Origin of the sequence: Paraburkholderia steynii, from assembly GCF_900100565.1 — a bacterium.
Classification (GTDB): domain Bacteria; phylum Pseudomonadota; class Gammaproteobacteria; order Burkholderiales; family Burkholderiaceae; genus Paraburkholderia; species Paraburkholderia terrae.
The window spans coordinates 115,343-172,715 of the sequence record NZ_FNDI01000018.1 but is presented as its reverse complement, the minus strand read 5'-3'; the positions used below and the strand labels follow the sequence as shown (position 1 = coordinate 172,715).

General features: G+C 59.7%; 54 protein-coding genes (2 of these 54 cut by a window edge). 31 read left to right on the top strand and 23 right to left on the bottom strand.

Features of this window, described 5'->3' with window-relative positions:
• The 3 genes from BLT65_RS29015 to BLT65_RS29005 all read right to left on the bottom strand — a co-directional run.
• Positions 1–1,008: the 5' portion of an electron transfer flavoprotein-ubiquinone oxidoreductase gene (locus tag BLT65_RS29015; protein WP_208545816.1), read on the bottom strand. Its footprint begins 654 nt before the window's first position; the window shows 1,008 of its 1,662 coding nt (coding positions 1–1,008); its start codon is at positions 1,006–1,008; its stop codon lies beyond the left edge, outside the window.
• Between the two features lie 79 nt (positions 1,009–1,087).
• A complete protein-coding gene (locus BLT65_RS29010) occupies positions 1,088–2,326 on the bottom strand; it encodes a CaiB/BaiF CoA transferase family protein (protein WP_091784083.1) in 1,239 nt (412 codons plus the stop codon).
• Between the two features lie 6 nt (positions 2,327–2,332).
• Positions 2,333–3,520 carry an acyl-CoA dehydrogenase gene (locus tag BLT65_RS29005; RefSeq protein WP_091784079.1) on the bottom strand — a complete coding sequence of 396 codons (1,188 nt, stop codon included), beginning with the start codon at positions 3,518–3,520 and terminating at the stop codon, positions 2,333–2,335.
• A 127-nt stretch (positions 3,521–3,647) separates the two neighbouring features.
• Here BLT65_RS29005 and BLT65_RS29000 point away from each other — a divergent pair, with 127 nt between their 5' ends.
• Positions 3,648–4,559, top strand: coding sequence for a LysR family transcriptional regulator (locus BLT65_RS29000; RefSeq protein ID WP_091784076.1), 912 nt, complete (start codon positions 3,648–3,650; stop codon positions 4,557–4,559).
• Positions 4,560–4,644: 85 nt separating this feature from the next.
• Here the strand turns inward: BLT65_RS29000 and BLT65_RS28995 are convergent, their stop codons facing one another.
• Positions 4,645–5,814, bottom strand: a complete 1,170-nt coding sequence (locus BLT65_RS28995; protein WP_091784073.1) for a porin — start codon at positions 5,812–5,814, stop codon at positions 4,645–4,647.
• Positions 5,815–6,304: 490 nt separating this feature from the next.
• Here BLT65_RS28995 and BLT65_RS28990 point away from each other — a divergent pair, with 490 nt between their 5' ends.
• The 21 genes from BLT65_RS28990 to mdcH all read left to right on the top strand — a co-directional run bounded on the left by BLT65_RS28990 (position 6,305) and on the right by mdcH (position 25,641).
• On the top strand, positions 6,305–7,267 hold the full coding sequence (locus BLT65_RS28990) for a C-terminal binding protein (protein ID WP_007742684.1): 963 nt from the start codon (positions 6,305–6,307) through the stop codon (positions 7,265–7,267).
• 31 nt (positions 7,268–7,298) lie between these two features.
• Entirely contained in the window at positions 7,299–8,324 is a 1,026-nt protein-coding gene (locus tag BLT65_RS28985) for a phosphotransferase family protein (RefSeq protein WP_091784069.1), read from the top strand.
• Positions 8,325–8,421: 97 nt separating this feature from the next.
• A complete protein-coding gene (locus BLT65_RS28980) occupies positions 8,422–10,059 on the top strand; it encodes a methyl-accepting chemotaxis protein (protein WP_091784066.1) in 1,638 nt (545 codons plus the stop codon).
• Positions 10,060–10,302: 243 nt separating this feature from the next.
• Entirely contained in the window at positions 10,303–10,875 is a 573-nt protein-coding gene (locus BLT65_RS28975) for a cupin domain-containing protein (RefSeq protein ID WP_090838742.1), read from the top strand.
• 105 nt (positions 10,876–10,980) lie between these two features.
• The gene (gene eno, locus BLT65_RS28970) at positions 10,981–12,276 is read left to right on the top strand and encodes a phosphopyruvate hydratase (protein ID WP_091784062.1); all 1,296 of its coding nucleotides are present in this window, start codon (positions 10,981–10,983) and stop codon (positions 12,274–12,276) included.
• A 143-nt stretch (positions 12,277–12,419) separates the two neighbouring features.
• Entirely contained in the window at positions 12,420–13,427 is a 1,008-nt protein-coding gene (locus BLT65_RS28965) for a VOC family protein (protein WP_091784059.1), read from the top strand.
• A gap of 20 nt (positions 13,428–13,447) precedes the next feature.
• Positions 13,448–13,981: a carboxymuconolactone decarboxylase family protein gene (locus BLT65_RS28960; protein WP_091784056.1), complete on the top strand. Its 534-nt coding sequence runs from the start codon at positions 13,448–13,450 to the stop codon at positions 13,979–13,981.
• Positions 13,982–14,017: 36 nt separating this feature from the next.
• Positions 14,018–15,244 (top strand): alcohol dehydrogenase catalytic domain-containing protein, encoded by a 1,227-nt coding sequence (locus tag BLT65_RS28955; protein ID WP_244186685.1) that lies wholly within the window; start codon positions 14,018–14,020, stop codon positions 15,242–15,244.
• 299 nt (positions 15,245–15,543) lie between these two features.
• The gene (locus BLT65_RS28950; protein ID WP_091784052.1) at positions 15,544–15,831 is read left to right on the top strand and encodes a DUF4148 domain-containing protein; all 288 of its coding nucleotides are present in this window, start codon (positions 15,544–15,546) and stop codon (positions 15,829–15,831) included.
• 71 nt (positions 15,832–15,902) lie between these two features.
• Positions 15,903–16,688: a fumarylacetoacetate hydrolase family protein gene (locus BLT65_RS28945; protein WP_042311505.1), complete on the top strand. Its 786-nt coding sequence runs from the start codon at positions 15,903–15,905 to the stop codon at positions 16,686–16,688.
• 30 nt (positions 16,689–16,718) lie between these two features.
• A complete protein-coding gene (locus tag BLT65_RS28940; RefSeq protein ID WP_091784050.1) occupies positions 16,719–16,940 on the top strand; it encodes a hypothetical protein in 222 nt (73 codons plus the stop codon).
• Positions 16,849–17,196 (top strand): transposase, encoded by a 348-nt coding sequence (locus BLT65_RS48795; protein WP_425273160.1) that lies wholly within the window; start codon positions 16,849–16,851, stop codon positions 17,194–17,196. The genes BLT65_RS28940 and BLT65_RS48795 overlap by 92 nt, the downstream gene beginning before the upstream one ends.
• Positions 17,197–18,171: 975 nt before the next feature.
• Entirely contained in the window at positions 18,172–19,833 is a 1,662-nt protein-coding gene (gene mdcA / locus BLT65_RS28930; RefSeq protein ID WP_091784044.1) for a malonate decarboxylase subunit alpha, read from the top strand.
• The gene (locus tag BLT65_RS28925; protein ID WP_091784041.1) at positions 19,833–20,738 is read left to right on the top strand and encodes a triphosphoribosyl-dephospho-CoA synthase; all 906 of its coding nucleotides are present in this window, start codon (positions 19,833–19,835) and stop codon (positions 20,736–20,738) included. The genes mdcA and BLT65_RS28925 overlap by 1 nt, the downstream gene beginning before the upstream one ends.
• Positions 20,739–20,746: 8 nt before the next feature.
• On the top strand, positions 20,747–21,055 hold the full coding sequence (locus BLT65_RS28920; RefSeq protein ID WP_007737127.1) for a malonate decarboxylase subunit delta: 309 nt from the start codon (positions 20,747–20,749) through the stop codon (positions 21,053–21,055).
• A gap of 5 nt (positions 21,056–21,060) precedes the next feature.
• Entirely contained in the window at positions 21,061–21,912 is an 852-nt protein-coding gene (locus tag BLT65_RS28915; RefSeq protein WP_091784039.1) for a biotin-independent malonate decarboxylase subunit beta, read from the top strand.
• Complete coding sequence (gene mdcE / locus BLT65_RS28910) at positions 21,909–22,724, top strand: biotin-independent malonate decarboxylase subunit gamma (protein WP_091784036.1); 816 nt, start codon at positions 21,909–21,911, stop codon at positions 22,722–22,724. The genes BLT65_RS28915 and mdcE overlap by 4 nt, the downstream gene beginning before the upstream one ends.
• Before the next feature lie 109 nt (positions 22,725–22,833).
• Positions 22,834–23,229: a malonate transporter subunit MadL gene (gene madL, locus BLT65_RS28905; protein WP_007737119.1), complete on the top strand. Its 396-nt coding sequence runs from the start codon at positions 22,834–22,836 to the stop codon at positions 23,227–23,229.
• A 14-nt stretch (positions 23,230–23,243) separates the two neighbouring features.
• Entirely contained in the window at positions 23,244–24,011 is a 768-nt protein-coding gene (gene madM / locus BLT65_RS28900; protein WP_007737117.1) for a malonate transporter subunit MadM, read from the top strand.
• Between the two features lie 23 nt (positions 24,012–24,034).
• Positions 24,035–24,712 (top strand): malonate decarboxylase holo-ACP synthase, encoded by a 678-nt coding sequence (locus tag BLT65_RS28895; protein WP_091784033.1) that lies wholly within the window; start codon positions 24,035–24,037, stop codon positions 24,710–24,712.
• The gene (mdcH, locus tag BLT65_RS28890; protein WP_091784030.1) at positions 24,709–25,641 is read left to right on the top strand and encodes a malonate decarboxylase subunit epsilon; all 933 of its coding nucleotides are present in this window, start codon (positions 24,709–24,711) and stop codon (positions 25,639–25,641) included. The genes BLT65_RS28895 and mdcH overlap by 4 nt, the downstream gene beginning before the upstream one ends.
• A gap of 21 nt (positions 25,642–25,662) precedes the next feature.
• Here mdcH and BLT65_RS28885 read toward each other — a convergent pair whose 3' ends face one another.
• From BLT65_RS28885 to BLT65_RS28865, 4 genes are all read right to left on the bottom strand, one after another.
• Positions 25,663–26,577: a LysR family transcriptional regulator gene (locus BLT65_RS28885; RefSeq protein ID WP_007737111.1), complete on the bottom strand. Its 915-nt coding sequence runs from the start codon at positions 26,575–26,577 to the stop codon at positions 25,663–25,665.
• Positions 26,578–26,779: 202 nt separating this feature from the next.
• Positions 26,780–28,762, bottom strand: a complete 1,983-nt coding sequence (acs, locus tag BLT65_RS28880) for an acetate--CoA ligase (protein ID WP_091784027.1) — start codon at positions 28,760–28,762, stop codon at positions 26,780–26,782.
• 1,299 nt (positions 28,763–30,061) lie between these two features.
• Positions 30,062–30,994 carry a LysR family transcriptional regulator gene (locus tag BLT65_RS28870; RefSeq protein ID WP_091784024.1) on the bottom strand — a complete coding sequence of 311 codons (933 nt, stop codon included), beginning with the start codon at positions 30,992–30,994 and terminating at the stop codon, positions 30,062–30,064.
• A 102-nt stretch (positions 30,995–31,096) separates the two neighbouring features.
• Positions 31,097–32,485 carry an MFS transporter gene (locus tag BLT65_RS28865; protein WP_091784021.1) on the bottom strand — a complete coding sequence of 463 codons (1,389 nt, stop codon included), beginning with the start codon at positions 32,483–32,485 and terminating at the stop codon, positions 31,097–31,099.
• A gap of 339 nt (positions 32,486–32,824) precedes the next feature.
• Here BLT65_RS28865 and BLT65_RS28860 point away from each other — a divergent pair, with 339 nt between their 5' ends.
• Genes BLT65_RS28860 through BLT65_RS28845 form a run of 4 tightly spaced genes read left to right on the top strand, consistent with a single transcriptional unit; the run spans position 32,825 to position 36,712 of the window.
• Positions 32,825–33,781 carry a hydroxyacid dehydrogenase gene (locus BLT65_RS28860; RefSeq protein ID WP_091784018.1) on the top strand — a complete coding sequence of 319 codons (957 nt, stop codon included), beginning with the start codon at positions 32,825–32,827 and terminating at the stop codon, positions 33,779–33,781.
• A gap of 10 nt (positions 33,782–33,791) precedes the next feature.
• Complete coding sequence (locus tag BLT65_RS28855; RefSeq protein WP_091784014.1) at positions 33,792–34,484, top strand: RraA family protein; 693 nt, start codon at positions 33,792–33,794, stop codon at positions 34,482–34,484.
• A gap of 40 nt (positions 34,485–34,524) precedes the next feature.
• Complete coding sequence (locus tag BLT65_RS28850; protein WP_091784011.1) at positions 34,525–35,817, top strand: MFS transporter; 1,293 nt, start codon at positions 34,525–34,527, stop codon at positions 35,815–35,817.
• On the top strand, positions 35,792–36,712 hold the full coding sequence (locus BLT65_RS28845) for an SMP-30/gluconolactonase/LRE family protein (RefSeq protein ID WP_091784008.1): 921 nt from the start codon (positions 35,792–35,794) through the stop codon (positions 36,710–36,712). The genes BLT65_RS28850 and BLT65_RS28845 overlap by 26 nt, the downstream gene beginning before the upstream one ends.
• Before the next feature lie 507 nt (positions 36,713–37,219).
• Here the strand turns inward: BLT65_RS28845 and fdhA are convergent.
• Together fdhA and BLT65_RS28835 are read right to left on the bottom strand one after the other, a co-directional pair.
• A complete protein-coding gene (gene fdhA, locus BLT65_RS28840) occupies positions 37,220–38,422 on the bottom strand; it encodes a formaldehyde dehydrogenase, glutathione-independent (protein WP_091784005.1) in 1,203 nt (400 codons plus the stop codon).
• A 541-nt stretch (positions 38,423–38,963) separates the two neighbouring features.
• Positions 38,964–39,578, bottom strand: coding sequence for an FMN-dependent NADH-azoreductase (locus tag BLT65_RS28835; protein WP_091784001.1), 615 nt, complete (start codon positions 39,576–39,578; stop codon positions 38,964–38,966).
• Between the two features lie 141 nt (positions 39,579–39,719).
• Here BLT65_RS28835 and BLT65_RS28830 point away from each other — a divergent pair, with 141 nt between their 5' ends.
• Positions 39,720–40,646 carry a LysR family transcriptional regulator gene (locus tag BLT65_RS28830; RefSeq protein ID WP_091783998.1) on the top strand — a complete coding sequence of 309 codons (927 nt, stop codon included), beginning with the start codon at positions 39,720–39,722 and terminating at the stop codon, positions 40,644–40,646.
• A 72-nt stretch (positions 40,647–40,718) separates the two neighbouring features.
• Here BLT65_RS28830 and BLT65_RS28825 read toward each other — a convergent pair whose 3' ends face one another.
• From BLT65_RS28825 to BLT65_RS28805, 5 genes are all read right to left on the bottom strand, one after another.
• A complete protein-coding gene (locus BLT65_RS28825; RefSeq protein WP_244186682.1) occupies positions 40,719–41,915 on the bottom strand; it encodes an MFS transporter in 1,197 nt (398 codons plus the stop codon).
• Positions 41,916–42,015: 100 nt separating this feature from the next.
• Positions 42,016–42,414 carry a Rieske (2Fe-2S) protein gene (locus tag BLT65_RS28820; protein ID WP_091783992.1) on the bottom strand — a complete coding sequence of 133 codons (399 nt, stop codon included), beginning with the start codon at positions 42,412–42,414 and terminating at the stop codon, positions 42,016–42,018.
• A gap of 6 nt (positions 42,415–42,420) precedes the next feature.
• On the bottom strand, positions 42,421–43,371 hold the full coding sequence (locus BLT65_RS28815) for a VOC family protein (protein ID WP_091783989.1): 951 nt from the start codon (positions 43,369–43,371) through the stop codon (positions 42,421–42,423).
• Positions 43,372–43,537: 166 nt separating this feature from the next.
• Positions 43,538–44,647, bottom strand: coding sequence for an FAD-dependent oxidoreductase (locus BLT65_RS28810; RefSeq protein WP_091783986.1), 1,110 nt, complete (start codon positions 44,645–44,647; stop codon positions 43,538–43,540).
• Between the two features lie 142 nt (positions 44,648–44,789).
• Complete coding sequence (locus BLT65_RS28805; protein ID WP_244186680.1) at positions 44,790–45,788, bottom strand: fumarylacetoacetate hydrolase family protein; 999 nt, start codon at positions 45,786–45,788, stop codon at positions 44,790–44,792.
• Between the two features lie 336 nt (positions 45,789–46,124).
• Between BLT65_RS28805 and BLT65_RS28800 the strand changes: the two genes are divergently transcribed.
• Entirely contained in the window at positions 46,125–47,528 is a 1,404-nt protein-coding gene (locus BLT65_RS28800; RefSeq protein WP_091784172.1) for a spinster family MFS transporter, read from the top strand.
• A 419-nt stretch (positions 47,529–47,947) separates the two neighbouring features.
• On the opposite strand, the gene BLT65_RS28795 is transcribed toward BLT65_RS28800, so the two are convergent.
• The 3 genes from BLT65_RS28795 to BLT65_RS28785 are packed head-to-tail and all read right to left on the bottom strand — an operon-like array spanning position 47,948 to position 50,278.
• Positions 47,948–48,433, bottom strand: coding sequence for a PaaI family thioesterase (locus BLT65_RS28795; protein WP_091783983.1), 486 nt, complete (start codon positions 48,431–48,433; stop codon positions 47,948–47,950).
• On the bottom strand, positions 48,426–49,421 hold the full coding sequence (locus tag BLT65_RS28790; RefSeq protein ID WP_167306558.1) for a fumarylacetoacetate hydrolase family protein: 996 nt from the start codon (positions 49,419–49,421) through the stop codon (positions 48,426–48,428). Before BLT65_RS28790 ends, BLT65_RS28795 begins: the two co-directional genes overlap by 8 nt.
• The gene (locus BLT65_RS28785) at positions 49,418–50,278 is read right to left on the bottom strand and encodes an ABC transporter substrate-binding protein (RefSeq protein WP_091783978.1); all 861 of its coding nucleotides are present in this window, start codon (positions 50,276–50,278) and stop codon (positions 49,418–49,420) included. Before BLT65_RS28785 ends, BLT65_RS28790 begins: the two co-directional genes overlap by 4 nt.
• Positions 50,279–50,459: 181 nt before the next feature.
• Between BLT65_RS28785 and BLT65_RS28780 the strand changes: the two genes are divergently transcribed.
• Positions 50,460–51,014 (top strand): cupin domain-containing protein, encoded by a 555-nt coding sequence (locus BLT65_RS28780; protein ID WP_244186678.1) that lies wholly within the window; start codon positions 50,460–50,462, stop codon positions 51,012–51,014.
• Entirely contained in the window at positions 51,011–51,940 is a 930-nt protein-coding gene (kce, locus tag BLT65_RS28775; RefSeq protein WP_091783973.1) for a 3,5-dioxohexanoate:acetyl-CoA acetone transferase, read from the top strand. Before BLT65_RS28780 ends, kce begins: the two co-directional genes overlap by 4 nt.
• Positions 51,941–51,989: 49 nt before the next feature.
• Here the strand turns inward: kce and BLT65_RS28770 are convergent, their stop codons facing one another.
• Positions 51,990–52,673: a TetR/AcrR family transcriptional regulator gene (locus BLT65_RS28770; protein ID WP_091783971.1), complete on the bottom strand. Its 684-nt coding sequence runs from the start codon at positions 52,671–52,673 to the stop codon at positions 51,990–51,992.
• A 320-nt stretch (positions 52,674–52,993) separates the two neighbouring features.
• Between BLT65_RS28770 and BLT65_RS28765 the strand changes: the two genes are divergently transcribed.
• Positions 52,994–54,166, top strand: a complete 1,173-nt coding sequence (locus BLT65_RS28765; RefSeq protein ID WP_091783968.1) for an MFS transporter — start codon at positions 52,994–52,996, stop codon at positions 54,164–54,166.
• Positions 54,167–54,377: 211 nt separating this feature from the next.
• Here BLT65_RS28765 and BLT65_RS46635 read toward each other — a convergent pair whose 3' ends face one another.
• From BLT65_RS46635 to BLT65_RS28745, 4 genes are all read right to left on the bottom strand, one after another.
• Complete coding sequence (locus BLT65_RS46635; RefSeq protein WP_143036575.1) at positions 54,378–54,755, bottom strand: MarR family winged helix-turn-helix transcriptional regulator; 378 nt, start codon at positions 54,753–54,755, stop codon at positions 54,378–54,380.
• Positions 54,756–54,842: 87 nt separating this feature from the next.
• The gene (locus tag BLT65_RS28755) at positions 54,843–55,532 is read right to left on the bottom strand and encodes a TetR/AcrR family transcriptional regulator (RefSeq protein WP_091783963.1); all 690 of its coding nucleotides are present in this window, start codon (positions 55,530–55,532) and stop codon (positions 54,843–54,845) included.
• A 251-nt stretch (positions 55,533–55,783) separates the two neighbouring features.
• Complete coding sequence (locus tag BLT65_RS28750) at positions 55,784–57,253, bottom strand: NAD-dependent succinate-semialdehyde dehydrogenase (RefSeq protein WP_091783961.1); 1,470 nt, start codon at positions 57,251–57,253, stop codon at positions 55,784–55,786.
• Positions 57,254–57,264: 11 nt separating this feature from the next.
• Positions 57,265–57,373 carry the final stretch of a dihydrodipicolinate synthase family protein gene (locus BLT65_RS28745; RefSeq protein WP_091783958.1) on the bottom strand. The gene runs 902 nt beyond the window's last position, so only the last 109 of its 1,011 coding nucleotides appear in the window; its start codon lies beyond the right edge, outside the window; the stop codon is at positions 57,265–57,267.

Genomic DNA, 57,373 nt, shown 5'->3' with positions numbered 1-57,373 from the left:
GAAGCCTGCATCGTCGCCCACGAGGGCGCCGCCGGGGAAAGCGAGCTTCGGCAGCGACATCAGGCCGCCCGCCGTGATCGCCCGCGCGCCATATGACACACGCTTGCCGCCTTCGAGGAACTTGCGGATTTCCGGATGCGTCTTGTAGCGCTGGAACTCCTCGAACGGTGACAGATACGGATTGGAGTAGCCCAAGCCGACGACAAAGCCCACCATCACCTGGTTATTGTCGATGTGATAGAGGAACGAGCCACCGTAAGTCTGCGTATCGAGCGGCCAGCCGGCCGTGTGGATCACGAGGCCGGGCTTGTGCTTCGCAGGATCAATTTCCCACAGTTCCTTGATGCCGATGCCGTAGACCTGCGGATCGGCGCCGTCGCGCAGCTTGAATTTGTCCGACAGTTGCCGGCCGAGATGGCCGCGCGCGCCTTCGCAGAACAGCGTGTACTTCGCGTGCAGTTCCATGCCGAGCTGGAAGTTTTCGGTCGGCTCGCCGTCCTTGCCGATGCCGAGATTGCCCGTCGCGACGCCTTTGACCGAGCCATCCTCGTCGTACAGCACTTCAGCGGCAGCAAAACCCGGAAAAATCTCGACGCCTGCCGCTTCGGCCTGCTGGCCCAGCCAGCGCGTGACGTTGGCGAGACTGATCACATAGTTGCCGTGATTCTTGAAATTGTCCGGTAGCGCCCAGTTCGGTACCGACTTCGCGCCCGTTTGCGAGAGAAACAAGAAGCGGTCCTCAGTCACTTCAACGTTCAAAGGCGCGCCCTTGTCTTTCCAATCGGGGATCAGCTCACAGAGCGCACGCGGGTCCATCACTGCGCCCGACAGAATGTGCGCGCCGATCTCCGAACCCTTTTCGAGCACGCAGACGCCGATCTCAACGCCTTTCTCCGCGGCGCGCTGCTTGAGCCTGATCGCAGCAGCAAGCCCCGCCGGGCCGCCGCCGACGATCACCACGTCATATTCCATCGACTCGCGCGAGCCGCCAGATTCGGGGGGATTCATTTATCAAGGTTCCAGTCTGACCGCGCCGCTCCCGCTCACAGCGCGTTCGGCATCGGTTAGTTCTCTGATGCGCGGGTATCTACAGTAGCTTCGTGCGGCGCAGTTCATCGATATCGGCTTCTGCCATGTCGAGCCAGTCTCGAAGGACCTCACCCGTGTGCTGCCCCAACGTCGGCGGGGACTGTCGGTATTGCACCGGCGACTCCGACATACGGATCGGATTTGCAACCAACGCCACGTGTTTCGCCAACGGGTGCGACATCTCGATGCGCACGTTGCGCGACTGCACCTGCGGATCTTCGAACACCTGGTCGAGGTTGTTGATTGGACCACACGGCACGCCTGCGGCTTCCATCGCGGCGATCCAATCCCCCGTCGCACGGGATACCGTGATCCCGCACATCATCGAAATCAGCTCGTTCCTGTGCTTCACGCGCTGCGGATTGCTGGCGAAGCGTTCGTCCTTGCTCCATTCCGGTTTGCCCAGCGCCGCGCAGAGACTGGCGAACTGACTGTCGTTGCCAACCGCGATGATCATGTGACCATCGGCCGTCGGAAAATCCTGGTACGGCACGATGTTCGGGTGCGCGTTCCCGATGCGGCGAGGCACCACGCCGCCCACGATGTAATTCGTCGCCTGGTTGGCAAGGCACGCAATCTGCACGTCGAGCAAGGCGAGATCAATGTGCTGCCCCGTGCCAGACCGTTCGCGACGCGCAAGCGCAGCAAGGATTGCCACCGTTGCATACAGTCCCGTCGTGATGTCCGTCAGCGCGACGCCCACCTTCAACGGACCTTCCCCTTCCGCGCCATCCGCACGACCTGTGAGACTCATCAGCCCGCCCATGCCCTGGATCAGGAAGTCGTAACCGGCACGTGCGGCATAGGGTCCCGTCTGGCCAAATCCCGTTATCGAGCAGTAGACAAGGCGCGGATTCAGTTCCTTGAGGCTCGCGTAATCCAGACCATACTGGCTGAGTCCGCCGACCTTGAAGTTCTCGATCACGACGTCTGCCTTGCTGGCAAGTTTCTTCACGAGCAGTTGTCCATCCGGTTCACTCAGGTCGATCGTCACCGACCGCTTGTTGCGATTGGCGCAGAGATAGTAAGCAGACTCGCCAGTCGACTCGCCGTCCTCATCGCTCAGCCAGGGCGGCCCCCAGGCACGCGTATCGTCACCCGCGCCCGGTCGTTCGACCTTGACCACATCAGCGCCGAGATCGGCCAGCAACTGGCTTGCCCATGGACCGGCCAGCACGCGAGAAAGATCGAGTACGCGCAGCCCGTCGAGCGCCCCCTGATTCGGTATCCCGTTCATGGCGGATCAGAACGCTGCAATGCCGGTAATGGCGCGGCCGAGAATGAGCGCGTGGACGTCGTGCGTACCCTCGTACGTGTTGACCACCTCCAGGTTCACCAGATGCCGTGCAACACCAAATTCGTCACTGATCCCGTTGCCGCCCAGCATGTCGCGCGCAACACGGGCGATATCGAGCGCTTTGCCACATGAGTTGCGTTTCATGATCGACGTGATCTCGACGGCGGCCGTGCCCTCATCCTTCATGCGACCAAGGCGCAAACACCCCTGTAGACCAAGCGTGATTTCAGTCTGCATGTCGGCCAGCTTCTTCTGGATCAACTGGTTCGCCGCGAGCGGCTTGCCGAACTGCTTGCGATCGAGAACGTACTGCCGCGCGCGATGCCAGCAGTCTTCAGCCGCGCCCAACGCGCCCCAGGCGATCCCATATCGCGCACTGTTCAGGCAGGTGAATGGGCCCTTCAAACCACGGATGTCCGGAAACGCGTTCTCTTCCGGGCAGAACACATCATCCATCACAATTTCACCGGTAATCGACGCACGCAAGCCGACCTTGCCATGGATCGCAGGTGCCGAAAGTCCCTTCCAGCCCTTCTCGAGCACGAATCCCCGGATCGCGCCTTCGTCGTCCTTGGCCCAGACGACGAACACATCGGCGATGGGACTGTTCGTGATCCACATCTTGCTGCCCGTCAGCAGATAACCACCGTCGACCTTCTTTGCACGTGTGATCATGCTGCCTGGGTCGGAACCGTGGTTCGGCTCGGTCAAGCCGAAGCATCCGATCCATTCGCCTCTCGCCAGCCTGGGTAGATACTTCTGCCGGGTGGCTTCACTGCCGAACGCGTTGATGGGCACCATGACGAGCGACGACTGCACGCTCATCATCGAACGGTAGCCGGAATCGACCCGCTCCACTTCGCGCGCGACCAGCCCATAGCAAACATAGTTGAGACCAGCGCCACCGTAGGTTTCGGGAATCGTCGCGCCCAGCAGTCCAAGCTCGCCCATCTCGCGGAAGATGTCGGCGTCCGTATGTTCACGACGAAAGGCATCGAGCACACGCGGTGCGAGACGTTCCTGACAATACGCATGGGCCGATTCGCGCACAAGGCGCTCTTCCTCCGTCAGCTGCTGATCCAGCAGCAGTGGATCGTCCCACTTAAACGACGGCGATTTGTGCTGTACGCTCATTTCATACTCAAAATAAGATTGGCATGAAGCGAATTTACAGCCACTTTTCCAGGGTCTCAAACGATTTGTTCGCACGGACCTGTGCGAAAATCGCACACGTCAATCCACGACGATCCGAGTCACAAGCATGCGCAGAAAAATTCCTTCGACGGCAGCGCTATCTGCGTTCGAGACGGCCGCTCGCCATCAGAGTTTCACCAAGGCAGCAGACGAACTGGCCGTGACACAAAGCGCGATATGCCGTCAGATCGGCTCACTGGAGGAATTCCTGGGTGTGAAACTGTTTCGACGCGACCGGCGCGGAGTCAGCCTCACCGAGGCGGGAGTGATCTATAGCCGCAAGGTTGCATCACGCCTGGATGACGTGGAGAGGGACACACTGGAGCTCATGGCCAAGGGCGGCCACGGCGGATCGCTCGAACTGGCGGTTGTCCCGACGTTCGCGACAAAGTGGCTGTTACCCCGAATACCCGACTTCATCGGCGAGTATCCGGACATTACCGTCAATCTCACGGTCCGCACGCGCCCGTTCCTGTTCGACGACACAGAATTCGACGCGGCGATTCACGCTGGAGCAGCGATATGGCCAGGAACGGAAGGCACCTTCCTGATGCGCGAAAGGCTGATCGCCGTATGCAGCCCGAAACTGCTTGCACCACGCACCAGGCTCGCAACGGCGGACTGGCGGCGATATCCGCTCCTGCAACAGAGCACGCGTCCCTATGCATGGCGTGACTGGTTTGCGTCGCACAACATGCAGGTCGAAGGAGATATGTCGGGTCCGAGGTTCGAACTGTTTTCGATGCTCGCCGAAGCAGCGATTCACGGTATTGGGATCGCCCTCATCCCTCGCCTGCTTATCGAAGACGAACTGCAGCGCGGCGTGTTGATCCAGGCGGCGGCCCACGAGCATCTGAGCAATCAGGCCTACTACCTCATCTATCCCGAGCGCAAGGCCGACAACGCGGCGTTGAAGGTGTTTCGCGACTGGATCACCACTCAGGCGCAGCAGTACCGGAAACCAATGGGGCTTGAGTGACCGTGCTTGCGTCAGGTGGTTCTGCTGGGGGGGTGTCCGCGACGGGTAGCCCATTCGGGGAAGCCACCCGCCCGCAGCGCAGCAATCAGAACTTCACGCGCAACCCCGCGCTTGTGAGGAACTGTTTGCTGGTCGACGAAGGGCCGCCGCTGCCACCAATGAACGCGCCACTGAAGATCGTTCCCGCCGCCCCTGTTACATGCTGATATTCAGCCATCAGATAGACATCGGTACGTTTGGACAGTGAGTAGGATGTCATCAGGTTGAACTGGTTCCAGCGCGGCTTCGCGTGCACGGACGCATTCGAATACGATCCATCCGTAAATGTGTACGATGCCGCCACCACCCAGGCCGGGGTAATCAGATAGCGAATGTTCGCTTCGTAGTTGTCGAAGCTCAGGTCGGTGGGCGATCCCGTGGGCGCCGGCGCAAGCGTGCTGCCGCGATACACGGCCGTCGTATCGTCATAGCGCGAGTGACTCCACACCAGCCCCAACGTCGCCGGACCGATCACATACGCGCCGCCGACACCCCACACCTGCTGGCGCGCCGCGTGAAACGTCGCATCGCCCGAAGTCGATGAACCGTCGAGTGCTCCGGCTGCGCCATCTCCTGGGTTGTCGATGCGCATATACGCTGCGCTCAACGTGAAAGGACCGTGGTTGTACGTCGCGCCCGCACTGAACGCGCGATTGTCCGCAAAATCGCCCGCCTTGTTCGAGAACGCGTACAACCCGCCGAACTTCAACCCGTTGATATCGGGGCTCGCGTATTTGACGGCATTGTCGAGTCTGAAGAAGTCGCCGAAGTTATCGTTGTCCATCGGATGCATGAATTCGAGACCGCCAACGAAGCTCTGCGCGAGACTTCTCGGAGCAAGATAGTCCACGACCGAGTCATATTGACGGCCAAGCGTGACCGCGCCGTAGGTACTCGACATGCCAACCCACGCTTGCCTGCCGAACAGGCGCCCCCCCTGCTGAAGACCTCCGTTGGTTCCCGTAAAGCCGTTTTCGAGTTTGAAGATCGCTTGCAGGCCACCGCCCAGATCCTCGCTACCCGTCACCCCCCACCGGTTGCCAACGATGTTTCCCGACGAAGCAAAGACATTGCTGTGACCCGCACCGCTTGCCGTGCGCTGATTGCTGACGTACGACACGCCATTGTCGATCAGCCCATAGAGCGTGACAGAACTCTGTGCATGTGCTGCTACACCTATGCAGCCGCAAATTGCGGGTACAAGAAGCCTCTTCATTCGTTTGTCTCCTGCCAGTCGTGATATTTAGGTTGTTTTCCGGGGTGCTACACCTTCAAGGAGCGGCATCGAGCGCCGCACAGCCACGTCACATGATTTCAAACATGGAATTTTTTGGCACGTCGCTGTTTCCTTTCGTCGTTGTCGTACTAATCGTTCGCTGTTGATTGGCTGGAGCTCCCCAGCAGGCAATTCACGTCATGTGCAAATTTTTCCAACTTCAGCGCGAACGTTAGCACTGATGAACGGAGTCTAGTTGCGGTTTTTTTATGTGTCAATCGGGTTTTTGAGCGCCTTTTCAAAGGGTTTACACGCAAATTCTTCATATCCAAGCCCGCTATCACCGCGCAATTGCCTGCTTGGAATCTTTAACATGTCGTGCTAACGTTCGTGCAAACTTCGAGCGGTTTGTTCGTGGGCGCCCCTGTTTTTTGCCGACGCGAACGGCTGCAGTCAGTCGCATGTCCAACCAACATCAGGTTCAATTCCCATGAGCGATACCGTTTTCCTGACCGACTATGCGTGGCCCGACGACAGCGTCGAGCGAGATATCGTCGAATCCGCCGGCATGCAGCTGGTAAGCGGACCGGCCGCTCCGCTGCCCGCGTCTGAAATCGAAGCGATGGTGCGAGAACACCGCCCTTCTGCAATCCTCACCTGCTGGGCACCCGTGTCGGCCAACGCCGTCGAGGCCTCTGCGCGGCTGCAGATCGTTGCAAGGCTTGGCGTGGGGCTGGATAACATCGCTGTGGACGCCGCCACCGCGCGCGGCATTCTCGTCACGAACGTGCCGGACTACTGTGTCGAAGAAGTCTCCGATCACGCCGTCGGATTTGCGCTCGCATGGACACGCGGACTGGTCCTTTTCGATCGGGAGGTCCGCGCTGGGCACTGGTCTCCCGCCGATGCCAGACTGCGTCGGCTAGGCGCACTCACTTGCGGACTCGTCGGTTTCGGTCGCATTGCCCGCGCAACGGCCCGCAAGCTTGGCGCCTTCGGCTGCCAACTGCTCGCTCATGATCCATTTCTGCGTGATGACGTAGCGGGCGTGCAAGCCGTTGAACTCGATGAACTCCTGACGAATAGCGACATCGTGATCGTGCACGCTCCACTCACCAACGGCACCCGGCATCTGATCAACCGCGAGCGAATTGCGCGCATGCGGCGCGGCAGCCTGTTGATCAATGTGAGCCGTGGCGGCATCGTTGATACCGACGCCGTTATCGAAGCGCTACAGAACGGTCAACTGTCAGCGGCAGCGCTGGACGTACTCGAATCCGAGCCAGTCGTACCGGGCGAATTGCTGCGCGAGCGCGGCGCCATGTTGACGCCCCATGTCGCGTTTTCGTCTGACGCATCGTTGCTGGAGCTTCGTAGACGAGCGGCTGAGGAAGTGGTGCGGGTACTACGCGGCGAAGCACCACACAACCCATGCAATCTGTCGCCAGCGTAACCGCTTTCAACCGCCCTACTCCCAACAACTCATGATGATGCAATCGAATAGCCCTGACCCGCAGCTCAATGCGTTTCTCGTCGAGCACGGTCTCGCGCGCAAGGATGAGGCAGCCAGCTGGCACCCTCTCACTGGTGGCGTGTCGTCCGACATATGGCGTGTCGATCTCGCGACGCGCTCACTATGCGTCAAGCGCGCCCTGTCCACACTCAAGGTATCGGCATGCTGGGAAGCACCCGTGTCACGCAACGCCGATGAATGGGCCTGGATGGAGTTTGCTGCACAGCACTGTCCCCACAACGTGCCGACCCCGCTCGCACACGACGCGAAGCTCGGCGTGTTCGCGATGTCATTTCTTGCGCCGGACGCGCATCCCGTCTGGAAGCAGCAATTGATGGATGGCCAGGTCGAGCCCCAGACAGCCCGCGCTGTCGGACGGCTCGTAGGCCGCCTGCACGCGGTCAGTGCCGACAATGGCGAACTGCGGGAGAGGTTCGACACGCTCGATAACTTTCAGGCACTGCGTCTCGATCCGTATCTGATCGCCGCATCGAAACGTCACCCAGCACTCGAATCGAGGCTCCAGTATCTGGCGCAGCGAACAGCGAGCATAAGAACTGCGCTCGTACACGGCGACGTGAGTCCCAAGAACATTCTTGTCGGCCCCAAAGGACCGGTATTGCTCGATGCCGAATGCGCGTGGTTTGGCGACCCGGCCTTCGACCTCGCATTCTGCCTGAACCATCTGCTGCTCAAATGTCTGGTTCGTCCTGGTCAGCGGGAAGCGCTGATCGCTTCGTTCAAGGCGCTGACGGAAGCCTATTTCGACGAAGCAGACTGGGAACTGCGCGCAACGCTCGAAGCACGAACCGCTGAATTGTTGCCTGCGTTGCTGCTCGCGCGTGTCGACGGCAAGTCGCCGGTGGAATATCTGACCGACGAGGCGCAACGCAATCACGTTCGCGCGGTGGCCACCCGGTTGCTGCTGCAGCCGGCCGGCTATCTGTATCAGGTGGCAGAGGCATTCGAGGAACAGATTCAGTCTCGACCGGCTTGAACCGTAGCAGGAACACCCTCGTACACGCTGACACCGATACACTCGAAAACGTCATCGAGGACAGCGGCAAACAATAAAGAACAGGAGACAGGCAACGATGCGGCCAGAGCGGAGCGCCACCGACGTTGAATACGTGCTCGATGAATCGGCTGCAATGATTTCAAAAGGCGATCTCGAGGGCAAGATTACCTACGTCAATCGGGATTTTGTCGAGGTCAGCGGATACACCGAGGACGAAGTGCTTGGCGCGCCGCAAAGCCTCCTGGCCGATGGGGAAACACCCAGTCAGGTATTCGAGGACTTCCTTCGGACAGTCAAAGGAAACAAGACCTGGACAGGCGTGACCAAAGGCCGCCGGAAGAACGGCGACTACTTCTGGGTTCACATGACGGCAGCCCCGATTTTCAGGGAGCGCGAGATTGTCGGGTTCATCACGATACGATGCAAGGCAACACCCGACACGATCCGCGAAGCCGAGCAGGCATATGCGGCGATGCATGGCGGGTGCAAAGACCTTGAGCTGAATGAAGGGCGGATCGTGAAACGCCCGGTCTTTCGGGTATTTCGGACTATCACACACCTCTCGTTCGCCGCGCGGATGAACGCACTGTCAGCGCTTGCCACCTCGATCTTCGCAGCAAACCTCGCAGCATTCGCTTTCGACAGCGGCCCGCCTCGCGTCTGGCAGTTCGCATCGTGTGCGATCGGCATGGCCCTCTGCCTGATTTCACCTGCCCTGCTGCAGCGCGGAATCACGAATCCGCTGGCGCAACTGAATCGTTATATCAACGACATGGGCGAAGGCAACCTGTCCAGTGCGATCGAAACCCATCGCGACGGCGAAATCGCTCAGGTGCTACACGCGTTACGCATTCTTCAGATCAACCTCAAGCTTCTCGTGTCGCAGATCCAGGAAACCACGGACCTCGTCAACGACGGTGCCACGACGATCGCCACGGGCAACGCAGATCTGTTTGCGCGCACCGAGTCGCAAGCCGCTTCGCTCGAGCAGATTGCCGCGTCCATGCGCGAACTGATCGATACGGTAACGGCCAACGCGGAGAACGCGCGGCAGGCGAACGCGCTATCGACGGCTACGTCCGAGATTGCCGGCGACGGCAGGCGGGCCGTCAGCGAGGTCATCGGCACAATGCGATCGATCAAGGACAGTTCCTGCAAGATCGTGGACATCATCGGCGTGATCGACAGCATCGCGTTCCAGACCAATATCCTGGCGCTGAACGCGGCAGTGGAAGCCGCGCGCGCAGGGGAACAGGGGCGCGGATTTGCAGTCGTCGCCAGCGAGGTGCGCAATCTCGCGCGTCGTTCCGCGAACGCCGCAAAGGAAATCGCCGCGCTCATCGGCGATTCTGTGGCCAGCGTCGAAACGGGTGGCAAGCTCGTCGACGATGCGAGCGGCACGATCACGGATATTGTCACATCGGTCGAACGCGTCATCGCGTTCATGGGCGATATCTCGATGGCAAGCCAGGAACAGAGCCTCGGAATAGGTCAGGTCAATGATGCAGTGAAGCAAATGGAAGCAATGACCATTCAGAACGCGCGTCTCGCAGAGCATGCCGAAAACGAGTCGCGCCTGATGCGCGCTCAGGCACTCAAGCTCGCAGAGCTTGTTGGGTCATTCCGCCTTTCGGCCACTGCCGGGCATGCGCTTGTTGAAGCGAAGGGACGGTGGCGCAACCCGCAAATCGCGGGGCGCGCCCGATCGGCGTGATACAGAACACCCCAACGCCCTGCCGTACCTCCCGGCTTGCTAACGTTTGCCTTTTTAAAGCGGTCGCGAGCTGATCATTTAGGCACGGTACCGATCGATTCGTCGTAAAACTTCCGTAAATCCGCTATTGACAAGGGAGATCGCCGTTTGCCACAATCTATGCGAACGTTAGCAAAGCAGGCGCACAGTGAAACCTGCAAATGCCGCGCGACTCCGGTTCGACTTTGTGGGGAGACACTGAGAATGGCATCTGATACTTCAATCCCAGGCGAGGTGCCGGTAGCGCTTCGCCGCGTCGTCACCGGCCACGACACGAGCGGTGCCTCGACAGTCGCCCTCGATTCGCCACCTCCGCGCTCCGACGCGTACCGGCACATCCCCGGCATGGTGTCCCGTCTGGTCTGGTCGACGGAACCGGCGCAGGCTATTCCTTTTGATGGCACGGACCCGACCTCGAGTGTCTCGAGCTTCGTCCCCACGGTTTCGGGCACGCGCTTTCTCGTGGTGACATTCCCGCCCGACAGCGTGTTTTTTGCACCCGGCTTCGATGGCCACGCCGCAGTCGCCGAAAACTTCGCGATCAGTCCGGGACTTGCTGAACTCTTCGAAGCGGACGGTATGCATGCCACGCCAACCATCGACTACGGCATCGTGCTCGAAGGTGAAATCTGGCTTGAACTCGACGAGGGGCGCGCGGAACTGCTTCGCAAACATGACGTAGTGGTGCAGAACGGAACCCGCCATGCGTGGCGAAACAGGAGCGACCGCCCCACAACGCTGGCCTTCGTGCTGATTGGAGCGCGCAGGAGCGAATGAACACCATAGGCATGGGTTACCGGGCCGCAATCCTCGGGCTCGACCATTCCACCATCCGCGCTGCACTGACAGCTATCACCTGAATAGACGAGGTAGACAATCCATATGACTGATTCAACGATCGCCCAAGTACACGGCCGACGCGTCTGGGACTCGCGCGGCCGGCCGACGGTAGAAGTCGAGGTCACGTTGCACAGCGGCATGAGCGGTCGCGCCATCGCGCCCGCTGGCGCTTCGACGGGCAGCGGAGAGGCACTGGATCTGCGCGACGGCGGCACCGCGTTCGGCGGTCTCGACGTGACCAACGCGCTGTCGAATGTCAACGGCGAAATCGCGGGAGCGCTCGAAGGACGCGATGCACGCGACCAGGCTGCCATCGACGCCAGTCTGGTCGCCCTGGACGGGACGCCCAACCGCAGCCGTCTTGGGGGCAATGCGATCGTCGCGACCTCGATGGCTGTCCTGCATGCGGCCGCTGCGGCCAGCAGGCGGCCGTTATGGCGTTATCTCGCCGGCAACCGCCCCGTGCGTCTGCCGCTGCCGGAGATTCAGATCTTCGGGGGCGGCGCGCACGCGGCGCGCCGTGTCGATGTGCAGGACTTCATGATCATGTGCCCCGCTGCCGGGAGCTTCACCGAAGCGCTGGAGTGGACGGCGGAGGTATACCGGGCAGCCGGTTCATTGATGAAGGATGCGGGCAAGCTTCAGGGCGTGGCGGACGAAGGCGGCTACTGGCCCGCGTTCGATTGCAATGAAGACGCCCTTGACACGCTGATGCGGGCCATCGCCGATACGGGACTGCAACCCGGCAAGCAGGTCGGCATCTCGCTCGATATCGCCGCGTCTGAATTCGGCCGTGATGGACACTACACGCTCGCGCTCGATGGCCGGACGCTCGGCACGGATCAGATGATCGACATGCTGGGGCGCTGGCTGGACACTTACCCGATCCTGTCGATTGAAGATCCGCTTGCGGAAGACGACCTGGAAGGCTTCAAGCACTTCTCGCAATCATATGGTTCGCGTTGCCAGATCATCGGCGACGACTTTCTTGTAACCAATGCGGACCGGGTCAAAGCCGCGGCATCGCAAGGTACGTTGAATGCCGTGCTCATCAAGCCCAATCAGGCAGGCACGGTAACGGAAGCCCATGAGGCCCTGCAGGCCGGCAAGACGGCAGGATTCGGCACGATCGTATCGGCACGTTCCGGCGAAACCGAAGACGTCACCATCGCTCATCTGTCCGTCGGCTGGGACGCGGGACAGCTCAAGGTCGGTTCGTTTTCGCGCTCCGAGCGGATGGCCAAATGGAACGAAGTATTGCGAATCGAGGAAGCGCTGGGACCGCAAGCTCGCTTCTGCGGATGGTCCGCCCTGCCTTTCACTGACCGCCCGCTCTAGATCGTGATCGTGTCGTCGCAAAAAGGATATCGAATGTGTTTCCCCGAGCAAGACCTGACTACATCTGCCTGCCGACGCGGTACGTCTCGCAACACCCGCATCGGCATGCCGGCTAGCTCGCCATCAACAATCGAGAGGTAATCATGCTGCCCGCCGTCAACCATCGGCCGCCCTTCAATATCACGCGCGCCAGCCACATCGTACTGAACGTTTCAGACCTGGCGAAAAGCCGGGCGTTCTATGTCGACATCGTCGGCCTGGTCGTGACGGAAGAAACAGCCGACACGTGCTATCTGCGTGGCCTGTCCGAAGCGTGCCACCATAGCCTGGTGCTGGTGCAGGCCGACCAGGGCGCCCCCGTCTGCAAGCGCATTGGTTTTCGCGTTTTCCTCGAAGAAGACCTCGACCTCGCCCACCAGTTCTTCACGGAAGAAAGCCTTCCCGCCGAATGGGTCGAAGTCGCGCATCAGGGAAGAACCCTGCACGTGTCCGACCCATTCGGTACGAAGATAGAACTGTGCGCGCAAATGGAGACGCGCCCTCGCCTCTATCTCGAACGCAACCTGTTCAAGGGCGCGCACGCACAGCGGATCGATCACTTCCAGATCTTCTCGCCGGACACCTACCAGTCCTGTGTGTTCTACAGCAGACTCGGCTTTCGCAACTCCGAATATCTCGCACACGGAGACCGGCTGCTCGGCGCGTTCATGTATCGCAAGGGGACATGCCTCGATCTGGCTATCGTCGAAAACGACGGACCGTGCATGCATCACTTCGCGTACATCGTGCCGGAATCGCACAACATCTTCACCGCGTGTGACCTCGCAGGCATTTTTGGCTATTCGCACGAAGTAGAACGCGGGCCGGGCCGCCACGGCCCCGGCGGCATGCTGTTCGTCTATCTGCGCGACCCGGATGGCCATCGCATCGAACTGTGCGACGGTCATTACCAGACCATCGACATCGAGACTGAACCCGTCCGCTGGGATGCCGCTTCGCTCAGTACGAGCGTGCGCTGGGGTCTGCCGGCAGAACACCGTTGGTACTTCGAGGCTTCCCGGTTCGAAGGTGCAGAACTGATCGGGACAGCCAATAAACCGCGCCCCACTACGCTCGAGACCTACATTCAAAACCGGCTCGCAAAGAGCTGATAACGGAAGGAACAACGAACATGGCACGCGTCAAATATCTTCAGCGCTCCGACGTCGAAGGCGTCAACGACGCCCTTTTCGACCGGCTTGAACGCGAGCGCAAGGTACCCACTGCGAACATCTTCCGGGCGCTCGCGCATGCGCCGGACATTCTCGACCAGTTCCTGTCTTATGCGAACGCGATCCGGGCGTCGTCGATCAGCCCGAAGTTGCGTGAACTCGCGATTCTGACGGTGGGGCATTGCACCGGCTCCGAATACGAAATTGCGCATCATCAGTCGCACGGCCTGAAGGCCGGCATCAGCCCCGAGCAACTGAAGGCGATCCCGGATTTCGAAACGTCGACCCTCTTCAACGAAGAGGAACGTGCGGTCATGGCGGTCGCCATGGAGTCGACGCTCAAGGTCGCGGTGAGCGACAAAACCTGGAACAGGGTCGTGCCGTTCCTGAACGATCAGCAACGGGTCGAGCTGGCACTGAACATTGCCTGGTACAACTCCGGCGTGCGCATCATGGGCGCGCTCGGGATCGAACTCGAGGAGAGCTATCGTTGATGGATCACCAGTCCAGATCGGGGACAGCGATCCGGATTGACTTCGATAAACAGGCTGGGCGGGTACCACCTGGCCGCTGGCAAATGCAATGCGCAGTACTTCCGTCGGTACATGGCGGGTAACGCGGAAGTTATCACCCAGAAAGAGGAATGTATGGAACGAACGATGGTTGCAGCACGACTGCATGCTCTCCACACCCCGATGACGCTCGATACGATCCCGGTGCCAAAGCCGAGACCGACTGATGTTCTCGTACGGGTCAAGGCGTGCGGCATCGTGCCGAATATGGCGAACGTGATCAACAACTGGCCGACCTGGTTTCCGCATCAGCCGCTGCCGAAATTTCCCGCCATCTTCGGCCTGGATCCCGCAGGGGTTGTAGAAGAAGTCGGCGAAGCAGTGCTCAACGTCAAGCCGGGCGATCGCGTCTACGTGAGCCCATTGCGTTCGTGTGGATCGTGCAAGGCATGCCGCGCCGGCCGACGCAGTGAATGCCGCTACTACACACTGAACGGCTACTTCAGTACGAGTCGCGACGGTCAACGTATCTTCGATCTTTACCCATATGGCGGCTTCAGTGAGTACATGACAGCCCCCGAGTACGCTATCGTCAATCTCCCCAATAACATGACCTTTGAACAGGCCGGCCGATTCGGGTACATGGGCACGTCTTACGGCGCACTGAAGAACGCCGCTGCCGGTCCGGGCCAGGTTGCCCTGATTGACGGAATCACCGGGACGCTCGGCGTGGCTGCAACGGTGCTCGGGCTCGCCATGGGTCTGTCGCGCATTCTCGGCACGGGGCGCGACGAGGCGCTGCTCAAACGCGTCAAGGCGCTTGCGCCAGACCGCATCGAAGTGATGCAACTCGGCGAGGGCTCGACGGGCGAGTGGGCAAAGTCGCTGACGGGCGGTGAAGGCGCCGACTTTGTGATCAGTGCTCTCGGTGCAAAGGCACCTGCCGCGACGATGCTGGATTCAATGAAGGGCGTACGACGCGGTGGCAAGGTAGTCAACGTGGGCGGCGTGGCTGAAGACCTGCCGATCGACGTGAAGTGGCTCATGGATGAACAGGTGCAGATCATCGGTTCAAACTGGTTCACGACTGCGCAGGGGCAGGAAATGGCCGACATGGTCAGCACCGGGGCCATTGACCTGTCGTATCTCGAACATCGCAAGTTCCCGCTTGAACGTGTCAACGAAGCCATCTCCGGGTTGAAGGACCGCGACGGAGGCTTTAGCAACTATGTCGTGCTTCCCTGACTAGCATTGCTGCGCGACCGGGAAGGCTACTGCATCGCAGATGCTTTCCGGTCCATGCAGGATTGCATCGCGGCCAGCGCTTTCGCTGGCCGTGCTGAGCCACGTCCAACGATGCGTTGATCTTCAATTGCAGTTGTTTTCGCTCTATTTAATTAGCATGTCGAATCATATTTTAATTCTCGATTTATTTGTCAATTAGCGTATTCCCTAGAGCATCTCGGCGACATATAATCAACTTGATGGTTGCGGTGCAACAATCAATCCAGTTGAACTAATCAATCTCACGTCGAGGTCTCACCATGAAGATGCTTGTCAAAACCGTGTTTATCGTTTCCGCCATCACGCTTCCCGTCGCCTCGAACGCACAACAGACTGCGCCCGTAACACGTGCACAGGTGGAATCGGAACTGGCACAACTCGAGAAAGCAGGCTATTCCATCGAAGGAAGTGACCTGGACTATCCTGGCACGCTCAAGTCGGCCGAAGCGAGGCTCGCGGCCCAACAGGATGAGAACGCGAGGCGTCGCGGGCTACAGACAGGCTACGGCAGCAACTCGGGCGGCTCGTCAAACTCAGGCGCGCGGTAAGTATTGTGATTGACGCATCAGTTGCGCAGTGCTAACGTTAGCAATTCATCGCTTTTCATCTCGTAGATTCCATGAAAATCATCCGATATTCGATTGACGAAAATTGGCACTACGGCATCCTCCGGAGTGGTGGCGATATCGAAAGGCTCAAGAGATCGCCACTTGAAGGACTTCAGGTTGCTGGCTACATCGACAGCCTTGCCTCAGTTCGCGTGTTGAGTCCGTTTTACCGGCCGCGTGTCTTCGGTCTTGGGTACAACTACCGCGCGCACTCGCAGGAAGTCGGCAAGAACACGCCAACGCTCCCCGTGCTGTTCATGAAGCCCAGCACCACGGTGATCGGCCACGAAGAAGGCATCGTGTATCCGTCCGACGGAGAGAACATTCATTTCGAAGGGGAACTCACGGTGGTCATCGGCAAGGAAACACGCAATGTTTCCGAAAGCGATGCGCTCGATCATGTATTCGGTTACACGTGCGGGAACGACGTAAGCGACCGGATATTGCAGCGCCGTGAGAGCGAGTTTGGCTGCCTCCTCGTCGGCAAAGGCTACGACACGTTCGCGCCCATTGGACCCGTGGTCGAGACGGAACTTGATCCGTCGAACCTGCATCTGATCACGCGCGTCAACGGCGAAGTGCGCCAGAACGGGAACACGGCCGACCTCGTGTATGGCGTGCCCGCGCTGATTGCCTACCTTAGCAAGTATATGACCCTGCTTCCAGGTGATCACATCATGACGGGAACGCCGGCGGGGGTCGGCCCGATCAAGCCTGGCGATACCATAGAGGTCGAGATCGAAGGTATAGGAGTGTTGCGCAACAAGGTGATCACGCAAGCAGGCGCAATGCCCTGAACATTTTCCACCAGAGAAAGCATAACCGCGATGCAGCTCGATCTGGTCTTGATTACGAAAGCAATTCTTGGCGAATTTTTTCTGGCGATGTCGTTGCCAATCGCTGCCGTGGGCGAGCCCACGCGCGACCGTTCTGAAACATTGCGACTGGACGCGGGGCATGCGCCGACGAAGGAAAACTCATCTCCTTTGCGTGACTCTGCCCCGCTGGCTAATCCGGATAAGATCAACGAGAACCGACATGGCTTTTGAACCGCTATCGGATGAAGACTGGAACCGTTTGGTTCATCTGTTTCCGGTAAATCACGCGCGGCGATATGGTCGACACCCCCGGAATCCCCGTGATGTCTTGAACGCGATTTTGTGGGTTCTTACCCAGAACGAACGCTGGCATCACCTTCCTGCATGGATGCCTCCTGCTCAAACATGTTACATCAAGTATTTGCAGTGGCGTCGGCTAGGCATTGTCGCGAGGATTGCGGAAACGCTAGAAATTCACCTTGAATAGCCCTCCCGTAATCGACTCTCCGTGGCCATGCTGATCGAGGTTTTGGGTCGTTTGTTGTCCACCAAATCATGGTGAATCCAAAGTGGACAAGACGTGGGGCGGTTGCGCCACACTGGCGGCAGACTGGCGCGAGGGGCGGGTATACGGGGTGACGATGATGATTGTTCCAAGCCGGGCTCATTCCTCAGTGCAAGGGATCGTGCTCACAATCATTGAATGTGTGATTCGCAGACATCGTTTCAACTAAAATGAGGCGATGGACCGCGAGATTGCGACGGATGTCAGCAGAAGCCGGTCGTGAGATGCGCCTCCAGGTCGGCCGGTTGACAACGGCAGGTTGACTTCCCGAAATCGACCCTTGCTACTCGCGTAAGTCAGGCGGCGTCCTTCCTGCCCGCTGTCACCATTGCGGCCGTTGCCTTCACGTCCCTCGCGCGTTGAAGCCAGTCGCTTCCGTGCAGGATGTCGTCAGGGTGGCGCCGGTTCCCGTCGCGGTGCCTCAGAGCCTCGTCGGGTCGCGGTTTAGGCCCGTCCCTGCGCCGATGCTGCAGCGTGCGATCGCGCAATGCATCGTTCGCCGGCACGGCCGATCCAGACGCACTGCGGGCGATGCGCGCGACTTTCGAACATCCCCAAGGAGAAGTTGCGACAGGACGCGGCCATTAAGCGAGGCTTGTGAAAGTACAATCTGCCAAATGTAAGGCTGCTTCGGAGCGGTTAAGCGACCCTCGCGCCTCGGTGTTGAGCGACCGGTATTGGCCGACAGGTGCAGCTTGCGTCCACTAGAAGCTGAACCCTTCGCCACTCCTCAATGCAAGGGAAAACCCTCAAGGCGACGAACTGCCCGACCGGCGTGGCACACCGGGCGATGCACAGCAAATTGTTAGTCTCAGGATAACGAACGCATCCTCAGGGTCATTGAAAGTACAGCCCCTCGCTCCCTAGACTCGCCTCATGTCTTCAGCGAGAGCACACATGTCGAGTCAAAATCAGCCCCCCTCCCGTTGGGCCACGCGCCGGGCGGAGAAGCAACGTCGCATCGCGCGCGTCGCATCGATCGCCGACGGCGCGGTCCTGCCCACGGACCGCATGGTCGAAGTCCTGCAAAACCTGATTGCCCCGGGAGACCGCGTGGTCGTCGAGGGCAACAACCAGAAGCAGGCCGACTTCCTGTCGCGCTCGCTCGCGAAGGTCGACCCGGAAATTGTTCATGGCCTGCATCTGATCATCCCGAGTGTGAGCCGTGCCGAGCATCTGGACCTGTTCGAGCGTGGCATCGCCCGAAAGCTCGACTTCGCCTTCGCCGGCGCGCAAAGCCTGCGCATTTCGCAATTCCTGCAGGACGGCATCCTCGAAATCGGTTCGATCCACACGTACGCTGAACTGTATGGCCGGCTCTATGTCGATCTGACGCCGAACGTCGTGCTGGTCGCCGGCTACAAGGCGGATCGCGACGGCAATCTCTATACCGGCGCAAGCACAGAAGACACGCCTGCCCTCGTCGAAGCCGCGGCGTTTCGCGACGGCATCGTGATCGCCCAGGTCAACGAAATCGTCGACGATCCGAAAGACTTGCCGCGCGTCGACATTCCCGGTTCGTGGATCGACTTCGTGGTCCAGTCGGACAAGCCATTCTTTATCGAGCCGCTGTTCACGCGGGACCCGCGCCTGATTACTCCCGTCCACATACTGATGGCGATGATGGCGATTCGAGGCATCTACGAACGGCATCAGGTGCAATCGCTGAATCATGGCATCGGCTTCAACACTGCCGCAATCGAACTGATCCTGCCGACCTATGGTGACAAGCTCGGGCTGAAGGGCAAGATTTGCCGCCACTGGACGCTGAATCCGCATCCGACGCTGATTCCCGCAATCGAAACCAGCTGGGTCGACAGCGTGCACTGCTTCGGCGGCGAGTTGGGCATGGAAGCGTATGTCGCGCAACGGCCCGATGTCTTCTTCACCGGCCGCGATGGTTCGATGCGCTCGAATCGCGCGATGTCCCAGCTCGCCGGCCAGTACGCGATCGACATGTTCATCGGCTCGACGCTGCAGATGGATGGCGCGGGCAACTCGTCGACGGTCACGCATGGGCGACTCGCCGGCTTCGGCGGTGCGCCGAACATGGGCCACGATCCGCATGGCCGCCGCCACGCGACGCCTGCCTGGCTCGATCTGCTGCAAACCGACAGCCCGCTCGAGCGCGGCCGCAAGCTGGTTGTGCAAATGGTCGAGACGTTTCAGGCGGGCGGCCAGCCGACCATCGTCGAGACGATCGACGCGGTGGAAGTTGGACGCGAAACGGGCATGCCGATCGCACCGGTGATGATCTACGGCGACGACGTCACGCATGTGCTGACTGAGGAAGGCATTGCGTATCTGTACAAGGCGCGTTCGCTCGAACAACGTAAGGAAATGATCGCGGCCGTCGCGGGTGTGACGCCGATCGGCCTTTCGAGCAGCGCAGAGAAGCGGGCGGCACTGCGGCGCGACGGTCTGATCGCCCTGCCCGAGGACCTCGGCGTTCACCGCAGCGAAGCGAACCGGTCGCTGCTTGCCGCGAAGAGCATCGCGGATCTCGTTGACTGGTCGGACGGACTGTACGAGCCGCCCGCACGTTACCGGAGCTGGTGATGCGCGAGAACCTCGCAATGATCCATGCGCCACTGCAACGCGCTTCATCCGACCTCGCCGGGGATTTCGGCGCGCAGGTGGTCGGCGCGCTGATCGATGAAGTGACGCTCGCGCCGAAACCCGGACTCGTCGATATCCGCAGTCAGGGCGCGCATCACGATCTCGACTGGAAGCTCATGTGCAAATCGGCGTTGGCCCTACAACTGACCTTCGTGGAACTCGCTCAGGCCGGTATCGAAACGCGGCCGCTGCCCGAATTGCGTGAGCGCATCGGCGCAATCGGCCGCGATGGCGAAGCACGGATGATGGACGCGACGCATGGTGTCAACACGCATCGCGGCGCGATCTGGGCGCTCGGACTGCTGGTGACGGCAGCCGCACGAGAGCCGGACGACCTTGCAGCCGATGCGATCGCCGCACGCGCAGCCGAGATCGCGCGGATCTCCGACCGGCACGCGCCGCTGCAAACCGGCCACAAAGGCGAGCAGGCACGCATCGAATACAACGTCGGCGGCGCACGCGGACAGGCACAGGCCGGTTTCCCGCACGTCGTGCAAGTCGCGCTGCCGGAGCTCGTCCGCTCGCGCCAGCGCGGCGACAGCGAGACGGCCGCCAGGTTGAACGCGCTGCTCGCGGTGATGGCGAGCCTCGACGACACCTGTGTGCTTGCACGCGGGGGCCGCAGCGCACTCGCCGAGATGCAAAGCGGTGCGCGGCGCGTCCTTGCCCACGGTGGTGCCGCTACTCTGTCCGGCCGCCGTGATCTGAAGGCACTGGATCGCCGTCTCGTCGAGTTGCACGTGTCGCCCGGCGGCGCCGCCGATCTGCTCGCCGCCACGCTCTTTCTCGACCGGCTTCAGGTCGAAGCTCCGGCGACGACGAAGCCCAATACGACGAACGCATAGGAAAGTGAATGGAAACCATCGTTTTTGAATTCCCGGCGGGACAACCCGCGCAACGCCGTGCAGTGGCCGGCGTGGTCGCGTCGGGCGACCTCGAAGTCCTGCTCGAAGCCAACGCGGCGCACCTTACCGTCGTGAACATCACGACTTCCGTCGACGGCAAGGCCCGTGTCTGGGAGGCGGTGCTGGAACGCATCTTCGGCGACGGCTCGCTGCCGGCCGCGAAGCTCGAAATCAACGATTCCGGCGCGACGCCTGGCGTCGTACAAATGCGCATCGGCCAGGTGCTGGAACAATTGCAATCAACGGGCGGAGCATAACGATCATGGATACACAGGAACTGCTCGAGCGTCAGAGCTTCATCGAGCTCGACGCGCGCAGCCGGGCGAAGCGACTGCTCGATGCAGGGAGCTTCAATGAACTGCTCGATCCGTTCGAGCGCGTGCGTTCACCTTGGCTCGCGCGGCAAGGGATCGTCACGCAAGCTGACGACGGCGCCGTGGTCGCCAAAGGACTGATCGACGGCCAGCCCGCTGTCGTGCTCGCCATCGACGGCGGCTACCAGGGCGGCAGCATGGGCGAGGTGTCGGCGGCGAAGATCGCGGGCAGCCTCGAACTCGCCGCCGAAGACAACCGCAACGGCATCCCGACACGCGCGGTAATCCTGTTCGAGACGGGTGGCGTGCGCCTGCAGGAGGCGAATCTCGGGCTCGCCGCGATCGCGGAGATTCACGCTGCGATCGTCGACTTGCGCCGCTATCAGCCGGTGATCGGCATCACCGCTGGTCCGATCGGCTGCTACGGCGGCATGTCGATCTCGGCCGGGCTTTGCAGCTATCTGATCGGCACGCGCGAAGCGCGTCTCGGACTCAACGGGCCGGCCGTCATCGAACAGGAGGCCGGCATCGCCGAGTTTGACTCGCGCGACCGGCCGATGATCTGGAGCTTCACCGGCTGCGAGCAGCGTCATCGCACCGGTCTCGTCGACGTGTACGCAGCCGACGATACCGATGCGATCCGTGCGGCCGTCATCGAGCTGTTTCGCGCGGGACGTCCGGCCGTGTGCCGCAGCGAACGGGTCACCGGCTTTCTGCAACGGCTTTCTGAGATTGATCCGGGCGTGCAGGCCACACCGGAACAAGTGGTAGCGATCTACGGCAAGGGGTTTCAGCAATGAGCACACAGCAGCTTTCCGCGCGGGGCGCCGTCTGGCTCGACGCGCTCACCTACAGCGCACCTTTGCAGCACGGTTTTCCGTCCTCGGTACGGGTGGTCGATGCGCGGCTCGGCGAGCACCCGGCCCGCTATATCGCGGTGGTGCCTACGCCCGACAATCCGTTCCCGCGCGTACGCGGCGGCGAGGTCGGGCTGATCGAAGGATGGGAACTCGCGCGCGCGGTGCGCGAGGTGATCGACGCCGATGCGGCGCGCGAAGAGAAGCGCCCGATCGTTGCGATCATCGATGTCCCGAGCCAGGCGTATGGACGGCGCGAAGAAGCCTACGGGATCCACCAGGCGCTGGCAGGCGCCGCCGATGCATACGCAAGTGCGCGTCTGGCCGGTCATCCTGTGATCGGACTGATCGTCGGGCGCGCGGTGTCGGGCGCGTTTCTCGCGCATGGCTACCAGGCGAACCGCCTGATCGCGCTCGCCGATCCGCAGGTGATGGTGCATGCGATGGGCAAGGAATCCGCCGCGCGCATCACGCTGCGCACGGTGGCCGATCTCGAAGCGTTTGCCGCGAAGGTACCGCCCATGGCCTACGACATCGACAACTACGCGTCGCTCGGGCTGCTGTGGAAGCTCCTTCACGTGAGCAACGCGGATGCACCCAGTGGCGCCGACCAGACGACGATCGAAAAGACGCTGTACGACGCGCTCAACGACATTCGAGCCGACCCGTCGCGCGGCCTCGCCGGGCGGCTCGCAAGCCCGCACCGCGCGGCATCCGTGACCGTGCGGCAAAAGTTGCGCGAGCAATGGCGTTGAACCCACCATGACCTCTGCCCCGATGCGACATCAGACGCCGCGCCGGGGTACGCTCATCAGCCGGTACCGACCCATCAGTGGTCCATAAAGCAAACATAGGAGACAGCACATGATCATCTACGGAACCGCACTACTCGCGTTCTGCCATCTGGCTGGACTTTTTCTCGGCGACCTGCTCGGGGTCGCGATCGGCGTCAAGACAAATGTCGGTGGCGTTGGCATCGCGATGCTGCTGCTGATCTTTTTGCGCCTCTATCTGCACGGGAAAGGGTTGCTGCCGAAAGAAACAGAAGCGGGCGTCGGCTTCTGGGGCGCGTTGTATATCCCCGTGGTCGTCGCGATGGCCGCGAACCAGAACGTCGTGGCAGCGATCAAGGGAGGTCCCGTCGCGCTGCTTTCGGCACTTGGTGCAGCAGCCGTTTGCGCGTGCTGCATCGCCGTTCTTTCCCGTACCGGTCGCGACAGCACCTCGTTCGTGAACGCTCCCCACCTCGAAGAAATCTGAACCAGGAGTCCATCATGTTGCACATGCTCGAAAAAGAACTGGTTCAGAACGGCCTCGTGACTTCGTTCGCGCTGGTGGGTCTCATTATGTGGGTGTCGTCTTTGATCTCGCGCAAACTGACATTCGGACGCGTGCATGGCTCGGCCATCGCGATCGTGATCGGCCTGGTGCTCGCGTGGTTAGGCGGCGTCTTCACGGGCGGACAGAAAGGTCTCGCGGATTTGCCGCTCTTTACGGGTGTCGGCCTGATGGGCGGTGCCATGCTGCGCGATTTTGCCATCGTCGCCACCGCGTTCGAAGTGCAGGCCAATGAGGCGCGCAAGGCCGGGCTCATCGGCGCGGTGTCGCTCCTGCTCGGCACGCTGTTGCCGTTCATCGTCGGTGCGAGCATCGCGCATGCTTTCGGCTACACCGACGCGGTCAGCATGACGACCATCGGTGCGGGCGCCGTCACCTATATAGTCGGACCGGTGACAGGCGCGGCGATCGGCGCCAGTTCCGACGTGATTGCGCTGAGCATCGCGACCGGCCTGATCAAGGCGATCATCGTCATGATTGGCACGCCGATCGCGGCTAACTTCATGGGGCTGAAGACGCCCCGCTCCGCGATGATCTTCGGCGGCCTCGCGGGCACGGTAAGCGGCGTCAGCGCGGGGCTTGCCGCTACCGATCGGCGGCTCGTGCCTTATGGCGCGTTGATTGCGACGTTTCATACGGGCGTCGGTTGCCTGCTCGGACCGTCGGTGCTGTTCTTTGCGACGAGAGCGCTGGTGAACCCGTGAGCGCAACGTCCGGGAGAGTCAGCATGCGCACCGCTCAAGCCACTGGCGCGACGTTCCGCGCGCACGATCTGCTGTGGATCGCTGAGCCGCGCGACCTTCGATCGACTTCGACGGTGCCCGTCTGGGCCACGCGCGGATGGCTGACTCTCGCTCCAGTGGTGGTGCGTCGCGAAACGGTTATCGATGATGGGTTGGTGCCCGTCGGCTTGCGCGGACATGAACGCAGCCAGCGCTTCGCCGCCCGTGTGCCGCGCGAGCGCATCCGGCGCCATGTCACACCGGAATCGCTTGCGCAAGCACGGGCCTGGCGCCGTCATGCCGGCTTTGCGAAGCTGCCGTGCGTGAGCGCGCTGAGCCGCGTTGCGCCTGAACTCGACCGCTTGCGGCTGACGTGGGGCATCACCGGCAGCGTCGGTTTCGCGCTGGCAAGCGGCATCAGCACACTGCGACCGGACAGCGACCTCGATCTGCTGCTGCGCGCCGCGAAGCCGTTGTCTCGCGACGATGCGCGCTCGATTCTTTCTGTTCTTCAGGCTGCTGGCGCACGCGTCGACATGCAGGTCGATACCGGCGACGCCGGCTTTGCGCTCGCCGAATGGGCGGGGCTCACAGACCGCGTGCTGTTGAAGACGGGACAGGGGCCAATGCTTGTCGCCAACCCGTGGGCTGCTCACGCCCCGTCTCTATCGCAACCGTCATGAGCATCCTGTTCACCTTCCCCGGCCAGGGTTCGCAAAAGAGCGACATGCTCGATGCGCTGCCGGATCACGTCGAAGCGTCCCGCGCGCTCGAAGAGGCCAGTGATACGCTCGGCTACGATGTCCGCTCGCTCGATGACGTCGCTTCGCTGCGCTCGACCATCGCCGTTCAGCTATGCCTTTTGATCGCGGGTGTCGCGCAGGCGCGTGTGTTCAGTGCGTACGGCTGCGAACCGGACATCGTCGCAGGTCTGTCGATCGGCGCCTATCCGGCCGCAGTGACGGCCGGTGCACTGCGCTACGCGGACGCGGTCAGGCTCGTAGCACTGCGCGGCCAGTTGATGGAACGCGCTTATCCGAGCGGCTATGGAATGACGGCGATCGTCGGCCTCAGGCAGCGCCCGCTCGAAACGCTGATCGCACAGATCAACCGCGCGGCCACGCCAGTCTTTCTCGCGAACCTCAATGCCGAGACACAGATGGTGGTTGCCGGCAGCGACGCCGCAATGCATGAACTCAATACACTTGCACTGGAACACGGCGCGCAACGCTGCGAGCGGCTCGACGTCGCCGTGCCATCCCATTGCGCGTTGCTCGATGAGCCAGCGGCTGCACTTGCCGAAGCATTCGCGCACGTCACCGTTCATGCGCCTCGCGCGGTGTATCTGAGTAGCAGCGCGGCGCGGCCGCTGTTCGACGGACCACGCATCTCGGCCGATCTTGCCGGCAACATGGCGCAGCAGGTGCGCTGGTTCGACACGATGCGGCTCGCGTGGGAACGCGGCGCCCGCCTCGTAATCGAGATGCCGTGCGGCAACGTATTGACCCGCATGACCCGCGCAACCTTCAATGAAAGCATCGCGGCCAGCAGCAGCGAGACCGCATTGCCGGACCTCTGTACGTTGATCGAGCGCGAACGCTCGCACGCATGACGGCCGAACGCCGAATGACCTTCAGTCGGCGTTGCGGGTTCGCAGACGGCAGACCGCCATCAGCGCAAGCAGGTTCGGATCGCGTTCACGCGCACGCAGATAGCTGACACCAATGGTCTGACGCATCAGGTACTGTGGCTTGAGCGGAATGAATTGCACCTTGTCGCCGAACACGCCGCGCACGCGGCCCGGCAGCAGCGTATAGCCGACCCCGCCGCTCACCAGATTCATCAGCGAGAAGATATCGCCGACCTTCATCGTCACGTTCGGCGTGAAGTCCGCCACACGAAACGCGTCCCGAAAGCCGTGATAAGTGACGAAACCCTCGCCAAGCGACACGAATGTCTCGTCGCGACAATCCCTCAGGTCGACCGCTTGCTGATTCGCAAAGCGCGAGTTTGCGGGTGCCGCGAAAAAGATGTCGTCTTCGAAGAGCGGCAACGAATCGACTTCAGGCTCGCCCTCGGCCACTGCCATTAGCGCCGCATCGACCGCGCCCTGCTTCAGCTTGTCGAGCAGCTCGGCATTCGACCCGAGCACGAGTTCGACCTGAAGGGTTGGCCGACGCACCTTCAGGTCGATGATGATGCCCGGCACGGTCTTGATCGTCAGCGAATACAGCGAGCCGATCTTCAGACGGTCTGACGAATAGCCCGCGGCCTCGCGCGTCGCGCGAATGCCGTCGGACATCAGTGTGAGCACTTCTTCTGCCACGTCGGCGAGCATCTGTGCGGCTTCCGTCGACTTCAGATTGCGGCCCTCGTGCCGGAACAGCGCGCAGCGCACGCCTTGTTCGAGCGAATGCAAGGCCCGGTGCACGCTGACCGTGCTGACGTCCAGGACCTCGGCCGCCTTTGACAGGTTGCCCGTCTCCATGAACGCGAGCAGGACTTCCAGCTTGCGAAAGGTGATCTCATCGTCGATTCGGTCGCGCATCTCGGGCTTTGGATGTGTCGCAATTGAGCGTTATCGTTTCGCGCTAACGGGTGTCAATAGCGTTACCCCGCATCCTTCGGCGCTCAGACGGCGATGGTTCGCTCATTCTGCTTTGCCGGGGAGAGGCGGGGATTGCCATGGTGACTCGTTGATCGTGTGCGAACGCGAGGGTACAGATACCATCCCTCAGTATACGTCGACGCTAGAATGCCTCGCCCAGTTGCTCCAGAATCGCGGGATTTTCGAGAGTCGAGACATCCTGGGTGATTGTTTCACCTTTAGCCAGCGAGCGTAGCAGTCGCCGCATGATCTTCCCCGAGCGGGTCTTCGGCAAGTTGTCTCCGAACCGGATGTCCTTCGGCTTGGCAATCGGTCCGATCTGCTCGCCTACCCATTTTCGGAGGTCGCCAGCGAGTTGCCGCGCTTCGCCGCCCAACGGACACTCGCGCTTGAGCACCACGAAGGCGCAGATGGCCTCCCCGGTCACTTCATCGGCACGACCCACTACGGCGGCCTCGGCCACCAGAGGGTGGGCGACCAACGCCGATTCGATCTCCATCGTCCCCATCCGGTGTCCGGAAACGTTGAGCACGTCGTCGATGCGACCCGTGATCGTGAAGTAGCCGTTGTCCTTGTCGCGGATCGCTCCGTCACCGGCGAGATAGAGGTTACCTCCAAGTTCCGCGGGAAAGTAACTCTGCCGGAATCGCTCAGGATCGCCCCAGATCGTGCGGATCATCGACGGCCATGGGCGCCGGATTGCAAGGATTCCGCCACTCCCATCCGGCAATGCCTGCCCGCTTTCATCGACCACCGCGGCCATGATGCCCGGCAACGGAAGCGTGCACGAGCCCGGCACGAGCGGCGTCGCACCGGGCAAAGGTGCGATCATATGGCCGCCGGTTTCGGTCTGCCAGAAGGTGTCGACAATCGGACAGCGATCGCTGCCGATGTGATGGTGATACCACTGCCACGTATCTGGGTTGATTGGCTCGCCCACGGTGCCAAGCAGACGCAAACTCGTCAGGTCATAGCGGCTGGGGTGCACCTGTGCATTCGCGTCGGCTGCCTTGATCAACGAGCGGATCGCCGTCGGCGCCGTGTAGAAAATGTTGACCCTGTGGCGCTCGATCATTTCCCAGAAGCGGCCCGCATCCGGGTACGTCGGCACGCCTTCAAACATGACCTGCGTTGCGCCCACCGCGAGCGGACCGTACGCAATGTACGTGTGCCCCGTGATCCAGCCAATATCTGCGGTACACCAGAACACGTCCTCCGGCTTGATGTCGAATGTCCATTGCATCGTGAGCATCGCCCAGAGCAGGTAGCCGGCTGTGCTGTGTTGTACGCCTTTAGGACGGCCGGTGGAACCGGACGTGTACAAGACAAAGAGGGGATGCTCGGCGTCCACCGGTTCGGCTTCGCATGTCTCGGGCTGGCTCGCCGAAATCTCGTGCATCCAGCGATCGCGATTTTCAATCCATTCGATCCTGTTGCCCGTCCGCCGGTAAACCACTACGTGACGCACGGACTCACAGCCTCCCATCAAGAGCGCCTCGTCCGCGATGGACTTGAGCGGAAGCACCTTCCCCGCCCTCATCTGTTCGTCCGCAGTGATCAGCAAAACCGCACCGAGATCGGCGATACGCTCCTGCAGTGCCTTCGCCGAAAAACCTCCGAAGACCACCGAATGGATCGCTCCAATGCGAGCGCAAGCCTGCATGGCCACTACGCCTTCGATCGACATCGGCAGATAGATGACGACACGGTCGCCCCTGGAGACACCAAGGCTCTTCAGCGCGTTTGCAAATCGGCAGACTTTGGCATGCAGCTCGCAATATGTGACGCGCGTTAATTCGCCGTTATCCGCCTCGAACAGGATCGCAGGTTTGTCACCGTTGCCGTTTTGAAGATTGCGGTCGAGACAGTTGTAGGACGCGTTGAGTTGACCATCACCAAACCATCGGTATAGCGGCGCGTTGCTCTCGTCGATAACCTGAGTAAACGGCCTGGACCACAAAAGGTTATTCCGGCCGAGGCGAGCCCAGAATCCTTCGTAGTCTTTCTCTGCTTCTGCGCACAGCGCATTGTAGGCTTCCATACCTGCAATCGTCGCCCGCTTCGAGAACGCGTCCGGCACCTCAAAAACCAGGCCGTCTCGTTTCATTGATTCGATGTCGTGCATGGGTGTCTCCTTGAACAGACTTGACGCGTGCTATTCCCGCCGACTGGACCAACGTGGAACGCGGCGCTCCGATTCTGCGCGGGTGGTGACGCTGATTTTTTCCTAAGGTAACCCGCGCTGATTGCGTGGATCAATTAACCTGAGTGACGGATGGTTAGCCTGAGTGAAATGCCGGTACTTCGTTGACCGGCATGTCGGGTGCCGGGAGCATCCGGTGATTGTCGCATTGCGTCCCTACGTCGAAACTGTCATCGTGGGTCCGGTCGGATCTGTCCTGCCCTACGGGTTTCACGCTCACAAAAGCGACGTTGTGGCTATCGTTGCGTGACTCAAGGTTTTGCGCTCAGGCCGCTTAGCGAGGCCCAAGTGATGATTTTCACCTTAGCGAAACATGTTCCTGTCACCGACCGGTACGTCGAGGAAAGTTGGATCGCGGTGCGCGGTTTTCAAGCGGGTTTTAGTGCAAAGAACGGCTGAGCGGCTCGAAGCAATCATGGGCGCAAAGTGGACGTCCCGTCCCCAGCGGGCGCAGGGAGAACCGCGCGCGCAATGGGAAGCCTCTCGGACTAGCAAGACCACCATCCCGATCCAGTACCGACTCGATTTGCTGCGCAGAAATCGCCAGCCTATTTGACGCTCTTACTGTTACGGCCAGATTTCCCCCAGGTTGTAACCGTCGGGAAGGGATCGTCGTGGTCCAGCACGATGGTGTTGATGCCCATGGATCCAGCGGGTGTCTGGCCAGCGTGGGCACCACAGCGGCTTTGTCGCCGATGCGGGCATCCTCTACTCGGCTGCCGGTGGAGACGGTACTCAAGATACCCTGGTGTCTGAAGTCCTCATGCAGCGGCGGTTCGCCCTTGGCGTGCAGCTCGGCCATCTTTGCGCAGGTGGAGCGTCACGCCATTGATGCTCCCGCATCAGGCAGTAGTCGGACCCACTGCGGACGTAGGACGATGTTCTACACCAACGGCGACTTCAAGGGGTGCAGCGGTCACTCGTATCGGATCAGTTGTAGCCGAGAATGGCGACGCATTCCACGTCTGTGCGATCCGTCAGTCGGGCAGCCAGCAACCCTATCGGGCCCGTGAGTAATGACGCATAGGCAGTCGTCGGACGCGTAATTTCGCGGCCACATCAGCCAAAGTCTTAAGTTCGTTGGCCGGACTACCGATACCTACCGCCCTCGCCGAATCATCAAGGTTCATTTCATACCTCGTTTTGGTGATCGTGCTGCTGCTTCGAAGTCGTCAAGGCTGAGAATTTTGCTGAAGCGAGAAGTGCTGCCGGCTTGCAAAGTCATTGTCGTGTCGTCGTGGAGATATATGCGCTCTGGGAACCAAGTGAGAGCGTGTAATCCGCCTCTTCTTTTGCGAATTGAGCAAGGGCGGAAATGAACGCTCGGGTATCGTCCGTGCGCCATTTGAAGCAATACTCGATGCTCGGCAACTCAGGCATAGTCCGGAATGCGTTCAGTTGACCCGCTTCAATGAGGTTACGCATAAACAGGCGCGGCAGAAAGCTGATCCCAACGTCTGCCACCGTCAGCCCGACGATGGCACTTAGACTGTTGCAGGCGAGGATGCGGCGTCCGTAAATCTTGTTCGACGCAGCCCAGGACTCGTAGGTCGCCGTCAGACGAGATTCTGCTGTCATCGTCAGGATTGGATGGCGAGCTATGTCTTCAGACTTGAGAACAGTGCCTGCGGGAATCCGCTTGGGTGACGACATCCACGCAAACTCGAGCATGGCGAGCGGGACTGAGGTCAGTGTCGGGTTGTCCTCGCTGCTCTGCGGAAGGATGGCGAAATCAATCTCGCCCCGAACGAGGCGGCGCTCCAGCCCCGCAGCGAGGTCGACGTACGGCTCCAACGCCAAATCCGGATGCTCGGTCGTAATCCGCGCGACAAACTTCGGAAACCAGGTAAGAGCCGTGAGTTCGCTGACGCCGAACCGACATAGCCCCGAAAGGCGGGGAGCCGTGCCGAGCAGTTCATGAATCTCGCCCTCGAACTGGAGAATCTTATGAGCATGGCCAAGAATTCTTGTCCCGTGCTCTGTTAAGACGGACCTCTGAGCGGACCTGTCGAAGAGTGGCACGTTTAACGCGGCTTCCAGTTCCGCAATGCGTTTCGACAGCGTGGACTGCGTTACGTGCAAGCGAGTAGCTGCTATCGAAAAGCTGCCAAGGCTGGCTGCCCAATAGAATGCCTCAAGCTGTTTGAGAGTCATATCGCGATAGATAACCTACAGGAACGCCGCAAAATCGCGGCGTCTCATTATAGGAGTGCATGCACTTATCGTCTCGATAAACAAGTTCACGTTGGCGACACATCAGGCGCTTCGCTCGACGAGCTGCTTGTTGCCGTCACGCGCGGGGAGCGCGACTGAAGGTTGCTCATCGCCGGACGCAGTTCGCGGTTCGATGATGCTAAGGAGAAGCAGGAAGGTCGCGGCCGAACACGCTGCCAAAAAGGCGAACACCCATGGCCAGCCAGATTTGTCGAGGATGAGCCCGACAATGAACGGCGCGAACGCTCCACCGAGAGAGCCACCTGTGTTCACGATTGATGCGGCGAGCGGCACCTTGTCACGGGTGGCGATGCCCATTGGATACACGAGGAACGTTGAGTATCCGAGATTAAGCAACACGCCTGCAACGAAGAACAGAAGAGCAAGCATCATCGGGTCGTTCGGCGCGAACAGCAATGCGTACATCATCCCTACGGTCGCCACCGAGGTAATCATCATGACGGGCTTACGGCGCCGAGCGAAGACCGTGTCTGAGAGCCATCCGCCGAGCAAGTTGCCAACAATCGCACCAACCCAAGGCGCGGACGCGACCGCTCCCATCTTCATCACCGAAAAATGCTTCACGCTGACCAGATAGGTGGGTACCCAAGTCATGATGGCGTAGGTGATACCCACCAGGAAGAAATAGCCGAGCGCACATCCCCAGACATTCCAGGAAGTGAAGATGGACCGACTCGTCGAAAGCAGTTGCACCCGGCGAGTCCTAATCAGACGGTCCACCCACGAGTGTTCGACAGTCTCGACGGTCTTCGTGTGGCCTTGCACTTGCTGTGCCGGAGGCGGAGATTTGATGTAATCGACCTCACTCTGCGAAACGTAGCGGGATTCTTTGGGCTCATCGCGGACCAGCCAGAACCACAGCAACGAGGTGATGAGTCCAGGGACCGCAAAGAAGAAGAACACGTCGCGCCAGCCAAACTTCAGAAGCAAAAGAGCGCAAAGCGGGGGAACGAATGCTGGCGAGAATTTGATGGCGGAGATAAAGACACCGGCTGCCAATCCCTTCTCCTGAGGAGGGAACCACCGATTGATAGTCGACACGATGCCGATGTTGATGGGGCCTTCCGCAAGGCCAAGAACTGCACGCGCAGCTTTGAGTTGGAAGACGCTGCCGGCCAGACCCATAAACAGTGTCGCAAGTGACGTCAGCACCATGGAACCGACCATCAGTCCTCGAACGCCGAGCTTGCCGAAAATATACCCCGACGGGATTTGCACGATGGCGTAGCCGAAGTAAAACAGGCTGGCCATGGCACCGATGTCCGTGTTGCTCAGGTGATATTCGCTCCGAATCGTCGGGATGACCACACCGAGGTTGGCGCGGTCCGCTCCAGCGATGCAGTAGGTCAAAAATATCATCGCGAGAACAATCCAGCGATAGCCCGTCCGGGCGGTGGAACTGCCATTCATACGTGTCTCCTATCCCCGGCGGCGCCGGTCACCTGTTCCGGTTCTCTGACCGTGGCCCATCGTAAGTCGTCTGATAAGTCTATGCGTAGCGACTTTTGTCGATGTTCCAGCATTCCATTTTCGACTTGCGGATTAACCCTGGTTGACCTGCCGGCGCGGTTCCCACCGGGTTTGCCTCATTTGCATTCTCGCACCTAGCAAAGCTCAGAGCGTTTTTCCAGGGGTTCACCCGGACAGTCGAAAACGGAATGCTCCTGGGTCGAAAAATGTCGCTACGTCCTACCTGAAAGTCGCTTTTATGCTTGGTCTCGCTACCTCGACAAACAGCGGAACCAGCACATGAAAGTTTTCGTCATGGACCAGATTGACCCGAGCGCGGTGGAACTGCTCTCGAAGGCTCACACGGTCGTCAATTATCCCGAATCACGCACCGCCGACTGGCACGCCAACGCAGACGCCGTCGTCGTACGAACCTTCGAAGTCAGAGCGTCAGACTTTTCGAAGGCCAAGAACCTGAAGATTGTCGCGAAGCACGGCACCGGCGTAGATAACGTCGACATCGAAGCGGCGAGCGAAGCTGGCGTCCTGGTGACGAACACGCCCGGAGCCAATGCCAACGCTGTCGCGGAATATGCTCTCGCAATCACCCTGGCGCTTGCGAGAAAGGTAAGCGTTGCTGACCGGGTTCTACGTCAATTGCAGCAAATGCAACTCCAGGGGGGAGTCGAACTGACCGGGAAGACCGTCGGTCTCCTTGGCTTCGGTGATATTGGTCGCAGAACAGCACGTCTCTTCAAGGCCGCGTTTGGCTCTGGGTTGGTTGTCTACGACCCGTACGCTCCCGATGCCGCCTTCGAAGAACTGGCCGCCGTGCGAGTGAACTCTATTCATGAGCTGCTGCCGGCTTGCGATGTTGTCAGCTTGCATCTGCCGCTGCTGGCCGCCACGAAGAACCTCATCGGTGCAGCTGAATTCAAGCTCATGCGCAGTTCAGCGCTTTTCATCAACGTGGCGCGCGGCGGGATTGTAGATGAGCACGCGCTCTACCAGGCACTGGTTGATGGACAAATCGCTGGCGCGGCAAGCGACGTATTCGAAATCGAGCCTGTGCCGGCGTCCCACCCCCTGCTAACGCTCGAGAACTTCGTAGCTTCCCCACACATCGCAGCGAGCAGCAAAGAATCGCTCGTTCGGATGGGCTACGCAGCGGCGCACGCAGTGATTGAAGCCCTCGCCGGTCGCACTCCGCCACATCAAGTCATCCCGAAGCTCAACACCATCAACGCAACTGTTTAAGGGCATCCCCATGAAGACGAACCGTTTCAATGAAACCGCCGATTTCGAACGCGTCACGCCGGAGCAAATCGAGCGTGCGCGCGAATTCCAGGCTGCAGTTCTCTGTGACGTCGCGGGACGTCGAGGTGCATTGCACGGCAACATCCAGCCGCTCGTCCCGAGTATGGTGGTCGCAGGCCCCGCGTTTCCGGTCGAGGTTCGCCCGGGCGACAACCTGATGTTCCACGTTGCGCTGGCACTTGCGAAGCCGGGCGATATCATCGTTGTAGATGGTAAAGGCTATCAATCAGCCGCACTCTTTGGCGAATTGATGGTGACGCAAGCAATCGCGGCCAAGCTCGGTGGACTGGTTGTCGACGGCGCAGCGCGCGATGTCGCGACTCTTCGCAACAGCAACATGCCGATTTTCGCAAATGGCCGTAATCCCGCCGGCCCGACCAAAGGCCTCGATGGCCGCATTGGCGTGCCCATCTCGCTGGGCGGAGTATCAGTTGAGCCAGGTGACCTGGTTATCGGCGACTGTGACGGTGTCGTCGTCATTCCTCGCTCAGATGTGGACAAGGTTCTCAAGGCAGCCGAGAAGAAGCTCGAGGCAGAGGCCCAACGCCTCGCAGAAATCCGGGACGGCCTTCTCGTTTCACCATGGCTCGATGATGCACTACGAGCAGCTAGCGTCATTGGCAAGGACGAGACGCTCGAATAACTATCTGGTGGTTTAAAAAACTACATACGGAGACGATGCAATGAAACGCCGATATTGGGTATACCTCTTCCTGTTCCTGCTAACGGTTGTGAACTATGTCGACCGCGTGGCGTTGTCCATTGCGTCATCTCAAATAGGCAAGGAATTCTCGCTGTCGCCGGTCAATCTAGGCTACCTGTTTTCATCATTCCTGTGGCTGTACGCAGTTGCGCTGATTCCGATGGGTTTGCTGGTCGACCGGTTCGGCAGCAAACGCCTCAATGCATGGGGCATCGGCTTTTGGTCCCTCGCAACCGCATTGACCGCTTTCACCGGCGGATTCATTTCTCTGCTAGCGACGCGACTTCTGATGGGGCTTGGCGAGTCGACGTCCTATCCCGCTGGAGGCCGCGTGATTCGCGAATGGGCTCCAGCCTCTGAGCGTGGAATCGCAACCTCAATCTTTCACGCGGGCAGCCTCCTCGGACCGGCTATCGGAGCCATCGGCCTCGGATGGGTTGTGACGACATACGGTTGGCGCGCAGCGTTCCTGGTTGCCGCCTCCACGGGCTTCGTCTGGTTGGCAGCGTGGCTCATTTGGTTTCGACAGCCCGAGGATGCCAAGTGGCTCAGCGAGGCGGAGCGCAAACACATTCTCTCTTCTCGAAACGCGGTGGGAACCAGGGGCTCGATAGAGCCGCAGCGCCTCGGCTTTGCAGCGCTGGCCCGGTCAAAGACCATTTGGGCTATCGCATTCACCCACGGTTGTGCCGTGTATGCGACATATCTCTTCCTGACATGGATGCCGAGTTATCTGCAGGCGGAAAAGGGCATGAGCATCACGCGAAGCGCGCTGTTCACTGCAATTCCATATGCCGGTGCCGCAATACTTGGTGTGTTAATTGGTAGCTGCAGCGACCGCTATCTGCGCGGCAAGGACATCGCTGGAGGAAGCCGAAGGGCTGTCGTAGCTGCCTGCTTGCTGATGTCCGCTCTCATCTTGCTGGTTCCGGGAGCCAATGAACTCTGGCTCGTGATGCTTCTGCTGACGCTTTCGTTGACCGGGTGCACTGCGGCGGTTGCATCAAACCTGTCGTTGGTCAACGACCTGTTACCCTCGAAGAAAGATTCGGGAACGGCAATCGCAATGATTAGCGTCGGTGGTAACGGCTTTGGCCTGATAGCTCCCATCGCTACCGGGTACGTCGTTTCTATGACGCATAGCTATCAGGCTGGATTCGTCATTACCGGCGTGCTGGTACTAACGGCTGCTGCCGCGACGCTGTTGCTCACACGTCGCCCCATTACATCAACGGAGACAATCAGCGATGTTTGCGTTACCCGAAACGCTTGAGGCCAAACCGTTCGCACGCTTACCGGACGAGCTTCGCACCGGCACTGAAAAAAGTGAATGGAATGCTGGCCAACCCGCCGGGCTGCATGCGTCGAGCTTCCTTGAAGGCCCATCTTTTGACCGCAGCGAAATTCTCTGGTGCGTCGATGTGGTGAACGGGCGAATCCTAAACATAGACCAAAATGGTCAGTTCTCCGTCGCCGTTGAGTATGACGGTTGGCCGAACGGCCTCAAGATTCGCGAAGATGGTCTCGTGTTTATCGCGGACTACAAGCACGGCATCATGGTGCATGAGCCCGGCTCGAAGGTCGTAAAGCCGTTCCTGGTTCGCGCTGGCATGGAACGCTTCAAAGCGGTCAATGACCTGTTCTTCGCGGCAAATGGCGACCTCTTTTTTACTGACCAGGGACTGACGGGGCTGCACGACCCGACCGGACGTCTCTTTCGCGTCACGCGGGACGGAAAGGTCGATTGCCTGCTTTCGAATGTCCCAAGCCCAAACGGGCTGGTCATGGACCTCGATGAGCACGCACTACTGCTCGCGGTAACACGTGCAAATGCCGTGTGGCGAGTGCCCATCCTCAACGGTGGCGTCGCAAAGGTCGGTACCTTCATTCAGCTCTCAGGCGGCGTAGGCCCGGACGGGTTGGCTCTTGACTCGTCGGGCGGCCTGCTGATTGCACATGCTGGCATGGGAGCCGTCTGGGTCTTCAACGCCAGAGGCGAGCCGACCTGTCGTGTGAATACGCCAGACGGCGCTCTGTCCACAAATCTCGCTTTTGGTGGTCCAGAGAACCGGGACATCTTCATAACCGAATCCCGGAGCGCGCAGATTTATCGCGCACGGGTCGAGGTTTCCGGAAAAGTTATGGTCTCGCATCGGTCTGCAGACTAACGGCACGTCACAGCGAGCGGAGCGACTTGCTCCGCCAAGCTGCCGCTTTCGCGGCACACATCATCTTTCACTTGCTAGCCAAGGAGTTTCAACCTTGTCCCGGCGATTCACACGCCGAGTATCCAGTATGGGGGAGCCGTATCCACTTCTGCGACGACGAATATCCGACCTAGCCGCAATCGCCGCTTTCTCACCGTGCAACTACATCACTACTTTCGCCGACTACAAGGCGGTGCACACGATAAATCGCGCAAGTCGGCACGTGGTTGTTCAGCCATCGACACACGCGTTCGACAATCGAGTGCTCGTCCAGACGCTGAAAGCCCCTAATCGCGCCGCGAAAAGTGTGATATCTCAGTGCGAAACGAAAGTAAGCTCCTTTCTGGTTTTTGGGTTCTAGAAAGCATGCCCGTCTCAATCGACGCAGGGGCGATTGCACTCACAGTCACGCCGGTCTTCACAAGTACGGATGCGTACCGCTTGCAGGTCATCGTCGCCCCCAACGTATCAGGCCGCCGCTTTCAGGCTACCGTGTGGGTCGATGACAAATTTCTTCGGTAGGCCCGAGTCGAATTCAGCATAGCCGCTCGGCGCCTGATTGAGGTCGATGACGGTCACGTTGACGATCTCAGCGATATTCAGCCGGTCCCAAAGAATCGCCCGCATTAGGTTCTTGTTGTACTTCATCACAGGCGTTTGACCTGTGAAGAAAGAGTGCGACTTCGCCCAGCCGAGGCCGAAGCGCACCGAGAGGCTGCCACGCTTTGCCGCGGCATCGGTAGCACCAGGATCGTCGGTCACGTACAGGCCCGGAATGCCAATCTTGCCAGCAGCCCGCGTGATTTCCATCAGCGAATTCAGGACTGTGGCAGGCGCCTCGACCTGGGATCCGGAATGACCATGACCGCGTGCTTCGAAGCCAACGCAATCGATGGCGCAGTCCACTTCCGGCTCGCCAAGCAAATTGGCGATCTGTTCAGCGAGCGACACATCTTCGGAGAGGTCGACCGTTTCGAATCCGACCCGTCGAGCATGTTCGAGCCGCGTCGGATTGACGTCGCCGATGATGGTGACGGCCGCCCCAAGCAGTCTCGCGGATGCCGCAGCAGCCAAGCCGACGGGGCCCGCACCAGCGACATAGGCAGTCGAGCCGGGGCCGACTCCAGCTGTGACCGCACCGCGATAGCCCGTAGGCAGAATGTCCGACAAACAGGTCAGGTCGCGGATCTTTTCCATCGCGCGGTCGCGATCCGGGAACTTCAGTAGATTGAAGTCCGCGTACGGCACCATGACATATTCGGCCTGACCACCAATCCAGCCACCCATATCGACGTAGCCGTAGGCGCCTCCTGCACGTGCGGGATTGACGTTGAGGCAGACCCCGGTGTTTTGAGCCTTGCACATCGGGCACCGGCCGCACGCCACGTTGAACGGAACCGAAACCAGGTCGCCTTTCTTTAAGGTGAGAACGTCGGAACCGACTTCGATGACTTCGCCGGTGATTTCATGACCGAGAACGAGTCCGGCCGGAGCTGTCGTTCTACCGCGAACCATGTGCTGATCGGAGCCGCAAATATTTGTCGCGACCACTCGGAGGATGACCCCGTGATTGACTTTGCGACCGGCCGGGTCGACCAGCTCAGGAAATGCGATGCTGCGCACTTCGACTTTCCCGGGTCCCACATAAACCACTGCACGATTACCTGACATGATGTCTCCGTAAGTCATATGTAGTTATCAACAGGCTGTACGCTGGACGTACCCAGCCAACGAATCCAACTGCTGTGTGTCGTACGTGTTAGTGGGCAATTGCCCCGTGTAATCCGGTTTGATACCTCGTGTGCCGACTTCGGCACCGATGCGCCTTCCAACAAAATGTTCATCGCTCTATGGACTAACGGTCGCAGCCACGCGTTCCCAACCGGCCGTGCGAACAACTTCCACCAGTTCAGAACGGCAATGACGAGATACTGGGCAGATTTCACGGCGTAAGGGGGTGGCTGCCCCGCAACACAGTTTTTCTGATTTAAAACACGAAAAATCGCATGCAAGCAAGCCTCCAGGCTCAACGGCTCGCCAGACAAAGCACGGGAGCCTGAAGGCGAAGCGCGCTTTGCCACGAGCGCAAGTCGAAGCGTAGATAAGGATCAGCGAGTACCGACGACTCCCTGTTGGCAAAGGCCGTCGACTATTAGAAGCCGACGGTACCGAATGGACCTACGAAAAGACCAATTGAGCGGATCGCGAAGCCTCAACCCAGAATCGACGCTATCTCGCCGCGCGCTTGAGAAATCGCAGCATTCTTCGCCTCAGGTCCGAACGCAAGCCCCTCGGCCCGAATCACGGTTACGTCATGTTGACCGAGAAAAGAGAACACACCCTTAAGGTAGCTTTCATGGTGTTCCAATGCCGCGTAAGGGGAGCCTGCTGAATATGCGCTGCCGCGAGTGGAAGCAATGAAGATTTGCTTCGACGTCGGAAGCAGCGTTTGAATCTCACCAGTTTGGCTGTATTTGAAGGTACGACCAGCGACCACAACGCGGTCAATCCAGACTTTGAGTTGAGACGAAATCGAAAAGTTATACATTGGAGCACCAACGACGACAATATCGGCATCAAACAACTCGTCCAGATACTCGTCTCCCTTTTTGATATCACCGAGTAAGCCCGGCTCCTCCACCGTCGCCCCATGACGGACCGCAACGTGGCCGATCGAGAGATGCTCGGCAATCTCCGACGCCAGATCACGATAGGTTACTTCGATGGATGGATGTAGAGCGACTTGTCGCGCAACGATTTCGGCGGAGAGCGTGCGGCTAACGGAATCGTTGCCGAGAATACTGGAATCGATATGCAGCAACTTCATGGATTGTTTTCCCGAGTTCGAAGATCAATTTGAGAGGCATAGGCGCCTCAGTTCGACTCTTAGTTTTACACTGCTGCGTCCACCTGACTAGCTGTTATGTTCTGATAGAATCCATCGAAAAATCAGATAGGATGGTTTGCGGTGCTTGATGCTTTGTCGCTGGATCAATTGCGGACCTTCATTGTTGCGGCAGAGGAAGGCAGCTTTTCGGCCGCTGCAAGAAAGATGTTTCGTGCGCAGTCGGCGATAAGCGATTTGATCTCCAAACTGGAAGGCCAGATTGGAGTGGTTCTGTTCGACCGGTCAGGCCGCTATCCGAAACTCACTCCCGAAGGATTGGCGCTCCTTGCGGATGCAAAGAAAATCGTCGCGAGTGTAGATGATTTAAAGGCACGCGCGAAAGAAATGTCTGCTGGTCTTGAGCCGGAACTCGCAGTTGTTGTCGATGTTTTTTTCCCGATGGACGGGATCGCCGCAACGGCCAGAGATTTCCGCAATCAGTTTCCACGCGTCTCGCTTCGTCTGCACACTGAAGCCCTGTGCGGTGCCTATCAAGCAGTTTCCGACGGACGCGCAGCAATCGGTGTCGTTCCAACTTCGTCGATGACGTCCCCCGAATTTAAAGTCGAGCGCCTCATGGGCGTTGGTCACACGATCGTGGTTGCAACCGGTCATCCTTTAGCGATGCGTGAAGGGCGAGTCTCTAGACCGGAGCTCGCGCAACACACGCAACTCGTCCTGTCTGACGGTTCGAGACAATCCGCGAACCGCGAGTTGGGTGCCATCATGTCACCTTCGACGTGGCATTTGACAGACCTTTTTGCTAAGCGAGCGTTCCTGCTCAATGGCGTCGGTTGGGGAGGAATGCCCGCGCACACCATTTCCACCGATATTGCCGAGGGTCGGCTTGTTCGGCTCGACATCGAAGATTCCCCAACCGGCGACCAAATCATCGAGATGTCAGCCATCTGTCCTATCGCCAGACCACCCGGACCCGCCGGACGCTGGTTCATAGAGCGTCTGCGTGAATGGTGCCTTGAGACTCCCCGCGAAAGCAATCTTCAGTAGGAGTCTGGATAGCTAGCCAAGTCAAATTGAACCTAGTCGCTCCCTCGCCCATACCCGCGCGACAGTGGCCGATCATCGCAGTCCCCGCCTGTGCTGCAGCAGAACAGCAAAAGCTCCTCCTGTCACAAGCAATCCGAGGCCGATGAGAAACAGAAGATTCGACGTCGAAGTCCGCTCCAGAAGCACCGCACCCAACAGAATGCCGATGGATTGCCCTAGGTAAAGGGAACAGGAAAATAGCGACACAGCCGTTCCACGGTATGTCGGACTCATTTGAGTCGCGTTCAATTGAAGCGTGTTGTGCAGGACATAAAATCCAAAGCCCGCACCAAAGCATGCGAGCAGGTTGACGGAAAGTTCGTGGCAGGCGGAAAGCGTTACGTACGACACCGCGAGCAACAGTCCGCCAAGCGTGGCGAATCCGGCCTCGCCAAGCTGGCCGAGAAGAATCTTTGCGGCGCGGCTGTAGACCAGGCCGCCTATGCCGTATAAGCCGACAACCAGACCCGCCTGCGACATCTGCACTCCGACGGCCTTGTGGATATGCGTTGGCAGGAACGCAAGCGCAGTATAGGCGAAGCAACCTTCAATCATCGTGATCGTGAGTACGACGCGGGCCCAAGGCGTCTGTATCACGGATACCATATTTTCCAGAAACTGACCTTGCGAAAGCTGGGTGACAGCTGGTCGCGCTCTGGCCTCTCTGAATGTCAATGCACCGGAAATGCCGAGAACCACCGAGATGATGAGGAAAGCGACGCGCCAACTGACGACCGATGAGATCGCTCCACCAGCCCACTGGCCAAAGATAGTTCCACAGACAGTCGCCCCGAGAAGCCGGGCAAGGATCTCCTGGCGACGTCGATATGCTACGCTGTCCCCAATCCACGCCATCGTAAGCGGAACGATTCCCGCCGCCGTCGCGCCTGATACAGCACGCGCGAGAAGAAGTTGATGGATGTTACCTGATGCAAAAGCAGCGATATTGCCGAGCGCACATCCGAGTGTGGCGAAGGCAATTACCCGGACCTTGCCGAAACGATCACCCAAAGGGCCGAAGAAAAGCTGGAGGACGCCATAGGCAAGCGCAAAAGCAGAGATGGTGTGCGCGGCGTGCTGCTGGTCCACTGCGAAACTCGCTTCGAGCGACGTGAGCATCGAGTCGCAAATCCTCATGGCAGCCAAGCTTGCGAAACAGCATAAATACAGCGACCAAAGTAATCGACCAACTTGAATAGTTTCGTCAGCCTTGCTCGCTTCTGCTTCCAACGCGAGAGTTCTCCATCAGCGTTTTCGCACGGTCCTGTCGCGCCGCAGGCACGTCGCAACCCGTACGAACGTGGAGCAGCACCAGTCGTTTGTCAAAACATCACAATGCGTCTATCCCGACATCCACTCCGACACGATCGAACTCGTAGAATGCACTGACGTATGAGTCTTCTTCAATACGTAGCGGAATTGATTCTAATTTCTGGCCCAGGCACGGTCCGAGTACGCATAGCCCTTCCTCGATGGAAAATTTTGCACCGTGTCCGTGACACACAATGTAATCCATTCTGTGATCGAGGTAGCCATGCTTGCGCCACGGCAACGTCGCTCCGGGCCAGTGTGGGCACGAATTCCTGTATGCACGCAACAGTCCGTCCTGGCTGACAACAAAAATATCGTCAACGCCCCGCCCGCGAAGATCGAACCCGCGCGCCCCCACCGGAGGAAGCGCGCTCAGTTTGCAAAGACGAACCCATTGCGAAATGGTGGCGCCATCCATAATGGGTCACGCCGGACGTTGCTCGGAAGGAGGTGGCGGGCCGCCCGGCGCCCATTTCTCGCGCCATTGAAGCAGGAATTCCTGCGCCAGATCTGCATGCGCGGGGGCGACGCGTGGTACCCATGAATCGTCGTGCAGGTCCATGTCGGCGTCGTATTCGACATGGCATCCAAACGGCGAGTTGAAATACCAGAACCAGTTGGACCCAAACTGGTGGCGGCCCGGCCCCCAGTAGGATTCATAGCCTTTCGCAGCGAAGGCGCTACCGGCACGCAGTACCTCAGTCGGCCCACCCAGGTGGAACGTGAAATGTTCGCAGCCTTGCATGAACGGCGGCGTCTGGATCAGAAAGAGCGTGTGGTGGTCGAGTGTACCGGCGGGCCGAAGGAACGGACCCATTCCGATAAACTTGTCGCTTAGTCGAAATTTGAGCCTGTTGACGTAGAATGCCTCCGCCTTTTCCGTGTCCGGCACGAAATAGACGACATGCGACAGCGTCCTGGGGCGCGGAGGCACTTCGTTCCCGCTGGTGAGCGCACCAGTGACGTTCACACCGCGCCGGGCATCGCCAGGTGCGTTAACCTGTTCAGCTGGGAGTGCGCATTCGCGACGCACGGTGACCTGAAATCCCAGCACAAAGCCCACATCATCAATGGCTTCAATCGAGCCATCGGCAAGGAACTTGACCTCGCGGTCCTTTCCGAGCTCGCGGGCGATTTCATCGAGCGTCGTCTGATCTGCCACGCCGTAAATGGTCTTGCGCAACTGGTTCGCAGTGGGAAACGGCCATGCAGGAAGCGACGGGTCATCCTTCCGGCGGACGACGACTCCTGTGCCGTCCATGGCTTCGAATCTGCCATCGCCCATTGGCGTCAGGCCGTAGTCGACAAGAAACTGTGTGCAGCTTTCCTGGTCTTCGACACCGAAGACCAGTGTGTCAGGTCCGAGGATTTTCATCGTAATTGTCCTGTTGATGAAGAGGTCTCGTGAAATTCAATACGATATGACTCACAATTCGACGGTCTGACGAGGCGAATCAGCGTGTTCGGATGCCAGAGGTCAAGACTTTGGCCGATTACGAGCCACACCATATGCGTGATTGAAAAAACCTGCTCTCACACACCTAGATTGGCTGACCAAGATACTGGTAGGTCTCCAGCAACAGGGCAGCCGACCGGTCCTTGTTGCTGACCGGGTCCTCCTGTTCATTCAGACAAAGCTGCAGCGAGGCGTCATATATCCTTTTCACGCGCTCGAAGCGTCGGCTGTCATACGCCGTCAGTGCCTCACCGACAGAGTCGCTGCTAGCAAGACATTCCGCCAGAACCAGGGCATCCTCCACGGCCATACCAGCGCCCGAGGTCATCTGTGGTGTCGGAGCGTGCGCCGAATCGCCCAGCAGCATGACTCGCCCGCGATGCCACGGTGTCGGCACCAGGGTAATGTCCAACGGACGGAAAATCACCTGTGAAGAGTTGGTAATCAGGTCAAGCGCGTCTCGTATGGCAGGCGCGTCAAATTCCGCAAGGCGCTCACGAATCAACTCATGAGAGCGGTCCTCAGCGATGCGAAGCGGCTCCTTGCTGCTTTCGAGATAGAACATGTAGCAGCTTTCGCGCGAGGTTGGGAAGATGCCTACAACCTTACCTGTCGGTGTGCGGTAGAGGCAGAATCCGTCTGCCTCTGCTGGGCGTGGTGCATTGAAGCGCCATACGCTCTGACCAGCGAAGCGGGGTTCGAAGCTCGTACCGAAGACACGTTTTCGCATGCCCGAATAGACGCCATCTGCGGCGACGACGAGATCATATGAGGCCTGCCGGCCATCTGAGAACTGCACTTCGACGCAGTCACCCCGATCGGTCAGAGCTTGAACGGTGAGACCTTTCTCGAGAACCGCGCCGCTTTCCTGCGCCGCAGTCTCGAGAATCCGGGCAAGCTCCGGCCTACGGATACCGCAACTGGGAGGCGCGGGGTGCGTGTGCAGTAGACGGCCTGCGCCATCGAACTCCCGAAACACCGCGAACGACATGCCGCTTTCCAGACAAGGCTCGTCGAGACCGATCGTTTTCAGCGCCCGCATCGTGTTGTGCAGCAGGCAAATGCCTGCGCCTGCCGTCGGCCTTTCGGACTTGACATCGATACAGTGCACGTCCAGTCCCTGCCTCGCGAGTGTGACGGCCGCCGTCGCGCCGCCGATTCCCGTGCCCACGATAAGCACGCGTTTGACTTTCATTCTGTGCCTCCTGTCTCTACTCCGTGGCGGATATGATAGTTTTGACCGCCAGTGAAATCGCCAGGCGATGCCGCTTGTGAGACGGCATGCCGGAGCCGCTTATGTGCGTATGGTTCGAACGCACTTACTGCCCGCGAGCAGCTTACATGAAAGGCGTCCGGCGCTCAGGCCACCAGGTTTCCTGCGGACGCAGGGCAATGCGATTGCGCAGCACACCGACACCCGACACGTCGAGTTCGATCACGTCGCCAGGCTTGACGCTTCGTCCCAGTTCGAGCGCGGAACCGTTGCCCATGGTTCCAGAGCCAATCACATCCCCCGGCTGAGCGTAGTCGCCCAGCGAAACGTACGCGATCAACTCGTCCGGGGTCCAGAGCATCTCCGACGTGTCTCCCTCGCCCCACGTCTCACCGTTCACGCGGACCGACATACGGATGTTATCGAGACGCGGAAATTCATCGATCGTGGTAATCCACGGACCGATACCGTAAGCAAAGTCCTTGCTTTTGGTGGGTCCCATACCGATTGCAAACTCATTGCCCTGGAGATCGCGTGCGCTAAAGTCGTTAAAGATGGTCACACCAAAGAGATACGAGCGAGCGTTGTCGGGCGTAATATTGTGAGCTTGTCGCCCGACAACCCAGCCTAGTTCGAGCTCGTAATCCAGGCGGTCCGATCGCGCAGGCCAAGGCACTTCCGCCTCATGCCCGATCACAGTCCACGGTGAGCCCTTGAAATAGCCGGGCACCTCAAGCAGCGCCGGCGTGGGGCTGATATTCATGCGCTCGTGGAACTGACGAATATGCTTGGTAAAGGTCAACCCATCGCGCACGACTGACGGGTCACACGCCGCGCCCCAACGCAGGCCATCCATCGCGAGCGATGCGTCGTCACCATACTTCGCGGCCGCCTCCGTCGCGGTGTCGAGAAAACGTTGCCCAAGAGCGATCGCAGCCGACATGCTTTCGGGAAACACGACTGACGCATAACGCAGTGACGCCTCACGGGTCGCCCCTTGTGCCTGCAGCCGAAGCGCTTCGGCTGCCCGCAGATCGACGACTCGGCCCTGCTCCGGTAGCACCATGCAGATACGCTGAACCGGCCCGTCCAGACCCTCGACAACGAATCGCCCCAGTTTCATTCTGTTCTCCACGTGACTGAATAAGATAACAATCATAATGAAACTGAACGTATCGTTTTGTCAACGAAGGTGGAGCTAGGGGTATCTCCCAGTGACAAGCTCTGCCGACTATGCACAACTTTTATTATACGATACGTATCGTTTGAATCCGGGATCGTGAATACGACGAGCACGGCATCCGCTCACGGGCAACCAGGAAACGGGGATACGCACCGCCGACACCCCTGCGACACCGCGCGGCAACTTGATCGCCAGAGCTACTGTCTGGAGCCGTTTCCCACCAGTCGGGTACGCACAACTGGACACCCGATGCTTCAATCGAGAACCGGAGAGTTCATGCTTCAGGAAAACAACGCCACTCAACGCTTCTATCCTTGGCTTCTCGTCGTCGCACTGTTCTTTACGAGCGTGGTTTCCTATCTCGACCGGAACATTATTTCCCTTTTCGTCGGCCCAATCCGGCAAGAGATTGGACTGTCAGATGTTCAGGTCAGCCTTTTGCAAGGAATCGCCTTTGCGCTCTTGTATTCCGTAATGGGACTTCCCTTCGGCCGTCTGGTCGATCACCACACGCGCAAGACCCTGATTGCTTCAGGCGTGCTACTGTGGAGCGCGATGACGATCTGCTGTGGTCTGAGTACCACCTTCTGGCAACTCTTCTTCTCGCGCATGGGCGTCGGTATAGGTGAGGCATGCCTCGGGCCCGCGGCGTTTTCCATGATTGCGGATTGCTTCGCGCCAGCGCAGCGGGGCCGCGCTATCGCCAGCTACAACATGTCCAACTATGTCGGCGTGGGAATTTCGCTATTGTTTGGCGGCACCATCATCTCCATGTTGACGCGGCTCGCCGACATCGGATTCACGGGCCTTTCCAGCATGCCGACATGGCGACTTGCCTTCGTGATCGCGGGGTTGCCTGGTACCCTGATGGCGTTCGTCGTACTGGCGTTGAAGGAACCGCAGCGCCGCGAAGTCATGCAGTTCGATGACGGGCAGCGCCGAAAGCTGGGGTTATGGTCGTATCTGTCCGGCCGCAAATCCGCGTTCGTTTCGATCTACACAGTCTATACACTCACGGCAATGATCGGCTACATCGTCGTCGCGTGGGCGCCGTCCTTTTACATCCGTCACCATCACATGCGGCCCGCAGATGTTGGGCTGCTGATGGGTGGGATGACCATTTTGAGCGGCGTCACGGGATGCATCTGCGGCGGGTATCTCAGCGACGCACTGGCGGCCAAAAGCGTCCGCGGTGGGCGCTTCAGACTTCCATTGCTCTGGTGGCCGATTGCGGTCGCTACGATCATCGGCATGGTCTTCGCATCCAGTCCGACATGGAGTCTTCTCTTTCTAGGACTGTTGACATTCGGCAGCGCGCTCTCGTTTTCGGGTGCTGCAACCGTCATCCAGGATGTGGTCCCCAATCAACTCCGCGGCCAGGCTGCCGCGCTGAACTATATCTGGACAGGCATCATCGGTCTGTCTTTGGGTCCCACGTCCGTTGCGATGGTGACTCAATACGTCCTGAAGGACAGTAGCCTACTAGGCGACGCGCTCGCGATTGTCGTCGTCCCACTATCCGTGGTCGGATTTCTCGCATGCTACCTCGGCCAGAAAAACTATCAGGAAGCGAGAAACGACCTCATCGCAACGCTGCGCACTGGCATTAACGCTCGTGTGGCACCGGAGACTACGCAAGACAGTGAGAGCTCAGACGCAAGCAGGCAGACCACAGTCTAACGGGGCCAGTCGCGGGAAAAGCATTTGATCAAGAAGACGGAGAAGGACTCTCGTTGACGAGCGGCTAGTCCCGCTCTTCGCGTGGCAGGCAGCATACTGACCTGAACCTGACTTAGCACTAGGTTGCGGCTACCGGCACGCGAGTTTCGCCACCGCGCAAACCCGGTACACGATCGTCAACGCTTCCGCCAACTATCTCGACTGAGAACACGCGTCAGGCTTGGGAGGGAGCATCTTTTCATGCTCGGTTCTGCTTCGCTAACCAGCTTGCCGAGCATGCAAAAACCCGCCAAAACTTCTCGCGGAACCGCCCGAGCTAGTGTGCCAGCGGTCGGAGGCAAGCTCCACCGGTCTGTCAATGCCGCCGATAACCAGATCCAGCCCGTACCGACTGACGGTTTGGGCACAGGATATTGTACCTAGCTGCGCACGTCTAATATCGCGAACGACGCCGTCGCACTGGCAACGCAGCGTGCCCTTGCTCCGTCGTACAGGTCGGCCTCAAGGAACGCAATGCGGCCACCGAGCCGCTTAACGCGTGCCTCCACAGCGAACTTACCGACGAATCCGGGCTCAAGCATGTTCACCGTGAGACTGACGGTGGCGCATGTGCGGCCGTGCTGAAGTTTTGAGAGTAACGCGAGCGCCATGGCGAGATCTAGCATGGATGCAATCGCGCCGCCCGCCACGACTCCATTACCCTGAATGGACTCGCTTGGAGCCGTGAAGCCAATCGACAGCGCTCCCTTCCTGCCTCCCAGCAGCGTGGCACCAAGCCATATCAATGCGGGGTTCATCTCAAGCGGTACGTTACCTACTCCGGCAGTGAGAGTCTGGTGGATGAAAGCGCGGTCCGGATTATCAGGCTGGACTGCGCCCCCTGCGGTTGCAAATGTCTCAGCCATTACCGGGCCCCGTGCAAACTTGCCGTTGGCGCCCCAGGCCTTCGATCTCCGCCTCCATGACGTCGCCTTCGCGCAGGAAACGGTTGTAATGCGTACCGTTGCCAGCCGGCGATCCCGTACAGATGATGTCGCCTGGCATAAGCCGCGCATATCGAGAAATATATTCGATCTGGCGCTCGATACCGAACAGCATGTCGGCCGTTGTCTCGTCCTGCATGACCCGGCCCGACACCGTGAGCCGCATCTTCAGCCGGTGCGGATCCGGTACGAATGCTCTAGGAACGAAGTACGGCCCAAGCGGGAGAAACCCTGGCTGCCCTTTCGAGCGTAACCAGTCGGTGCCCAACATCTTGTAGTCGGTTCGTGGAATCAGGTCGCGCGCTGATATGTCATTTACAATCGTGTAGCCGGCCACGTAATCGAGCGCGTTATCGCGCGAAATCTGATAGCCGCCGCGGCCGATCACGACGGCCAATTCGAGTTCCCAGTCGGGCTGAGTTGTCGTGCCAGGCAACACCAGCGGATCGAAGGCACCAGACACCGCGGAGACCGGTTTCGTAAATGCATAAGGCTCTCCGTGGGCCACACGTTCGTCCAACATGCTTTCTGCCCACTGCCGCAATTGTGCATCATCCATCCCCTCGGGGCCGACCTTCGAGTCAACCGTAAGATCGACCACATGCTTGCGGTAATTGGCGCCCGTGCAGAATATTTGCCGCGGTAGGTCAATTGCCGGATGGGTGTGCAGATCTGAGACCTCATGCCATTCGCCATTCTGCGTGGAAACGCTGCCCGCCAGGCGCTCCAGCGCCTGCCGGCTTGCATCCCAGTTCTCCAGCAAGCCGAGGACCGTGGGGGCGCCCGCAAGCATGCTGTCGCCATGCCTTGTCGCGAGCCGTGCAAGGGATGCCACGCGATCATTAATGACAAGACCAACAAAGCGCACACCATCGCGCGCCGAAAATGTTCCAAGTGAATAGGGCTTCACGCCTTTTCTCCGATGTGTTCCTGAAGCAGCGAATCGTCGACAATCGCCTCGTAATCACTATCTGCACCGACCAGATCAAGCGCCCTGCGGTGCGCAACGAGCAGCGCTACCCCATCCGGTGTCGGGCGCAATGACGGCGGGTTCAGCGCGATCATTGCGTCGGCCGCGGCAATGTGAACACCCGCCGCGACGACGGCCGGCCTTGCCTGGGAGGGGCGCTCCTGTACCACTTGGCGTGCCCGCTCGAGGTCCTCGAGCCAGGCGCCAACTAGCCCATGCGCACCGCTGCCCGTGCGCATGACAATCCCCTGCCCCGGAAAGGCGGGATAGCTTTGCTGCACGGTGGCCACCCTGGCAAACCCCGCCTTGACCGCCATCCCGTCGAACGGCGGCCCAAGGAGCGTGGCCACGCCCTGCCGGGCGAGCAGCGCCTCCAGACGCTCCTGCACCCCTCCCGCCGGCACCAGACGATGGTCGTCAGCGCCGATACCGGCGTCGCTTAGCATGACCTTCAACGCGGTGACGAAGCCGTTATCGAGAGCGTCCACGAGAATATCCGCGCCGCGCATTGAACACACATCCGGGCGCCCGGCGCGCGCAACCAGAATCAGCGGCGTGGTCCGCTCGATCTGTGCGACCACGCGAAAGTCCCGCGGTCCCGCACGCCGGTTCCACCCGATGACGTTGTCCATCGACGTCACCACAGCATCGACCTCCCCTGCGACCAGCGCCGCGAACTGCTCGTCGGAGGAGCGGTTGCGGATCGCGTGCGTTGTCATGGAGCGCTGATCCCGAGCAGCAACCATGGCCAGCAGCGGCGGTACGAACCACATCACCCGGATCGTTTGAGTCTCCATGTCGTCATCTCCTACCAGATCATCATTTATCAATTACAGAACGTATCGTTCCATTGTGTCAAGAAAAGATTTTGCTAGATGCAGCAGCGTCGACGCCGCTTGTCCCTATTGACAGCGTCGCTAGCGTAGTTAACGATACGAAACGATTCGACTCGTTAATGGAGACAAAATGGAAACGATAATGGACAGGGACAATTCGCAGAATTCGAACACTGAGGGCTATCCCCCCGTGCGGCGGATCATTACGGACACCAATGCGGAGGGCAAGTCCTACTTTCTGTCCGACGCGTCGGCACCGAACAGGACGGCGCGCCCCGGCCTGCCCGTCGCCCACGTCCTGTGGGCAACAGGCGAAGCACGTGCCCCCGGCGCGGACCCCGCGCCCGCCGGGCACGCGTTTGAGTTCCATTCGCGAGGCGGATCGCTGCTGCGAATCGTCGACTTCCCTCCCGACGAAACGTACGACGAAGCCCAGTTGAAGCAGTTTCTCGACGCGAACGGCGTGCGCGACAAAGGCGCCCCCCGGCACTTCTGGTTCCACAAGACGGAATCGCTCGACTACGCGTTTGTCCTCGAAGGCGAAATCTGGGCCCTGCTGGACGAAGGGGAAAAGCTCATGCGCGCAGGCGATGTCCTCATCCAGCGGGCAACCAACCACAGCTGGGCAAACCGCTCCGGCAAGCCCTGCCGCATGGCATTTGTGTTACTCGACCTCGTCGAAGGAGAGCAGCTGTGAGCAAGGCGATTATTACGTGCGCCGTAACGGGCGGCGCCCACACCCCCTCCATGTCGCAGTTCCTTCCCGTTACCCCGGAAGAAATCGCGGCCCAGTCAATCGCAGCGGCTGAGGCTGGCGCGGCAATCATTCATCTGCATGCCCGCAATCCTGAAGATGGTCGCCCCACCGGAGATCCCGGCGTCTTCAGGCGCTTCGTGCCCGCCATTAAGTCGTCGACCAACGCGATCATTAATATCTCGACGGGCGGTGGCGGTCCACACATGTCAATCGAGGACCGCGCTGCGGCAGGTCGCGCACTTAAGCCGGAGATGTGCTCGCTGAACATGGGTTCCGTCAATCTTGTGCTTTCTGAGATGGCCGAGCGCGACCGTGACTGGAAACACGATTGGGAAGTGCCTTTTCTGAAAGGCACACGCGGGTTGATCTTCCGCAACACGTATAACGATATCGAATGGATCCTGGAACACGTTGGCAAGGCGGGCGGTACGCGCTTTGAATTCGAATGCTATGACGTCGGCCATCTGTACACGCTGCAGTACTTCCTGGAAAAGGGACTCGTGAAGCGCCCCCTGTTCGTGCAAACGGTATTCGGACTTCGCGGAGCGATGGGCGCACACGTCGAGGATCTGCTTCATCAGAAGCGTACCGCGGACCGTTTGTTCGGCAACGACTACCACTGGTCAGTGCTCGCTGCCGGCAAGCACCAGATGCCGATCGCCACGATGGCAAGCCTGATGGGCGGCAACGTCCGCGTCGGTCTTGAAGACAGTCTTTATATTGGGCGCGGAGAGCTTGCACAGAGCAATGCCGATCAGGTCCGCAAGATCCGCCGGATTCTCGACGAATTGGGCATTGAGATCGCGTCACCGGACGAGGCGCGGCAGATGCTGGACCTGAAGGGCGCTGAGCAGGTCGACTTCTAGAAGGAACGCATTTATCCGGCCGCAAGGCCGTCCCGCCGGCTACCTCATCTTAGCGTGCGGTGGCCGTTTTTTCACCTATGGTGCCGCGCTTCACGACGCCGAGGTCCGCGACATTGGGAGGGTCGACCCCGAGCAGTGTATAGACATAGTTGACGTGCTCCTGAGCGAACCGGTCATCCAGCGGTCCGGCACCTGTCAGCAATCTCATATACACGGGCGCGTAGAGGAGTTCTGCCAAGATCTCCACGTTCTCCGGAGCGCGAATACGCTCCGTCACTCTCCACTCTTCGAGCATTTCACGAACAAGCGCCCGGCGACCGTAATGAAACCGTTCCCGAAATTCTCTGAGGACGGCAAGGTCGGCCTGACCTTCTGCGATGATCTGCGCAACGATGCGACCGGACCATCCGGCATATTCGTGGATCAGCGAAACCAGATGCGACGCGATAGCCTTACCCGGCGGTAGATTGCGCGGCATCGGAGTTTTGACGATGTGATGCTCCATGAAGGCATCGATGACAACGAGCGCCTTCGAGTCCCACCAGCGATAGATGGTCGCCTTGCCTACCCCCGCTTCCCTGGCAATGGCCTCAATGGAGATCGACTGCACCGTACGGGTTTCAAGAAGACGAACAGTTGCCGCCAGGATCTGGGTGCGTGTGCCTTCGCTGCGGGGCCGTCCAACTCCTCGCGGCAGAACGACCGCGGTAGGACCATTGATGTCTGTTTTCATTGGCAAGACTGACAAAAAGTGAACAACGCAATCAGGCGGTTACGATGCGATCCCACGCAGCGCCACTCGTTCCCGGCACGATCGAAGAATTGTAATACACACCGTATTCTAATTTTTTACTTCTGTCACCAAGATACTTCGATCTTGGCGAGTGCAACGCTCCATTGCAGTCGAACTGAGCCCGTGAAACACCGACACTGCATCGGGCTACGTCCGGGTTTGACCCAATTTCCGGTACAGGGGTGCGGACTATTATACTTCGAATCGAGACACACCGTTTCGTATATAAATTACGGGCGTCGCCCGCGGAGACAGTCACTATGAACAGAGCCATTGGCGGATTAAAAGGGCGGACATCGCTTGTGCTGGGTCACTGCGCCGGCATGATTGATGTTGTAGCGCTACCAGTATGGGTGGGCATCGTACTGATCAGGTATTACCACCTGGATCCACAGAGTGCCGGCGCGTTGGCCACTTCATTTCTGGGAGCGGTGGTAGTAAGCAGCCTGTTTATCTCTTCGCGGATCGACCGTATCCGCGGCATGATCGCTGCCCCAGCGGGATTCGCCGTAGCGGCGGTGGCGTTCTTCTGCATGGCACTGACTCGGGACTACGCCCTGCTGCTCTTGCTGCATGTCTTCGGCGGACTTGCGGTCGGATGCGCCCTATCGCTCACTCATTCGGCTATTGGCGGAAGTGCAAATCCCCATCGTCTGATCGCCACCGGATTCACTGCGCTCAGCATCCTGTCGCTTGGGTTCCTGGGTGGCGTGCCACGGGTTGTGCCAACGCTAGGGGGTCAAGTGGTGTTTCTCGTCCTAGGCGTCATCATGTTGACGGCAGCAATTTTCGGGATCGTTGGGTTTCCGGATCGAACGGTGCCTGCATCAGGTAATGGATCACCGCGCGATCGGGAGCGCCTGTCCAATGGTGTATGGTTTGCAATGGTGGGGACGAGTCTGCTCACTCTGAGTCACTCGATGATGCTGAGCTTCCTGGAACCGATCGGGCTCGCACACGGATTTAGCACTGTTCAAGTCATGAATGTCCTGCTTGCCATCGGACTCGTGAACCTGCTGCCAGGCCTGCTGGCTGCGCTCCTGGAGCGGAAAGTGTCTGCACGCGGTGTCATGATTGCCGGTCCTATCCTCCAGGCTGCCCTAGGTTTTACACTCACCCATTCGTCGGTCTTTGGTCCGTACGCCTTCGCGGGCGTCATCTTCCCGACCGTGATTATCTTCACGCACACGTTCGTTTTTGCATTTCTCGCCCGACATGATCCGTCCACGAGAGCTGTGGCGGCGACGCCCGTGATGGCAATGACAGGTTCGGCAATTGGCCCCATTCTGGGTGGCGCCGTGGCCCATCACTTCGGATATGAAAGCATCGGTTGGACCATCGTCGCGGCCTCAACTGTCAGCGCCGTTTGCTTCTGGCAAGCCGGTCGTCGCACTCACTCCGTGCTAATCCCTGCCGCAGAGGCTACGCAGTAGCCACGGTTAGCACGGCTTCCGAAAAAGCAGGAGTTCGTGGCTATCTGGCACGGCCAAACGCTATCGCATGTCCCTCAGAAATGCGACTCCTGCCCTTTGGGAAGCGACATCTTCTACCACTGCTACCGATTGTGGTTCAGCATTCGTGAGCAGGCGCTTGAGAAGTACCACGAAGAAAAATTGCTCACCGTTGGTTAGCGCACGCATGGACCTATCGCCGATTGCTTTCAGGGCGGCGCCGATATTCACCACCATTTCGGTCCCGCATGGTCAGCGAAATGCACCAGGAGCGGTGATCATGACGCCGACTCTTCATTGCGATTCCCTCGGCAACGAGAGGTGAAACAAGCCGGGATATCGATGCAAGGTCGTAGCGCAGCTCGTGTGCGAGCTGCGTCCGGGTCATGAATGGTTGATGCGCGAGGCACGCGATAACCTTCGCCTGTATCGCCGAAACTCCGAACAACAGATTCATCTGCTCATCAGTAGTTCGGGAGATTGCCCGCACCAACTCAGCAAAGCGAATGAGCCAGTTTCCGGCCAAACCTTCAACCGGACCGCTTATCGACAATTGGTCGGTGCAGTCCATCCTCCCGCTCCCTTCCGAAAGCGCCCAATATCACGCCGAAACACCGCCTGCGCTATATCTCGCGCTCAGCGGAACCACCGCTCGGTTTCACCTTGCAGTGGTGGTCTTCTTCGCAGCAGGCTTATGCTTTTTCCGTTCACCGGCCTTCACCACGTCCGGCACGTCAACACCGAGCAAGGTGTAGACATAGCTGATGTGCTCGCGAGCGAAATGGTCGTCAAGCGGGCCATTGCCGAGCAGCAGGCGCAAATAGACGGGCGCATAGAGCAGTTCGCCGAGCGTTTCGATGTTGGGCGGTGTAGGAATGGGTGACGCACTCCGCCATTCCTCCAGCATTTCCCGTACTAGCGCCCGCCGCCCATAATGGAAGCGTTCTCGGAATTCGCGTAGGACTGCGGGATCGGCCTGTCCCTCGGCAATGATCTGTGCGACGATCCGGCCCGACCATCCCGCATATTCGCGTATCAGCGACATCAGATGCACGGCAACGGCTTCACCCGGCGGCAGATTGTGCGGCATCGGGGTCTTGACAATGTGATGCTCCATAAACGCATCGATTACGACGAGCGCTTTTGAATCCCACCAGCGGTAGATCGTCGCCTTGCCAACGCCCGCCTCCCTCGCAATTGCTTCGATAGAGATGGCCTGGATGGTACTGGTGTGAAGCAACCGAACCGTCGCAGCGAGAATCTGCGTGCGAGTCTCCTCACTGCGCGGTCGCCCGGCGCCTCGCTCGGCGACGGGGGCGGATACGGGAAGCTGTGCGTTTGTTTTCATTGGCGCGTGACCGAAGATCGGCCGGCAACCGCTTTCCCTACGGGAAGTTGCATAGCCATGTTGACATGTGCCTCGACTGGTATCACGCAATTATAAGACACGTCGTCCCTTAATTACGTTCCCCTTCGAAACAGCTTCCGCCCGCTGCTGATGCACCGCCCTAGCCATATGCGCGGTAGTGACTGGTCCCTATCATTGGGACCAGTCACCCGCGTGTTACGTCGCCCGTTTTTTTTCGCCTGAGGCTTCGCCTAGATCCCGCCCAACGCCACGTATTTGATCTCGAGATAGTCGTCGACGCCGTACTTCGAGCCCTCGCGACCCAGTCCGGACGTCTTGACCCCTCCGAACGGCGCCACTTCGGTCGAGATCAACCCCTCATTGACACCCACGATGCCAAACTCGAGCTGGTCGACGACCCGGAAGATCCGTCCGACATCACGGGCGAACACATATGACGCCAGACCGAACGGCGTGTCGTTGGCGAGGGCAATTGCGTCTTCTTCCGTCTCGAACCGGAACAGCGGCGCAATCGGCCCGAACGTTTCCTCGTGAAAGATCAGTGCATCGACGGGAACGTCAGCCAACACAGTGGGTTCGAAAAAGTGCCCGCCCAATTCGTGGCGCCGGCCGCCCGTGAGCACACGTGCACCTTTGGAGAGCGCATCGGAGATGTGCTCTTCCACCTTCTGAACGGCATCTTCGTTGATAAGCGGCCCCTGTACCACGCCCGCCTCCATACCGTCGCCGACCTTTAGCGCGGCGGAAGCAGCGGCGAGCTTACGGGCGAACGCTTCGTAGACACCCGACTGCACCAGGATGCGATTGGCCGCGACGCACGCCTGGCCTGCATTGCGGTATTTTGCGGCAAGCGCCCCTATGACCGCAGCGTCCAAGTCAGCATCGTCGAAGACGATGAACGGCGCGTTGCCGCCCAACTCCATGCTGGTCTTCTTGATCGTGGGTGCGCACTGTGCCAGCAGTTGCGCGCCAACCTCGGTCGAACCTGTGAACGACAATTTGCGCACAACAGGACTCGAAGTGAGCTCGCCGCCGATCGCACGGGCCGAGCCGGTGACGACGTTACACACGCCCGGCGGCAGGCCAGCGCGCTCAGCAAGGACGGCTAGCGCCAGCGCGGACAGTGGCGTCTGGCTCGCCGGCTTGATGACGCCCGCGCAACCGACAGCCCAGCCGGGGCCCGCCTTGCGGGTGATCATTGCAGATGGAAAATTCCACGGCGTAATCGCGGCAAACACCCCGATTGGTCCCTTCTGCACGAGGATGCGACGGCCGTCGACGTTTTGTGGAATGATGTCCCCATAGACCCGTTTCGCCTCCTCAGAAAACCACTCGATGAAGCCTGCCGCGTACAGGATCTCACCACGGGATTCGACCAGCGGCTTGCCCTGCTCTGCCGTCATGATGACAGCGAGGTCATCAATGTTCGCCAGCATCAGGTCGTACAGCGTGCGCAACACTTTCGCGCGTTCCTTCGGCAGGGTCTTGCGCCAGCCCTGCATCGCCCGCTCGGCCGCTGCGATCGCACGGCGCGTTTCGTCGGCACCACCATTCGGCACACGCGCAACCACTTCGCCCGTGGCAGGGTTACGCACGTCAAGCGTCTTGCCACTATCGGCCTGCACCCATTCGCCATTGATCAGCATCGCCTGGCGCAACAGACTCGGGTCCTTCAGCGGGAGCGTAATGAGTTCACTCATGACGGTCGGCCTCAAACAGGGTTGCGGCCGACGAAGAAAGCCTCGTCGAGGTCGCTGGTCGGGTTCAGGCCCGCTACTTCCAGGCCCTTGCGCAGGACCGTCATGTCACGCTGGTATACG

Excerpts from the sequence above, each read along its gene's own strand:
- BLT65_RS29010 (WP_091784083.1), bottom strand. The coding sequence starts at position 2,326 with ATGAACGGGATACCGAATCAGGGGGCGCTCGACGGGCTGCGCGTACTC.
- BLT65_RS29005 (WP_091784079.1), bottom strand. The coding sequence starts at position 3,520 with ATGAGCGTACAGCACAAATCGCCGTCGTTTAAGTGGGACGATCCACTG.
- BLT65_RS29000 (WP_091784076.1), top strand. The coding sequence starts at position 3,648 with ATGCGCAGAAAAATTCCTTCGACGGCAGCGCTATCTGCGTTCGAGACG.
- BLT65_RS28995 (WP_091784073.1), bottom strand. The coding sequence starts at position 5,814 with ATGAAGAGGCTTCTTGTACCCGCAATTTGCGGCTGCATAGGTGTAGCA.
- BLT65_RS28990 (WP_007742684.1), top strand. The coding sequence starts at position 6,305 with ATGAGCGATACCGTTTTCCTGACCGACTATGCGTGGCCCGACGACAGC.
- BLT65_RS28985 (WP_091784069.1), top strand. The coding sequence starts at position 7,299 with ATGATGATGCAATCGAATAGCCCTGACCCGCAGCTCAATGCGTTTCTC.
- BLT65_RS28980 (WP_091784066.1), top strand. The coding sequence starts at position 8,422 with ATGCGGCCAGAGCGGAGCGCCACCGACGTTGAATACGTGCTCGATGAA.
- BLT65_RS28975 (WP_090838742.1), top strand. The coding sequence starts at position 10,303 with ATGGCATCTGATACTTCAATCCCAGGCGAGGTGCCGGTAGCGCTTCGC.
- eno (WP_091784062.1), top strand. The coding sequence starts at position 10,981 with ATGACTGATTCAACGATCGCCCAAGTACACGGCCGACGCGTCTGGGAC.
- BLT65_RS28965 (WP_091784059.1), top strand. The coding sequence starts at position 12,420 with ATGCTGCCCGCCGTCAACCATCGGCCGCCCTTCAATATCACGCGCGCC.
- BLT65_RS28960 (WP_091784056.1), top strand. The coding sequence starts at position 13,448 with ATGGCACGCGTCAAATATCTTCAGCGCTCCGACGTCGAAGGCGTCAAC.
- BLT65_RS28950 (WP_091784052.1), top strand. The coding sequence starts at position 15,544 with ATGAAGATGCTTGTCAAAACCGTGTTTATCGTTTCCGCCATCACGCTT.
- BLT65_RS28945 (WP_042311505.1), top strand. The coding sequence starts at position 15,903 with ATGAAAATCATCCGATATTCGATTGACGAAAATTGGCACTACGGCATC.
- BLT65_RS28940 (WP_091784050.1), top strand. The coding sequence starts at position 16,719 with ATGCAGCTCGATCTGGTCTTGATTACGAAAGCAATTCTTGGCGAATTT.
- BLT65_RS48795 (WP_425273160.1), top strand. The coding sequence starts at position 16,849 with ATGCGCCGACGAAGGAAAACTCATCTCCTTTGCGTGACTCTGCCCCGC.
- mdcA (WP_091784044.1), top strand. The coding sequence starts at position 18,172 with ATGTCGAGTCAAAATCAGCCCCCCTCCCGTTGGGCCACGCGCCGGGCG.
- BLT65_RS28925 (WP_091784041.1), top strand. The coding sequence starts at position 19,833 with ATGCGCGAGAACCTCGCAATGATCCATGCGCCACTGCAACGCGCTTCA.
- BLT65_RS28920 (WP_007737127.1), top strand. The coding sequence starts at position 20,747 with ATGGAAACCATCGTTTTTGAATTCCCGGCGGGACAACCCGCGCAACGC.
- BLT65_RS28915 (WP_091784039.1), top strand. The coding sequence starts at position 21,061 with ATGGATACACAGGAACTGCTCGAGCGTCAGAGCTTCATCGAGCTCGAC.
- mdcE (WP_091784036.1), top strand. The coding sequence starts at position 21,909 with ATGAGCACACAGCAGCTTTCCGCGCGGGGCGCCGTCTGGCTCGACGCG.
- madL (WP_007737119.1), top strand. The coding sequence starts at position 22,834 with ATGATCATCTACGGAACCGCACTACTCGCGTTCTGCCATCTGGCTGGA.
- madM (WP_007737117.1), top strand. The coding sequence starts at position 23,244 with ATGTTGCACATGCTCGAAAAAGAACTGGTTCAGAACGGCCTCGTGACT.
- BLT65_RS28895 (WP_091784033.1), top strand. The coding sequence starts at position 24,035 with ATGCGCACCGCTCAAGCCACTGGCGCGACGTTCCGCGCGCACGATCTG.
- mdcH (WP_091784030.1), top strand. The coding sequence starts at position 24,709 with ATGAGCATCCTGTTCACCTTCCCCGGCCAGGGTTCGCAAAAGAGCGAC.
- BLT65_RS28885 (WP_007737111.1), bottom strand. The coding sequence starts at position 26,577 with ATGCGCGACCGAATCGACGATGAGATCACCTTTCGCAAGCTGGAAGTC.
- acs (WP_091784027.1), bottom strand. The coding sequence starts at position 28,762 with ATGCACGACATCGAATCAATGAAACGAGACGGCCTGGTTTTTGAGGTG.
- BLT65_RS28870 (WP_091784024.1), bottom strand. The coding sequence starts at position 30,994 with ATGACTCTCAAACAGCTTGAGGCATTCTATTGGGCAGCCAGCCTTGGC.
- BLT65_RS28865 (WP_091784021.1), bottom strand. The coding sequence starts at position 32,485 with ATGAATGGCAGTTCCACCGCCCGGACGGGCTATCGCTGGATTGTTCTC.
- BLT65_RS28860 (WP_091784018.1), top strand. The coding sequence starts at position 32,825 with ATGAAAGTTTTCGTCATGGACCAGATTGACCCGAGCGCGGTGGAACTG.
- BLT65_RS28855 (WP_091784014.1), top strand. The coding sequence starts at position 33,792 with ATGAAGACGAACCGTTTCAATGAAACCGCCGATTTCGAACGCGTCACG.
- BLT65_RS28850 (WP_091784011.1), top strand. The coding sequence starts at position 34,525 with ATGAAACGCCGATATTGGGTATACCTCTTCCTGTTCCTGCTAACGGTT.
- BLT65_RS28845 (WP_091784008.1), top strand. The coding sequence starts at position 35,792 with ATGTTTGCGTTACCCGAAACGCTTGAGGCCAAACCGTTCGCACGCTTA.
- fdhA (WP_091784005.1), bottom strand. The coding sequence starts at position 38,422 with ATGTCAGGTAATCGTGCAGTGGTTTATGTGGGACCCGGGAAAGTCGAA.
- BLT65_RS28835 (WP_091784001.1), bottom strand. The coding sequence starts at position 39,578 with ATGAAGTTGCTGCATATCGATTCCAGTATTCTCGGCAACGATTCCGTT.
- BLT65_RS28820 (WP_091783992.1), bottom strand. The coding sequence starts at position 42,414 with ATGGATGGCGCCACCATTTCGCAATGGGTTCGTCTTTGCAAACTGAGC.
- BLT65_RS28815 (WP_091783989.1), bottom strand. The coding sequence starts at position 43,371 with ATGAAAATCCTCGGACCTGACACACTGGTCTTCGGTGTCGAAGACCAG.
- BLT65_RS28810 (WP_091783986.1), bottom strand. The coding sequence starts at position 44,647 with ATGAAAGTCAAACGCGTGCTTATCGTGGGCACGGGAATCGGCGGCGCG.
- BLT65_RS28805 (WP_244186680.1), bottom strand. The coding sequence starts at position 45,788 with ATGAAACTGGGGCGATTCGTTGTCGAGGGTCTGGACGGGCCGGTTCAG.
- BLT65_RS28800 (WP_091784172.1), top strand. The coding sequence starts at position 46,125 with ATGCTTCAGGAAAACAACGCCACTCAACGCTTCTATCCTTGGCTTCTC.
- BLT65_RS28795 (WP_091783983.1), bottom strand. The coding sequence starts at position 48,433 with ATGGCTGAGACATTTGCAACCGCAGGGGGCGCAGTCCAGCCTGATAAT.
- BLT65_RS28785 (WP_091783978.1), bottom strand. The coding sequence starts at position 50,278 with ATGGAGACTCAAACGATCCGGGTGATGTGGTTCGTACCGCCGCTGCTG.
- BLT65_RS28780 (WP_244186678.1), top strand. The coding sequence starts at position 50,460 with ATGGACAGGGACAATTCGCAGAATTCGAACACTGAGGGCTATCCCCCC.
- BLT65_RS28770 (WP_091783971.1), bottom strand. The coding sequence starts at position 52,673 with ATGAAAACAGACATCAATGGTCCTACCGCGGTCGTTCTGCCGCGAGGA.
- BLT65_RS28765 (WP_091783968.1), top strand. The coding sequence starts at position 52,994 with ATGAACAGAGCCATTGGCGGATTAAAAGGGCGGACATCGCTTGTGCTG.
- BLT65_RS46635 (WP_143036575.1), bottom strand. The coding sequence starts at position 54,755 with ATGGACTGCACCGACCAATTGTCGATAAGCGGTCCGGTTGAAGGTTTG.
- BLT65_RS28755 (WP_091783963.1), bottom strand. The coding sequence starts at position 55,532 with ATGAAAACAAACGCACAGCTTCCCGTATCCGCCCCCGTCGCCGAGCGA.
- BLT65_RS28750 (WP_091783961.1), bottom strand. The coding sequence starts at position 57,253 with ATGAGTGAACTCATTACGCTCCCGCTGAAGGACCCGAGTCTGTTGCGC.